The organism is Vibrio sp. RE86 (assembly GCF_013114545.1).
In the GTDB taxonomy this organism is placed as follows: domain Bacteria; phylum Pseudomonadota; class Gammaproteobacteria; order Enterobacterales; family Vibrionaceae; genus Vibrio.
In genome coordinates this window covers 1-57510 of record NZ_VTXI01000019.1, presented here as the reverse complement: position 1 = coordinate 57510, position 57510 = coordinate 1, and the positions used below count along the sequence as shown (strand labels likewise).

Here is a 57510-nt window from a genome sequence, read left to right as displayed (position 1 = left end):
ATTGCTTCAGCAACTTCTTTGTACGCTTGGTACTGCTCTTCTTCAGTAGGAAGTGCATCACGGTCCATAAATAGGAATTCAGTACGGTACAGACCTACGCCTTCACCACCGTTACGGATGATGCCGTCACAGTCTTTAACAGTACCGATGTTGCCGCAAACTTCTACACGGTGGCCGTCTAGAGTTTCTGCGTGCAGGTCTTTTAGCTTAGCTAGTTCTTCTTTTTCAGCAACGAATGCCGCTTTAACTGCTTTCGCCTCTTCTAGCTCTGCTTCAGATGGATTGATAACAATCTTGTTGTTCATCGCATCTAGGATAAGCATGTCGCCGTTTTTAACTTGCTTAGTGATATCGTTTGTACCAACGATAGCAGGAAGTTCAAGTGAACGTGCCATGATAGATGTGTGAGAAGTACGACCGCCGATATCACAAGCAAAACCAAGAACGTAATCTAGGTTGATTTGTGCAGTTTCAGATGGCGTTAGGTCGTAAGCTACTAGGATAACTTCTTCATCGATATCGCTTAGAGAAACGATGTTGATGCCTAGAGCGTTCTTAACAAAACGTGTACCGATATCACGGATGTCAGTTGCACGTTCTTTTAGGTATTCGTCGTCTAGAGATTCTAGAGCTGATGCTTGCTCTTCGATAACTGTGTAGATTGCGTTATCAGCGTGCATCTTGTCTTTTTTGATCAGTGCTAGGATTTCTTCCTCTAGCTCTTCGTCTTCAAGAAGCATGATGTGACCTTCAAAGATCGCTTCTTTTTCTTCACCGAAAGTCTCAAGTGCTTTCTGCTTAACAATTTCTAGCTGAGCTGAAGATTTGTTACGAGCGTCAAAGAAACGCTGAACTTCTGATTCAACTTGGTCTTCAGTGATAGTGTTTGTGTTTAGAACGATTTCATCTTCTTGAAGTAGTAGTGCTTTACCGATAGCAATACCAGGAGATGCTAGGATGCCTGAAATCATAGCCTTACCTTAAATTGGTCAACTTTAAAAACGGGAGAATAATGAGTGCGCTAACGAATAGTTGTAGCTTATATATGGGCCTATTTCCAACAAAGCCATTTTGCTTTCACAAAATGGCTTTGAAAATAGTAACACCTGATTAGTGTAGCTCGTCCATTAGAGCAACTAGGTGGTCTACAGCTTGTTGAGCTTGAGGGCCTTCAGCTGAGATAGAAACTACAGTACCTTTAACTAGGCCAAGAGTTTGTAGTTTGAATAGGCTTTTCGCGCTAGCGCTTTTGCCGTTAGAAGTCACAGTGATGTCTGCGTCGAATGCTTTAGCTTCTTTTACGAACTGTGCAGCTGGACGAGTGTGAAGACCGTTTTCTGCAGTGATTTCTACTTGCTTCTCGTACATGTTATATACCCCAATTGATTTATTTTGATAGTTTCTTAACCAGACCTAGCTTAACGCCAAATACGATATTCTGCTAGATGCAGAACGTTCATTTCGTGTCAGAACTGATACTGGTTGTAAATTCTACAATCGCGCTTCTAGTCTACGCCGTCTTTCGCAATTGACATAAATTCTTATTTAGCTTCTTTATTTTGAAGCTAAAAATAAAACAGGACTGATATTACCAAAGGTGAGGCAGGGATCAACAAAAAAGCCCCTGAATGGGGCTTTTTTAGGCGAAAAATTGATTTAACCACGTATTACTGTTGGTTCTCTTTCTCTGTAAAGATGCCAGAAAATAGGGCTGTACTTAGGTAACGCTCACCAGAACTCGGTAGAACCGTTACAATAGTTTTTCCTGCAAATTCAGGGAGTTCCGCTAAGCGGTTTGCTGCTACAACTGCCGCACCAGATGAAATGCCCGCAAGGATACCTTCTTCTTCCATTAGGCGACGAGCCATTGCAATTGCTTCATCAGATGTTACAGATTCAACTCGGTCAACAAGCTCTAAATCTAAGTTACCAGGGATGAAACCTGCGCCAATACCTTGGATTTTGTGTGGTGCTGGTTGAATTTCATCACCTGCTAGTGCTTGTGCGATGACTGGAGATTCCGCTGGCTCAACGGCAACAGACGTAATCGCTTTGCCTTTCTCACCTTTAATGTAACGGCTTGTACCTGTAATCGTACCACCTGTACCGACACCCGCTACGAATACATCGATTTCACCATCAGTTGCATCCCAGATCTCAGGACCTGTTGTCTTTTCATGGATCTGTGGGTTTGCTGGGTTGTTGAATTGTTGTAGAAGCAGGTATTTTTCTGGGTTGCTTGCAACGATTTCTTCTGCTTTAGCAATCGCACCTTTCATCCCTTTTGCTGCTTCAGTTAGCTCAAGGTTTGCACCTAGAGCTTTAAGAAGCTTACGGCGCTCAAGACTCATTGACTCTGGCATTGTTAGCGTTAGCTTATAGCCACGAGCAGCTGCAACGAATGCTAAAGCAACACCAGTATTACCACTTGTTGGCTCTACCAGTTCAACACCTTCTTTAAGAGTGCCTGCCTTTTCTGCTTCCCAAATCATGTTGGCACCGATACGACACTTAACGCTGAAGCTTGGGTTACGGGCTTCAACTTTTGCTAAAACTTTACCGTTACTTACTTTGTTAAGGCGCACTAGAGGAGTGTTACCAATAGTTTGAGAGTTGTCTTCGTAGATTTTGCTCATGGTGTGATCCTTCATCTATTTGATATCTTGCTTAATATACCGTACGTATGAAAGTAAGCAAGTGTGTATTCAATAAGTGACTCATGTTGTCTGCTTAGAAGATTATGGTAGGAACCACAGCGAGAAAAGGATTAAAAAGTTATATGATATGAAATTGGACAAAGCGCACGTTATTACATGCGCTTATATTAAGAGGTGATATTGTTAGCTATGTTGGTTCTTAAATTCGGCCACCCACATAGATGTTGCACCACATACAGCAACGGGCATTACGATGAGGTTTAACACTGGAATCGTCGTAAACACTGAAACTAAAGCGCCAAACCCGTATGCCTTGCCTTGTTTTTGTTTCAAATTGTAACGCATGTCGTTAAATGACACTTTATGGTTATCAAATGGGTAATCGCAGTATTGAATCGCGAGAATCCAAGCTGTAAAGATAAACCATAAAATTGGACCCACGGTTTGGCCCAGTGCCGGTATCAACAGAAGCAAGAAAAGGCCAATCGCTTTTGGTAGTACGTAGACGAGTTTTCGCCATTCGCGAGCCAAGATACGTGGCGTATCTTTAATGACGGCAAGCATCCCATCTTCATTTACTTTTTTCTGTGTTAAATGTTCTTCTACTTTCTCTGCTAACAGGCCATTAAATGGTGCCGCAATAAAGTTAGCGAGGGTACTAAAGAAGTAGGAAAAAGTGGCAAGAATGGTCAATACCAATAATGGCCAAAGCAAATAGCTCAGCCAAGATAAGAAGTCGGGAAGTTGTCCCATCAATTGTTCAATCCAAACATCCAAGTGGGAAAATAGATAAAACAAAGCACCACCAACCAATACAACATTGGCAAGAAGCGGCAAGATAACAAACTGGCGAATCCCAGGAGTGAGCGCTAACTCTATTCCGTGGAAGAAATAGCCGAAGCCTGAGCGTTGGCGAATTGATGTAGTCATAATCATTATTTGTGGTGTAAAAACGAACGCTTTCTATCTTAACAAGAAAAAAGCGTGTTCAAAATCACAACATTATCGGAACTTCTCACATTAATTTGTTCTAAAACAGGGGAGAGTTTTGGTAGAGTAACTCAAAGTATCGTTACAACAGATTTAATATGAGCAAAGTGTTTGCTTTTATATTGAACAAATGAGAGCTAAAAATGCAGGAACTGCGATTTGTACTCATAATTGTCGGAGCATTGGCGATTGCCGCTTTACTGTTTCACGGATTATGGACAAGTAAAAAAGAAGGGAAAGCCAAATTTGGCAACAAACCGCTTGGTAAGTTAGATGTCGATAATGATGATGCTGACGTAGTACCAGAAAGAGCTTTTGCACCTGAAGATGATTTTGAAATCATTAAGAAAGAGCGCAAAGAGCCAGGTTTTGTCGCTCCAGATGAAATTGCAGCAGACCCACTCATTGATGGCTATCAAGAAGTTGATACGACACCAACTCAAACCGTAACGGAACAAGAGCCTACGTTAGTTAAAGAAGAAGTCGAATTAGATGTACCTTCTTTCTCTTCACGCTCTATCGATGAAGTAGAAGAGACCATTGAACCTGTTGTCGTTCAGGAGTCTGAAGTCAAATCTACCGAATTGAATGATTCAGAGATCGTAAAAGAAGACGTTGTGGCTGACGCTGAAGATAAAACGGAAGAAGAGCCGCTAGAAGTTATTGTTCTTAACGTGCATTGTGCAGGCGAAGATGCCTTCTCTGGTACAGAGCTATTCGATAGCATGACTCGCCACGGCTTAACGTACGGTGCAATGAGTATTTTCCATTGCTTCACTGAGCCTGAAGGTCAAGGTAAAGTGCAATTTAGTGTTGCTAACATGATGCAGCCTGGAACGTTAAAGCATACGAACCCTGCGGATTTTTCAACAAAAGGCATTTCATTCTTTATGACTTTGCCTGGTTTCGGTGAGCCTGATCAAACGTTCAATTTAATGCTTCGTACCGCTCAAGAGATCGCCAATGATCTTGGTGCGAATGTTTTGGATGATGCGCGGAACCTAATGACGCCAAATCGTCTCGATAGCTATCGTGCTCAGATTCAGGCGTTTAAAGCTCAGAAGCAAGCCTAACCTTTATGAATAATCGAAAAAGGCTCCATTGTGGAGCCTTTTTTAGTTTACCTACCAGTTGATAACAGTGTGTTGGGTGTTCATACTCCCTGCCACTAATGATGAAAGATTGAAATAGAGTTAACCATGTCGATAGAGATTCAAGAAAAACTAAATCAATTACGTGAAACACTCCACTATCACGGCGTTAAATACTACGTCGAGGACAGCCCTGAAATTCCAGATGCTGAATATGATCGTCTAATGCGAGAGTTGATGGAACTTGAATCTCAAAACCCTGAACTGGTTACTGTTGATTCACCAAGCCAACGTGTTGGTGGTATGCCGCTTGATGGTTTCGAATCAGTAAATCACGAGATTCCGATGCTCTCTCTAGATAATGCGTTTGATGACGGTGAGCTTGAAAGCTTTCACAAGCGTATGGGCGATCGTATCCCTTCAGCTAAATTTGATGTGTTCTGTTGTGAGCCAAAGCTGGATGGTTTGGCAGTAAGCCTACTGTATGAGAACGGTATTTTAGTCCAAGCGGCGACTCGTGGTGATGGTGCGACGGGCGAAAACATCACCGAGAATGTACGTACAATTAAAGCGATTCCACTAAAGCTGCAAGGCGAAGGTTGGCCGCAGCGTATTGAGGTACGCGGCGAAGTCTTTATGCCAAAAGCTGGATTTGACAAGCTGAACGAGCTCGCACAAAAGAAAGGTGAAAAGGTTTTTGTTAACCCTCGTAATGCGGCTGCAGGTAGCTTACGTCAACTAGATTCTCGAATTACGGCAACTCGACCACTGAGTTTTTACGCTTACAGCGTGGGCGTGGTTGAAGGCGCAGTACTCTCAACCAGTCATTATGAGCGCTTCTTGCAGCTAAAAGCTTGGGGGCTGCCTATGTGCCCTGAGACTAAGCGAGTATCGAACCTTAATGAAGTCAAAGCTTACTACCAAGATATTCTGCAGCGTCGAGATGCATTGGCGTACGAAATTGATGGGGTTGTGATCAAGGTTGATGATGTTGCACTGCAGGAGCAACTAGGCTTTGTTGCACGAGCACCACGCTGGGCAATCGCTTATAAGTTTCCGGCACAAGAAGAGATTACGACACTGAACGAAGTGGAATTTCAAGTCGGTCGAACTGGTGCAATCACACCTGTTGCCAAACTAGAACCCGTGTTTGTCGGTGGCGTAACAGTCAGTAATGCGACGCTTCACAATGCCGATGAAATTGAACGTCTTGGTGTGATGGTCGGTGATACCGTAGTCATTCGCCGTGCAGGTGATGTGATCCCACAGATCGTTTCCGTTGTGAAAGATCGTCGCCCTAACGACGCTCGTTCAGTTGTTTTCCCTGAGGCTTGCCCTGTTTGTGATTCTACTGTTGAACGTGTTGAAGGAGAGGCGGTAGCGCGTTGTAGTGGCGGTCTTGTTTGCCAAGCGCAGCGCAAAGAAGCATTGAAGCACTTTGTTTCGCGTAAGGCTCTAGATGTTGATGGGTTAGGGGAAAAAGTGATTGAGCAGTTGGTCGATAGAGAGATGGTTGAAACGCCTGCTGATCTATTCAAGCTATCCGCTGGAGTTATTACTGTACTTGATCGTATGGGGCCAAAATCGGCACAAAATGTTGTTGATGCTCTGAACAAAGCAAAAGAAACCACACTTCCTCGTTTCTTGTACTCGCTGGGTATTCGCGAAGTGGGCGAAGCAACGGCTGCTAACTTAGCTCAACACTTCAAAACGCTAGAGGCAGTTAAGGCAGCTGATCACGAATCTTTGATTGCCGTGTCTGATATTGGTGACGTTGTTGCGAGTCATATTACGGCTTTCTTTGCACAAGACAAAAACCAGATTGTGATTGATGAACTGATTGAACAAGGGATTCACTGGCCTGAAATCCAGGAGAAAGATACAAGCGCCCCTCAACCGCTAGAAGGAAAAACGGTTGTCCTTACTGGGTCTTTATCTCAATTGACTCGGAGTGACGCAAAAGCCGCTCTGCAAAACTTAGGTGCGAAAGTGACAGGCAGTGTTTCTAAGAAAACAGATATTCTATTTGCTGGTGAAAACGCAGGTTCTAAGTTAGCAAAAGCGCAAGAACTGGGCATCGAAATTCGAACCGAGCAAGATCTTATCAAACTCATGTAAGGTCAAAATAAGTCAAAGAAAGCCACCGTAAAGGTGGTTTTTTTTTGTCCGAAATAATGTCGTGATAATCACCCCATATCACCCATTTTCGATCTGTGACTGGTATCTAATTCATTATCATTAACCCTATTCTCGATAAAAAAATGCGAGTCACTTCAAGTTGGTTTATGTTTTTTAATTTTTTAACTATTTGTTTTTGAAGGTTTTTTAGTGTTTTTTGTAAAGTTCATTTTTAAAAAGAGATCATGATCACTCTGTTTATAAAAGTTTGTGGCGGGTCATATTTTTTTATATAGAAATTAAGTTCTGGTTGATGTTTTTCTACGCGAAGTTAGTCTGAGAAACATGGATACACGGGGTGTATGCAGGAAATAGAAATCGCTAATTCATGAAGAGTTTTTGATTTCAACATAGGAAATGATTTCTCCCTTCGGCGGCCAACTTAAGGCGAGAAAATAATAAGACAGCTATATCCATTTTTAGGAGTTTATTCCATGGACAAAATGTTTAAACGTACCCTTCTAGGTGCAGCAGTGGCAACAGCCGCTATGACTGGTTCTGCTAATGCAGCAATTCAACTAGCAGGCGATGCCGTTCAATTCTACGGCCAAGCAGCAGGTAACATTACGCTTATCGACGCAGGTGATAGCGAGAGTATTGGTGCTGAGATTGAGTCTCGTATCGGTTTCCGCGGCGTAGTTGAGTTTGATGATATTGCACCGAAATTCATCTGGCAGATGGAAGGTGGTAACGCAAACAACGGTGATAACACTGGCGGTCTAGGTGCACGTGATACATACCTAGGTCTAGAATTTGATGGTGTTGGTCAATTTAAATATGGTCGTCAGCTAGTGGCAGCATACAACTACGTTGACTGGCCACACTCAAACCCTGGTCTAGGTAACGTATTTGACTGGAACAATGATATCGGTGGTGGCTACCAAGATCGTGCAGACAGTGTTTTACGTTTTGACTCGGCTAACTTCGGTGGTTTCAACTTCCAAGCGACTCTTAGCGGTATGACGCAAGATGTTGATCAAATGATTTCAAGCTTAGGTACTTCTTACTCTACTGATACATTCAGTGTACATGCTGGTTACTACCACCAAGGTTCATATGAACAAAATGTAGGTGAGCCAGATAAGTTCATCGTTACTGGTGCTAATGATGAAGTGTCTGTAAACCCTGCATGGACAGAATGGAAAAATAACGGTGGCGGTACTCAGAAAGAAACTGTTGATAGCCGTAACTATGCCATCGTCGGTGGTTCGGTATTCCTAGGTGATCTAACGCTAACTGCGGCGTATAAAGCAATGGAAGTGGGTGATGTAGGTCAGAACGCTTACTCTGCAACAGCTCAATACGTAATTGATAGCAAGTACGTACTAAAAGCGGGTTACGCAGGTACTGATGATGCAGATGGCATCGATAACAGTGCAGATACAGCGATTACAGCACGTTTCGGTTACCTACTACCAAGCTCTTACTGGTACATCGATTCTCGTAACTACGAAATCAATACTAAAGACAACAGCTACAATGCTGAGTGGGCACATCGCATCTTGCTAGGTATGGAATACTACTTCTAATTTAGTTCTTTTGACCATACTATAAATCGAGAGCATTCTTTTTAAGAATGCTCTTTTCACTCAAGGAGATAAATAAATGAAAGTAATAAAAAGGATGTGTGTTATTGGTGCTGTGGTTGCTTCATTTGCTCCAAGGGCGGAAGTCAGTCTCGATTTCCATAGTGACATATCTCCGTTGCTTGTTGGTGGAGAAGAAGTTGGATATTCATTCTTCGCACGTTCAGCTTATACGGTTCCTGATGGGAAGAACCAAGTTGTATTAAGAGTCTCTAAACTTGTTGAAAAAATGGGAGAGAAAGAGAAATTCAATTCTAAAGCGTTTGTTATGACATTTGATGAAAGCAACCAAGAGTTATTCATTGAAGCAAACGCGAAACTTATGCGAGTAGAACAAGCCGAAGCTTTTAATGAAACCCCACGTTTTTCGGTCAAAAATGCTCAAGGAAAACAAATTCAGTTTGATCTGGATGAACTGCCAAACCTTGGCGGTATTACTCGAGATCATGAAAAAGAATTGGTTAAGTACAACAAGAAAAATTATCCAGAGTTGATCGCAGGCACTACAGCGGTTGTCGCAACAAGCACTACAGTTACCACTGAGTCAAAGAAAATCGAAGAGAAATCATCTAGCTCAGAAGCAAATATGTTTGATTACTGGATGGAACAAGCAAATGCATCGGAGATTGAGCAGTTTGCAGATATAGCCTTTAAAGAGAGAAAACTTCCTCAAATATCAGTTCCAAATGAGGCATCACAGCCAGTGCAAATGCTCGGCTATTGGTTTAATAAAGCAAGCGTCGAAGAGAAAAAGCAAATTTTAACCAGATTAATTAGCTTGTAAAATAGATCTGCAACTATCAAAGAAATCGCACCCATTTTCAAATGGGTGCGATTTTTCTTTTAAAACATTCTTTTTCCATTCTTCATTTTACATATTTCACTAGGAACGTAGTCTCGGCTACCATCTTCGAGTTTACAGTCGACGTATGGCCCCATTTGAGTGCTCGCTGCGGAAACTGAGAGTGAAAACAATGCTGCTGAAATAAATACGAATAAAACTTTCATAATACATCTCCCTGATAATCGTGACCTTAATCACATGATGGTACATCTAGTATGTGCAAAGTTCGATAAAGATCAAAAAAATAGGTGTCAAAGTATTTTTCTAGGAATAATAAAGGACAACTTATTATTCATGGTGAATTAATAAGTGGTTGAAGGGGCTTGATTAATAAAAGTGTTTTTCTGAATGAAATGAAAGCATGAGAAACCAAAATAGATGAACTTGATTACTTAATTTCTAATAATTAGTTTCTAACACTATGAATTAAATATTATTTTCTCTTTAATTGTTCAATTAGAATAAATAAAGGCTCTTCACATGAGGTAAAGAGCCAAAAATAAATTTATTTTTTTTTCTGTATGGTCAACAAAATGCCGTTGACTGCGGTCACTTCTACTGTCGAACCTGCTGAGATCTGGTGCTCAGATTGAGCTGACCAAGTCGTATCACCGAGCTTCAGTCTCCCTTTACCTGCCGGAAAATCCTCTTCTAGGGTGACTGTTTGCCCAATCAACTGCTTCTGTTTTTGATTGAGCTCTCGGTTAGCATCACTTTGTTTATCCGTTTTGAATTGTTTTCTCCACCACAACCAGGTTGTAGTGAGAGAGAAGACTCCAAATGCGACCCATTGAAGCTGCCAACTCATTGGAATAAACGTGAGTAGTGCCCCGACAATCAGAGCTGAGAGGCCTAACCACAGAAAATAACCAGCGGTACCTAAAAGCTCACATGCGAGAAGGGCTAGCCCAAATGCTAACCAGTGCCAGTAGTTGACGCTATTTAATAACTCGATCAAATCAACCTCACTCAGTTTTATCGTTCGACTGCTTGAACATTTCTGCAATGCCAGCGACGGAGCCCATTAACCCAGTAGCTTCTAAAGGCAGCATAATGATTTTTCCATTTTCAGCTTGGCCGATGGTTTTGAGGGCCTCAGTGTAGCCTTGGGCTATGAAGTAGTTCACCGCCTGCATGTCACCTTTAGCGATAGCTTCCGAAACCATAGTCGTTGCTCTCGCTTCGGCTTCAGCGGCGCGTTCACGAGCTTCAGCTTGCAGTATCGCGGCTTGCTTATCACCTTCGGCTTTTAAGATCTCTGATTGCTTATGACCTTCGGCGCGTAGAATTTCTGCTTGGCGAACCCCTTCCGCTTCAAGAACCTCTGCGCGTTTGTTACGTTCTGCTTTCATTTGAGCGTTCATTGCTGCTGTGAGATCGGAAGGCGGCTGCACGTCTTTGATCTCAATACGGGTGACTTTGACGCCCCAAGGGTTAGTGGCTTCATCAACAATAGAAAGTAGCTTGGTATTGATCATATCACGCTGGCTTAGCATCTCATCAAGTTCCATAGAGCCCAGTACAGTACGGATGTTGGTCAGCGTTAAGTTTCTAATCGCGTGTTCTAAATCATTTACTTCATAAGCGGCTTGTGCGGCATCAATGACTTGAACAAAGCACACTGCGTCTATCGTTACGTTAGCATTGTCTTTAGAAATTACTTCTTGAGCAGGGATGTCGAGAACACGTTCCATCATATTTATCTTATGCCCGATGCCGTCAATGAATGGAATAATGATGTTTAAGCCTGGTTTGAGTGTGTGGGTGTAGCGACCAAATCGTTCGACAGTCCAGTTGTTACCCTGTGGGACAGTTTTAACTGCGGCGAACACCAATGCAATTGCGACGACGAGAAAAACGCCGATAGTAATCAATGAATCAATAGCCATATCTGAGTTCCTTATGATAGTCGTTGACTAATTGTTGCTCAACTGAGCTATTGAAACAATGGCAGAAGTGAGAACCTAGGCTAATTTTAGATAAAATTAAAGCCGGACGAACCGGCTTTAAGTATTTGATTTAGAAGAGTCTAATAAAGGATGGAGTAAAGTTGGCGACGGTACTTACCCGCTATTGGATTTCCTTGTCCTAGGGCAGCTAAGATATCCATGAATAACTTCTTCAGTTCACCATCTAGTGCGCTAAGATCGCTGCGCAAAACTGTCCACAATAGCTCTAGTGCGTCTTCATCGCGATTCACTTGGTGGTAGCTCAACGCCAATTCGTTAACGACTTTTACATCACTTGGATTTTGCTCAAGCGCTGTTTCTAAAGATTGAATCTCGGGGCTATTTGAAGCTTGCGCATGCAACTCTAACTTCGCGACGAGACCCTTGTAATAGTTGTCTTGATACTCTAATGGGATGTGTTCAAGCAGTGCTTTTGCTTGGTCGAAGCTTTGCGTTTCAAGGTAGCAGTCAGCTATAGCGAGCTTGACGTCTCCTTTTTGCTTTAGTTCATCTGCTAATGATTCTAATAGAGGTAATGCTTCAGCGTGTTGTCCTGCTTGAATTAACTCACTGGCCTTTTTTAAGCTGAGCTCATCTTGGCTAGGAAGGTGTTTTGCTAGCATATCTTGAATCGATGCAATAGTCTGTGGTCCGCCCATTCCATCCACGGCTTGACCGTTAATAAACAGCGCAATAGTAGGCAGTGCTTGAACCCCGAATTGGCTGGCGATCATCTGTTCTTGTTCGCAGTTAAGAAGCGCTAGGGTAAACGCGCCGTTGTGCTGCTGAGCCAGCATTTGCAGATCTGGGATAACCTGAGCGCTCTCTTGGCTCATCGGTGCCCAAAAATGAATAAGAACCGGTGTTTGCATTGAGCCTTCTAGCACTTGACGGAAGTTCTGTTCGTTTAGCTCAACGATATATGGAGATTGCATGTAAGGTTTCCTGACTACTTGGACGATATAGCAAAGATATGGGCACAGAGAGAAGAGTTCAAGTTAAGGCGTTGAATTATCAAAGTGGCGATACAAAAACACCGCCCAATGTGAGGCGGTGCAATTGTTTTCCCGAAAGGGTAAGCGAAGGTGTCTAGAAAACGATAAATAACGTTAGCGCAACACCGACACTCAGCCAGTTTAACTGGTTTAACGACATATAATTATTCCGAATGTAGCGCTTTAATCTTTTGACTAGGGCTTTTCCCTAAGTGTTAATGTAGCGTCTTAATGTTACGGAAAAATTACATACATACATTTTACTTTAAGCGGCACGTCGCAATATTTGGTCGAGTAGCGCGGTTGGCAACAGTCGTTTTAGTACGGCAAACACCTTGGTTGGTTTGGTGATGCGATAGCGTATCTTCGGGTTGGGAGATTCCAGTGCATGAATGAGTGGTGCAATACACGACTCTGGAGGCAAGACGAAGGCATTATTGGATGTATCACTGTCTAGCCGAGCCATCTGTTGTTGATACTGCGCTTGGTGAGCACTGCCTTCAATGGTAATCCAACGTTGAAAAGCCAGCAGGGCATTGGCTCTAAATTCGGTTTCAATCGGGCCGGGTTCAATTAGGCTGATATGAATGTCGCTATCCATCAGTTCGAGGCGCAATGTGTCGGTCCAACCTTCAATGGCAAACTTGGAAGCATTATAGGCGCCGCGATACTTCATGGCGGCAAACCCAAGAACGGAGCTGTTTTGCACAATTCGGCCGTGTCCTTGTTGGCGCATCGTCGGGAGTAACTCACACACTAATTGGTGCCAGCCAAAAAAATTGGTTTCAAACTGTTCACGAAGGCCATCAGTTGGCAGGTCTTCAAGCGCACCGGGCTGTCCATAAGCACCGTTGTTAAATAGCGCATCAAGTTTTCCGCCAGTCAGTTTAAGAGTTTCTTCAACGGCGCGAGAAATGCTTTCGGGATGAGAAAGATCGAGCTGAATCGACGTTAATCCTTCAGACTTTAGACGCTCAACATCTTCAGGTTTACGGCAAGAGGCAATCACAAAGTAGCCTCGCTGGTGGAGAGCATGTGCACAGACATAACCGATGCCGGTTGAACATCCAGTTATTAAGATCGATTTTCTCATTTCTAGTCAGAGCATTATGAATGGTGCTGCTAGGTTACTGGATCAATCGTGATGTTGTAATAAATTTTTTAATGCTGGCTCTATGCGTGAATAACTGAAATGGAATCCGAGCTCGGTCAGCTTTTTCGGTTTCGCTCGAATACTGTCAAATAACAAGGTCGAGCTCTCGCCCATCGCGCAAGACATCACCCACTTCGGCGTCATTAGGATGTGAGGACGTTTGAGCGTTTTGGCTAGAGTCTGGCTAAAAGCTTTGTTTGTCACTGGGTGAGGGGCACACAAATTAAACTCGCCATGTGCGTGAGAGGTTTCTAACAAATAGACAATGCCTCTTACCATATCGAGCATATGAATCCATGGCATGTATTGCTTGCCATGACCAATTGGACCACCTAAGCCAAGACGGTAAGGGGGCAACATCTTTCGCAATGCACCACCATGTGGAGCAAGCACGATGCCAGTACGAAGAATGCATACTCTCGTGTGCTCTGAGCGAGCGCGGTTAGCGATTTGCTCCCATTTGCTGCATACCTCATGGGGAAAATTGTGGTCAGTAACGTGTAGTGTTTCATCAAACGGGTGTTCTTGCTGGTCGCCATAATAGCCAACTGCAGAGCCACTAATAAATACACTTGGTGGGGTAGTACTCGCATGAATCAAGCTCACGAGCGTTTCGGTTAATGCCCAGCGGCTATCACAAATGGCCTTCTTTTGACGTTTCGTCCAACGTTTATTTGCAATAGGTTCCCCTGCTAAGTTAATGACGGCATCAAAATCGTTTAAATGATGGAAATCGTCTAGGTCAGATATATAGGTCACGTTCCCCATATCCGTATGGCTAAGGATCTCTTTCGCTTGATTTGGCTGGCGGGTCAAAAGCACGACTTCATGGGTCGTTAAATGTTTGAGTAACTCGCGACCGATAAAGCCTGTTCCACCAGTGAGCAGTAACTTCATATATATCCCTTAACTAAAACCTAGATTGATGTCTCTACCTGACTTCTAACCTTAGTGAACTATTGTTACTAATTATAGCGACTTAGCATTAAAAGTGATCACCTGTGGCAATATCACACAATTCACATTTGCTTACATTTTGTAAGGGTTATGCTGTTAGCGTCACATCAAAGCGTGGTTTCGTCTGTAAAGCTAAAGGGGAAATAAACGGAAAAGCTAAGCGCAGGAGAGTACGTGAACGCATTGATTGCCTTATTGAAAGCATTAATGGGAAGCCTGCGTGATTTGATGCCGATTATCTTGGTTATCGCTTTTTTTCAACTTGTTGTTCTGCAAGAGCCTCTACCAAATCTTATCTCTATTCTATTTGGCCTCCTGCTTGTGGTGTTTGGGTTAACTTTCTTTATTTTTGGCCTCGAGATGGGTCTATTTCCAATTGGCGAAAGCATGGCTCAATCTTTTGCGAGAAAAGGCAGTGTTGTGTGGCTATTGATTTTTGCCTTTTGTTTGGGGTTTGGCACAACGGTCGCAGAACCTGCGTTAACCGCAGTTGCTGGAGAGGCGGCTGAGGTTGCAGCAGAAGGTGGGATGATTGCCCATGATAGAGAGGCAATGGAAGCGTATGCCGATGGCCTTCGCTACACCGTCGCGCTATCGGTTGGCATTGCTATTTTGCTTGGTGTACTGCGAATACTAAAAGGTTGGCCTATCCAATACATGATTATTGGCGGCTATATCGGTGTGGTTGTATTAACGATATTTGCACCTGAAGCAATCATTGGTGTTGCGTATGACTCTGGCGGAGTGACGACCTCGACCATTACCGTTCCTTTAGTTACGGCACTCGGTGTAGGTCTTGCCTCTTCGATAAAAGGTCGTAACCCAATGATTGATGGGTTCGGCTTGATAGCTTTTGCCTCTTTACTGCCGATGATGTTTGTCATGATCTACGGAATGGTGGTGGCATGATTGAGTGGTCCCTTTTTACCGATACGTTTATTGACACCGTTAGTGATGTTTTCCCCATCGCTACTATTATTTTTGGCTTTCAATTTGTGGTGTTGAGAAAGCCAGTCACCAATTTACCAAAAGTGCTGCTTGGCTTTGGCTACGTGATTTTAGGGCTTGCTCTGTTTCTTATTGGATTAGATCTGGCGTTATTTCCTTTGGGAGAGACGATGGCAGAGCAGCTAACCGCGCCTGATTTTATTGAGCAGTTTAGTCTCTCCCTCGGTGTAACTGTCACTTGGTACGACTATTACTGGGTCTATCTATTCGCCTTTTTCATTGGTTTTAGTACCACGATTGCAGAGCCATCACTTATCGCTGTTGCGATCAAAGCGAACCAAGTATCCGGAGGTAGTATAAGCGTGAATGGGCTAAGGGTCGCGGTTGCACTTGGCGTTGCGTTTGGCATATCTCTGGGTAGCTATCGCATCGTGGTTGGGGATCCGATTCACTACTACATTATCGTGGGTTACATCATTGTTGTAGCCCAAACTTTCTATGCACCAAAACTGATTATCCCGTTGGCTTATGACTCTGGCGGTGTGACGACCTCAACCGTCACCGTTCCTTTGGTGGCTGCGTTAGGGCTTGGACTCGCCTCTACAGTTCCGGGGCGAAACCCAATGATCGATGGATTTGGTCTGATCGCTTTTGCTAGCTTATTTCCTATTATTTCGGTAATGGCATACGCACAAATTACACAGTGGCTAAACAGAGAGAAACAACACGAGGACCAACAAGATGCGCTTTAAATTGCTAATCGCTTTTGTCGAAGACAGTAAAACAGATGTAGTGCTTGATGCAGCAAGAGAGGCCGGTGCAACAGGCGCTACAGTCATCAACAATGCTCGTGGTGAAGGACTAAACCAAAAGCGAACCTTTTTTGGTTTGACATTAGAGGTGCAAAAAGACGTTTTGCTATTTGTCGTCGAAGAACACTTATCGAGGCATATTCTGGAGACCATCAATAATGTTGGCGAATTTGATCAGGAGTCCGGACAAGGCATCGCAATCCAGATAGATATTGAAGACGCCGTAGGTGTTGCTCATCAAGTTGAGCAGTTAACGAAAGTGGTAGGGGACGAGCTATGAGTAAGCAAGCAAGAGTGATTGTGCGTGATGTAATGGCGAACAATTATGTGATGATAGATGGCTTAACCACGGTGCAAGAAGGTATCCAAGTTGCCAGAAGTCATGGGGTGAAAGCGCTGGTGGTCAACAAACGAGATGAAGATGATGAGTTTGGTTTAGTGCTGATGAACGATATTGCAAAAAAGGTACTTGCTAAGAATCGTTCACCAGAGCGCACCAATATCTATGAGATTATGACGAAGCCAGCATTGGGTGTTGACCCTGAAATGAATGTGAAATATTGCGCGCGACTTTTTGAGCGCTTTGGAATCAGCCGTGCTCCTGTTATTGAGCAGGGGAAAGTGATCGGTATGGTGAGCTACAATAATATCGTGATTAATGGCATGGCACATGATGACTAATTGCGTAAGTGTGCGTAGAATTTCCTCATTATTTTTAAGGGGATGTTGTTATGAAACTGTTTTTTGCCTCTGATTTGCATGGCTCTTTGCCTGCGACACAACAAGTGCTTGCCGAGTATGAAAAATCTGGCGCTCAAACTTTAGTTCTACTGGGCGATATTTTGAATCACGGCCCACGTAATCCTGTTCCTGAAGGATACAACCCTCCTCAGGTTAGCGAACTGCTTAACCAGCATGCGGATCAAATTATTGCTGTACGTGGTAACTGTGACAGCGAAGTAGATCAGATGCTGTTGTCGTTTCCGATGATGATGGATTACGCTTGGGTGATGTTGGCGTCTGGTCAAAGATTGTTTCTAACTCACGGGCACCTTTATAACTCAGCTAAGCGCCCACCTCTTAAAGAAGGTGATGTGATCGCTCATGGCCACACTCATATTCCAGTCGCAGAGCGAGACGGTGAGCAATTTATCTTTAATCCAGGTTCAATTACTTTTCCACGTAATGGTTTTGCGGCCAGCTATGGTATCCTTGATGAGCATACACTCAGTGTGAGGACGTTCGATGGTGATGTGCTCGCTGAGACGACAATTGCTTAAAAGTGACAAAGGCAGCATTCATGAGTGCTGCCTTTTTGCTATTTACTGTCTGAGTGGCCCAAATCTCTCTCAGGATCAATAAGATCTCGCACACGCTGCTTTAGCACCTTAGCTTCAGGGAAACCTCCATCCTGCTTTCGCTCCCAGATAAGCTGGTTATTGCAGTGGATTTCAAAACGTCCGCCTGTGTCAGGGTGAAGCGACACGGTTTCGATCTCTTCACTAAAGGTATGCAGGAGTTCCTGTGATAGCCATGTAGAGCGAAGCATCCAGTTACATTGGCGACAGTAATAGATATCAATTTTAGCTTTGTTCATATGCAATGATTCGTTGTAAAAAGAGTTAAAAAAGAAGTTTTATGCCAACAGCAAAAGTGATGAGCTCAAAACAACGTTTGATGACATTGTTGCTGTATCGTGTTGTTAGATAAGCGCCTAAACTGCCTCCCAAGAAAGATCCAAGAAGCAACGCTGGAATCCATGGCCAATAAATAGGAGCTCCCGCCTGAGCGATGGCTATACCGCCAATCCCATTCCAGAAAAGGCCAACGCAGAGCATTGTTAAAGCGACCGCTTGTTTGTAACTGAAGCCAAACCAACGCACGAGAAATAGCGTTACCAAAAGCCCAGAACCCGCGGTTAATGAGCCATTGATGACTCCAATCCCCATTAAGCCGATACCGCCGATTAGCCACCCCAAAGTTGTTCGATGAATAGGCTGTTCTTGTTGCCCGAGCTGTTTTTTAAAGTAGGAGTAGATGCCCAAAGCTAAGATCATCGCTCCGAGCAATTTTTCAGCGATAACATCAGGAATCATCAAAACTAGGTTCGCACCAATAACAACGCCAACCGTGCCAACGGTGACCAAATAGAGGGCGACTTTATAACTGAAGCTTTTCTGTTTGATATGGGTGTAAGCGGCACCAAGCCCTAAAGCAACGCTAGCAATTTTGTGCGTGGCAAGTGCGGTAGAAAAGGGCAGCCCAAAGAAAATTAACAGTGGGAACTGGAGTAAGCCAGCGCCACCGCCAGAAAGAGAGGCGAGTGTATTAGCAATTAATGAGCCTAGGAAGAGGCCGAGAGTTTGAATCCAATCCATGAACAACTTATTAAAAAGGGGCGTCATGCCCCTAGAATCTAATTAGTAAAAAGTACCGTAGAACCGTGGCTGAGACTAGTCAGCAGTAATGTTTTTTCGTTGACGATATCAATACGTCGACTTTGTTGTGCGTCCATCTTGAAGATTTGAGTAATCAGTTCAAGCTGAGCTTCAGTAAAGTCCTTGCTTTGCGCAGAAGATACGTCTTTAAACTCAGTCGGTGATACCAGTAGATAGTTATCGCTGATATCCCATTCACCCGTTTCGGAAATATTGATAATGCTCTCTTGAGATTTATCATTTCCTGAATAAAGGCGGACGGTCGCGACACGGATGTAAGTGTTGTTCGGCAGGTACTTCACATTGGAAGAGATATCTGCTTTTCTCAATGGACCGACAGACTCTTCTTGAAGTTTGTCAGTAATGACAGTCACCATTTTAGATTGCCACTCATTTGAGGTAAGTACTTGCTCAACTTTGAGGTCGCTTCCCCAGTATAACCACCCACTGAACAAGGCTGAGAAAACAAGTAGGCCTGCTGCAATTTTCTGATTCATCTTGATGCTTCCTATTGGCAAACTTTACTTAAATCATCTTGCTCCGCAAATATGCGTAACGTAATGTTTTGGCCTGAGTGGTCCAAAGAGTGAATGTAGTTCAAAACCAATTGATTATTTTGGCCACCAGTTGCAATCACTTCAATCGGAGCTTCATCGCCAAGGTGTGTTTCATTATATCTGATAACGCACTGCTCAATAGATGAGTACCACAGGCTTAAGTCCGGGTGATTTTGAGGGGCTTTTACAGGTGTGTTGTCATAGACCGCTAGCTCACGGAATTTAGACTCTGCTGGGTTGGTGAATAACACAACACAGAGCGGAAGTAACACTGCGAGTACGAGTAGCACCTTTGACATCAAGTCAAACGTTGCTTTTACAGGTGTAGCTTCGCTTTCTGTTTGAATAGGTTGTTCTGTTGTTGCCGGAGCAGGAGTTACATCATCGACGGCTTCTGTAACAACTAACTCTGAAACCTCAAGCTCTTCGGCTACAGGTAATTCCTCTGCATCGTCTTCCCCGCTCATTAGCGGTGTTGTACGTTCAACAGGACAAATCAACTGATAGCCACGTTTTGGCACTGTTTTGACGAACATTGGAGACTTCGTAGAGTCTTTCAATAGCTTACGAAGCGTCGAAACTGCTTGTGTCAAACTAGAATCATCGACCTCAAAGCCTTGTTTACGCCAAACAAAATCATGCAATTCATTACGAGAAACGATCTCGCTTGGTTTTTCACAGAGCAAAAGAAGAATGCGGCTCTCATTACTACCTAAGCGAATTAATTCGTTGTCACTCTCTTTATCGGTCAGAGAATTGGTGTTCGGATCAAAAGTAAATCTGTTTGCGAGATTAAACTTAGTACCTATATTACTCATTAATCATGGCCATTTTTGTAAAGGTTTCAGGAAGTTGCACTTGAGAGGTGCGAACAACGACTAGTTTGTATGACACTAGTTTAGATTTTTTGATTTTTTAGTGGTGCAAGGATAGACAAAATAAAGACTAAAAAACACTGTTTTTATGATTCTTGACCTTGAATTTACATTTGTCACCCTCATGTTAATTGACAGATTTACGCCAATTAATAATTCTCACTATGAATGTATTGGCTTGATAAGTATAGAACTTATGGAGTTATCATGAGCGAAACTGCTACACAAAATAAAGAAACTCGTGGCTTTCAGTCTGAAGTAAAACAGTTACTTCATCTAATGATCCACTCTCTTTACTCAAACAAAGAGATTTTCCTGCGTGAACTGATTTCAAATGCCTCTGATGCATCTGACAAGCTGCGTTTTCAAGCGCTTTCAAATGCCGAACTTTATCAAGGTGATGCAGATTTAGGTGTTAAGTTATTTTTCGATGAAGCAGCGAATACTCTAACGATTTCAGACAACGGTATCGGTATGAGCCGTGAAGATGTGATCGAGCACTTAGGTACGATCGCCAAGTCGGGTACAGCAGACTTCTTCTCTAAACTATCTGAAGATCAATCGAAAGACTCACAACTGATTGGTCAATTCGGTGTTGGTTTCTACTCTGCATTTATCGTGGCTGATGCTGTGACGGTTCGTACTCGTGCGGCCGGTCTAAATGCAGAGCAAGGTGTTCAATGGCACTCAGCTGGCGAAGGTGAGTACACGATTGAAGACGTTACGAAAGAGTCTCGTGGTACTGATATCGTGCTTCATATGCGTGAAGAAGGAAAAGAGTTCCTTAACGAATACCGTCTACGTGAAGTGATCAGCAAATACTCTGACCACATCGGTATCCCAGTTTCTATTCAAACGCCTGTTCGTGATGAAGAAGGTAAAGAGACAGGTGAGAAAAAGTGGGAGCAGATCAACAAAGCTCAAGCACTGTGGACTCGTAACAAATCTGATGTGACAGAAGAAGAGTACCAAGAGTTCTACAAGCACGTTTCTCATGACTTTGCGGATCCACTAGTATGGAGCCACAACCGTGTAGAAGGTAAGAACGACTACACAAGCCTACTTTACATCCCATCTCAAGCACCTTGGGATATGATGAACCGCGACCACAAGTCAGGTTTGAAGCTTTACGTACAACGCGTATTCATTATGGATGATGCAGAGCAGTTTATGCCGTCATACCTACGCTTTGTTCGCGGCCTAATAGATTCAAATGATCTACCACTAAACGTATCGCGTGAAATTCTGCAAGACAACAAAGTGACTCAGTCTCTGCGCAGTGCGTGTACTAAACGTGTGCTGACTATGCTAGAGCGCATGGCGAAGAATGACGAAGAGAAATACCAAACGTTCTGGAAGCAGTTCGGTCTTGTCATGAAAGAAGGTCCAGCTGAAGACATGAGCAACAAAGAGAAGATCGCTGGTCTTCTGCGCTTTGCGTCTACGGAAGTGGACTCTCTAGATCAAACCGTCGGTTTGGCGTCTTACGTTGAACGTATGAAAGAAGGCCAAGATAAGATCTACTATCTAACGGCAGACAGTTATGCAGCGGCGAAAAACAGCCCGCACCTAGAGCAGTTTAAAGCGAAAGGTATTGAAGTAGTGCTTATGTACGATCGTATTGACGAGTATGTAATGAACTACCTAACAGAGTTTGACGGCAAGCAGTTCCAGTCGATCACCAAAGCTGGCTTAGACTTAAGCAAGTTCGAAGACGAAGCGGAAAAAGAGAAGCAAAAAGAGACGGAAGAAGAATTTAAGTCAGTGGTTGAACGCACTAAAGAGTACTTGGGCGACCGCGTGAAAGAGGTTCGTACGACGTTTAAACTTGCTTCAACGCCAGCGGTTGTTGTAACGGATGATTTTGAAATGGGTACGCAGATGGCGAAGCTTCTTGAGGCTGCTGGTCAAGCTGCACCTGAAGTGAAATACATCTTTGAAATCAACCCAGAGCACGCTTTGGTTAAGCAGATGGCTGATGAAGCTGACGAAGAAGCATTCGGTCGTTGGGTTGAAGTGCTTCTAGGTCAGGCCATGCTTGCAGAGCGCGGCTCTATGGAAGACCCTTCTCAGTTCCTTGGTGCTATCAATAAGCTTTTGACTAAGGGCTAATAGACAAATTGACCTAAAAAGCTCGCAGTTTGCGGGCTTTTTGATTTATTTGCGGTTAACGTGAATAAAATGGTCAAAAACGGCGACTTAGTGTGAGTGTTTAAGCATTCTTTAGTCGTAATTGAGACAGCATTTTGAATTTGTATGTTAGAATGCGGTCTTGAAAGCAAATTAATGGGCGTGTAATGTGCACGCCTATTTTACTGTAACGAACTTATACCGAAACTTACCGTGAGTGCTGCTAAGTCATGCTCGGCTAGGCATAGTGAGCTTCGGTATAAATCATCATTATCTTAAGAGGATTCAACATGCGCATCATTCTTCTAGGTGCTCCAGGTGCAGGTAAAGGCACACAAGCTAATTTCATCATGGACAAATACGGTATTCCGCAAATCTCTACTGGTGACATGCTACGTGCTGCTATCAAAGCAGGTACAGAGCTTGGTAAGCAAGCTAAAGCTGTTATTGACGCTGGTCAGCTAGTTTCTGATGAAATCATCCTTGGTCTAATCAAAGAGCGCATTGCTCAAGATGACTGCGAAAAAGGTTTCCTATTAGATGGTTTCCCACGCACAATTCCTCAAGCTGATGGCTTAAAAGAGATGGGCGTAGATGTAGACTACGTTATTGAATTTGATGTTGCTGACGATGTTATCGTTGAGCGTATGGCTGGTCGCCGTGCTCACCTTCCTTCAGGTCGTACTTACCACGTAGTGTACAACCCACCTAAAGAAGAAGGTAAAGATGACGTAACAGGTGAAGACCTAGTTGTTCGTGATGACGACAAAGAAGAGACAGTACGTGCTCGCCTTGGTGTTTACCATGATCAAACAGCTCCTCTTATCAATTACTACGGTAAAGAAGCAGAAGCTGGCAACACTAAGTACCTTAAATTCGACGGTACTAAGCAAGTTGCTGAAGTGAGTGCAGATATCGAGAAAGCGCTAGCATAATTTGCTAACAGCAAAAATTGAAAATTTGCTATAGTGAAGCGACCTTTATAAGGTCGCTTTTTTTATGCTTACGCTTTGATCCACCAAAGCATTTTCATCGTAAAGAGCCATTTCAGTATTGATAGGAACCTATGCAAAATAATAAGAAACAGGGTGTGTTACTGGTTAATTTAGGTACACCTGATGAAGCAACCGCGCCAGCCGTAAAACGATTTCTAAGTCAGTTTCTACATGATAAACGTGTGGTCGATATGACACGTTGGCTTTGGTGTCCAATTTTGCATGGGGTGATCCTGCCAGTTCGTGCGCCTAAAGTTGCCAAACTCTACCAGACGGTATGGATGGAAGAGGGGTCTCCGCTGATGGTGTACTCTAAAAAGCAAGCTGAGAAGTTAAGACAAAAGTTGGATATGCCAGTAGAGCTTGGGATGACTTATGGCAACCCAAGCCTACAATCGGGTATTGAAGCATTGTTGTCGCAAGGCGTAGAAGAGGTAATAGTACTGCCGCTGTACCCTCAATATTCTGGAACTACAACGGCCGCTGTGTCTGACGGTCTAACTAAGGCTTTCAAACAAATTCCTGTAATGCCGGGCTTTACGCTTATTCGCGATTACCACGACCACTCTCTTTATATCAAGTCGTTGGCAGAGAGTGTTAAGCGCTCTTGGGAGAAGAACGGTAAGGGTGATTACCTTCTCTGCTCCTACCATGGTATTCCCAAGCGATATGCAGACAACGGTGATGTTTATCCTAAGCATTGTGAGCGTACAACTGAGTTACTCGGAAAAGAATTGGGCTTGAACGCTGATGAAATTGGGATGACGTACCAATCTCGCTTCGGACGAGAAGAGTGGTTGCAGCCATACACGGATAAAACGTTAGAAGTGTTACCAAGTAAAGGCGTTAAAAAACTCGATATTATGGCTCCTGCGTTTTCGTCCGATTGTTTGGAAACATTAGAAGAGATTTCAGAACAGTGTTTGGAAATCTTCACCGAACATGGTGGTGATACCTTTACCTATATCCCTTGCCTCAACGATGATGATGCCCACATCGATATGATGGTAAATTTGATTACACGCAATTAAATCGTTTGTATCTAGCTTACGAAAGGCTTCCCGTTTGGAAGCCTTTTTTGGTTCGCATGAGATTTCTGTTCATCGCTTGAAATCGCTAGGATATTTATTCCGTCAATGTGTGGTGATCGAGATCTCATTATTATTATCGATTATTAAGTGAAACCTAAAATGCGTGTGATCTAGCTGGCTGTAGGATGTCTATTTCGTTTACTTAGCGTGATTTACGTCACCTAACTCGCCTTTGTATCTTTTTATGTTTTTGTAAGTTATTGAATGTATAGGTTTAATTATCTTTTCAGATTTTGACGTTGAGCCATGTCTCATTAGGGTTGGATTTATTTTCACATGGAAAATAAATCTAGCAGTATGAAAAGCAAGCCAGGGAGGCGAACCTTCTTTGCGGTCGGTGGTGATGAAATACCAAATAAGAACCGCGGCTACTTTTGATACTTTAAGGCAGATTCTAATGAAAAAACTATTTACTCTTAGTGCACTTTCTCTCGCTTTCGCTTCAACTGCATTTGCAGGTTCTTCATACGTAACAGGTAACGTACAGTTCCATGATGATGACCTTCACGGTAACAGTGCAACGTCAACGCTAGAAGCGGGTCATACTTTTGATAACTCTATTGGTGGTTTAACGGTTTACACAGAGTTTGATGGCATTTCTATTGGTGACCCAGTAGTCGATGGTGTAAACAACTCTATCGGCGTTACGCTTGGTGGTGAGCAGTCTTACAACATTACTGACAATCTATGGGTTGCTGCGGGTTACCAACACCTTCTCGTTGACGGTGAGACAGCACAGTACCGTCCATTGGTTAAGATCGGTTACAACTTCGACAACGGCCTTTCATTGAGCAACCGTACTCGTGTTCATATCAACGAAAACAGCAGTCTAGATAACGACATCCGTTTTGATAACCGTATTGGTTACGTCGTTAATGAAGAGATCTCACTAAGTTACAACAACGTTTATGTTATCGCTGGTAACGAATCTGAATACAACTTAGCGGGTGACATGAAGAAACAAGACACGATGGATCACGAGCTACGTGCAACATGGACTCGTGAAGGCGTTCAACCATATTTTGAGTTCCGTAGCCAAGCAAATGGCGCAGATTACCCAGATGGCTCTAGCAAGCAGAACAACGCATTCGTATTCGGTGCTTCTTACGGCTTCTAAGCCACACTTGTTACTGTCCAAATAATACAAAGCCCAGCAGATGCTGGGCTTCTTCGTATTATGCGTTGGTGATTGGAGCACAAAAGCGTTCAACACCTTGCCAAAGTAAACTGTTAGGCATATGGATGTACTCAATGTTTGATAGGGCATCTTTCCATAAACCTAAGCAGGCCGCTTGCTTATTCTCACTAGAGTAATGCGCTAATACTTGCTTAGCTGGGATGCTACTTGTGAGTGCTGCTGTTGCTTTTAAGTAGTTACTTAAATATTGCTCTGTATTGCGTTTTTTACGACTAATATTGGCTTGCAACATTAGAATAAGCGCGTTGTTTGGAATTTCCGCAACATACTCTCGCTGTAACATTTGTAAGCTTTTTTCTATTTCTCCAGATCGATAAGTAAGTAGAGCTAACAGCATATGCAGCTCAGGAGAAGGTGTCGGAGTACTTTGTTTTACCTTATCGATCCAATGTCGCAGTACATCAGAAGATTGCTCACTAAACAGTAGCTCTCGGCTATAAAAACTGATTTCTGCACCACTCATTTTCTTCTCGATTAAGTGATCGAACTCGGCTTCAGAGCGCTGTGTTAGGCTGGTTTTCAGAGCTTGTTCAATACGAAAAATAGGCGTAGGTAACTTGAAGTATTCCGTCAGATCAGAGTTTAGTCTGTTTACGGTCGAAACCAATTGATTGTTTTCAAGTGGGTATAAATTTCGCCAAGCAACACGATTTGACGCCGAATGATAGAGAATCACCTCTAGAGAATCTGCCGCCCCGTTATCTTCAAGCAGGTTGAAGGCGAGCTTATAGTCTGAATCATTAATCGCATCTGAACCTGGGAAATGACGGTGTTTGCTCAAACTCATCAAGTAGTAGCTCGGTGAGCGCATATTAGCTAAGTGGATATAAGGAGAGTGGCTATAAGCGTGGAGCAGCAATACCTTGAGCCTTAGGGCGTCCTCCTGCGTTGATTGTTGGGATGATGAAATTTGATCGAGCAGCAAACGAACCTGAGGTACGTATAATGCCTGATCTTTTGATTCGACCTTTACATCAAAGAACGTGTTGATCAGAGCGACTGCAGATAAGAGCAGCGTAATCAAAAGTGCCGAACAACAAAAGGTAAGCTTAGAAGGTTTGAATGTTAACCTCTGACCTGTTGAATCCTGATTTTCAGAGTCTATGTCGTTGTCTAGTGAACTGACTAATTGAACGTGACTATTCGGGATGAAGTAACCTCTTTTCGGGTAGGTCACGATCAGCTTGGTCGAGTCAATATCTGGGACATTTTCCCTAAAGAGGTTACGTAACAAACTGATGCGGTTTGTGACCACATTTTTTGAAATGTACTGGTTTTCCCATACTTGCCCTATAAATTGCTCGATAGAGGTTGGCTCACCTACATTTGACAACAGCACTTCTAGCAATGCGAGGTTACGTGGCTCTAGCGCTATTTCATTGCTGCCATTGGTCAACGTTTTATGTTCTGGGTCATAGAGTAAATGAGCAATAGCGATGAGTTGACCGCTTTGCTTAGCTAGAGCGAGTATGTTCATATATGTCACAGGGGAGCGAAAAGACGCCGCGCATTCTATAAAAATATTCTTCCGACTTATAGATCCCTCCATCGGTAAGTGGTGTTGTATCATTTGTGAGAAACTCGGTGCGTTAGAGGCGCACCGAGTTAACCTCAACAGTTAGAACTTGTAAGTCGCGTTGATGTAACCTTGATTTGACGAGTTGAACTTACCAAGATTATCGTCACCCACTTTATGTTCGTTGCCGTTGAAGTAGTTGAATCGGTAGCCCGCTTCCATACCAAAGTGTTCTGTGAACATATAACCCATACCAGCATTCAAGCCGTAAGTCAGTCCTGAGTTTTTGCTTGTTACCGAAGCGCTCATTTCACCAGCAGGCGTCACTTGAGTCTCCAATTCGCTATTGTAATAGCCTACTGAACCGCCAGCTAATACATAGAAGCTATTGTCAATGTGGTAAACATAGTCAGAGCCGACACCAAATTGGTACCCATCTAGCTGAAACTTAACTCGAGCATTTTCTTCCACATCGATGATCGTTAGTTCTGATTCACCGTTGTATTGCACGTAGCCATAAATACGCACATTCTCGGTTAGGTAAGAGCCACCCTTTATTGCAAATGAGCCTGCGTTATCAAGTTTATCAACGACAGTTTTGCTTTCTGCATCTGCCGCGGAAGTGTTGTATTGACCACCAGCAAGTTCTACCGCGATGTAAGGTGTGTTGGCAAAAGTCGGCAGTGAAACCACGGTAGCAGCAGCTGCAATTAATAGATGTTTACGCATAGTCATTCTCAGTTTTGTTAGGTAATGAGTGCTCATCGCTATCTTTCTCTTTGAGTAGGAGTGTTTAACGAGAGTCCATTGAGCGCCAGTTAAGGTGCGCTGTTAAGTTGGCGAGAAAGTTATCTGAGAGAGAGGAATAATGCGAAAAACAAAAGTAAACGTAGTTACATTTGATGTTAATTTAGATCTATATTGATGATTTAATAGGGGAAATTTTAGCACTCATACTTGTTAGGGAAAGTATGAGTGCTACAGAAATGGGCTCAACAAAATCCGTTATTTGTTGACTTCATAGTGTCGGTAGGTGAATACCTGACCTTTTTCATTAAATGCATAAACCGCGTATGCGTCTTTTTCATCACCATATTCCATGCCAGGTGAGCCCATTGGCATGCCTGGAACAGCAAGGCCTTTGGCATTCTTAGGAGGGTTTTCTAAAAACGCCTTAATGTCATCCGCTGGGATATGGCCCTCAAATACATACCCGTTAATTTCAGCGGTATGGCATGAAGCTAGCTCAGGTGTTACCCCTAGCTTCTGTTTAATAGGATTCATGTTTTCATGTAATTTCTCTTCAACATTGAATCCAGCATCTTGCATGTGTTTTGTCCATTCGGTGCAACAACCACAGTACGGAGATTTGTGATTAAGCACATCAGCTGCAAGTGCGTTGCCGCTAATCAGTAGTGAAGTGGCAAGTGCCAATGTTTTTTTATTCATAGTAACCTCTACGAAGTTTTAAATAGTCTCAGTCGATTAGCATTACTTACGACTGTGATTGAAGAAAGTGCCATTGCCGCTCCTGCAACAACAGGGCTGAGCAAAAAACCAAAAGCTGGGTAGAGCACGCCCGCTGCGACTGGTATACCCAAAGAGTTATAGATAAATGCACCAAACAAGTTCTGTTTCATATTTTGAACGGTCGCCTTTGATAACTCAATCGCTCTAATCACGGAAATAGGTGAGGTATTCAATAGGGTCATTTGCGCACTCTCTATTGCGACATCACTGCCACCTCCCATTGCGATTCCAATGTCTGCGAGTGCCAGAGCAGGGGCATCATTCACACCGTCACCGACCATAGCGACACGTTTTCCTTGCGATTGAAGCTGCGTTATATGGTCAGCTTTTTCATCGGGTAAAACTTGGGATATGACCTGTTCAATACCTACTTGCTTGGCAATAGCTTGAGCGACTTGGTGATTGTCACCGGTTAGAATGACTGGCGTAATCCCCATTGCTTTTAATCTGTTTACCGCGAGGGCAGTTTCACTCTTGATAGGGTCTGCGATTGCAATAACTCCACTTGCAGAGCCTTCAACAGTAACAACAATCGGTGTCCACGCTTGTTCAATAAACTGAGCAATCTGAGTGTCTAGTTGTTCAACGCCCCAGCTTTGTTCACGAGCGTAATTGACAGAAGTAATGGCGATTGATTGAGTCTCAAATTGAGCGAATACCCCGCGACCTCTATGATTTTCAAAACCGTCGACTGGGGAAAGGGTTAGCGCGTTTTCCTTGGCATAGTTTACAACTGCTTTGGCAAGAGGGTGCTCGGAATGTTGCTCTACCGATGCTGCAATAGTCAGAAGCGCATTGTGATTGCCATCAAGCGCGTAAACCGACTGAACGGTAGGTTTCCCTTCTGTTAGGGTGCCTGTCTTGTCGAATACAACCGTATCTACTTTACTTGCAGACTGCAGAACGTCCGCGTCTCGAATCAAGATCCCCATCTCAGCCGCTTTTCCTACACCGACGGTGACAGAAAGTGGTGTTGCGAGACCTAGAGCGCAAGGACAGGCAATGATTAAAACCGTTGTCGCCACAACCAACATATAACTAGATGCTGGTTCTGGGCCTACCAAGTACCAAATGAATGCCGAAAGCACAGCAATAGTGACAACAACAGGGACAAATATTGAAGAGATACGGTCGGCCAGTTTCGCGATGGCAGGTTTACTGCTTTGTGCTTGGCGCACCATAGTCACAATGCGAGCTAGCATTGTATCGCTTCCCACTCCGGTTGCCTCGATAACGAAAACGCCATCTTGGTTGATGGTGCCAGCTGAGACATGCTCCCCTTGTTGTTTGAAGCTTGGAATAGGCTCACCCGTTAGCATTGATTCATCGACAAACGATTCTCCAGATAAGAGTGAACCATCAACCGGAACTTTCTCGCCGGGCTTCACTCGTAAATGCATGCCTAAGGCTATCTCTCTGATATCAATCTCTTGCTCTCCCTGCTCGGTGACGAGATTTGCCTTTTGAGGCTGAAGATCAATCAGTGCTTGTAAAGACAAGGTTGTTTTGGTTTTTGCTTTCGCTTCAATATAGTGACCCAGTGAGATGAGGCCGATGATCATCGCACTTGCTTCAAAGTAGACATGACGAGACTCGATTGGGAACCAATCAGGAAACGTCACGACAAGCATTGAGAACAGCCACGCTGAGCCAACACCAAGTGCTACTAGGGTGTCCATCGTCGCTCGTTTGTGAGTGAGTGCTTGCCAAGCATTGGTGAAGAAACTACGCCCTGCTGTGGCGAGCAGCCAGAAACAGATAATGCCTATTACCCCCCAACTCATTTGATCACCAAGCGAGCGGATCATCATATTGCCACCGAGTACACCCCAAAGCATAAGTGGGGCGCCAATCGCTAAACCTAAGTAGGCACTTTTCTTATGCTTTCGTTGTGATTCTTCAAGTTGCTCGCGCTGTTTCTGTTGTTGAGTCTCGAGGTCATCAATGATTTGCGCTTGATAACCAGAATGCTGGATAGATGTGATGAGCTCGTCTTGTATTTTTTCAGGTTGTAGCGAGGTAAAAGCAATCGCACTCTGCTCGGCTAGATTTACTTGAGCCCGTTCAACTCCCTTGACACTGACTAGGGCGTTTTCAACGGAAGCGACGCAGCTCGCACATGTCATACCCGAGATCAAAAGGTTGAGTGAGTAGCGCTCTGGGTGTGGTTTGCTCTTTGTAAGAGCGGACTGAGTGTTTGTTGTTTCACTGACTTGTACAGGTGGCATTGACTGAGAAGAAGCTTGATAGCCTAGTGTTTCAACCAGTGCGATCACTTCCTCTAAAGTATAAAGGGTAGAGATGGTTAACTCATTTTTGGATGCTTCAAAAGCTCCGACTTTGGCATCTTCATTTAATGCGCTTTTTAACTTAGCGACACACTTTCCGCAGCTTAATCCAGCTAGTTGTAGATGATAGTGGTTGCCTGCTTGATAATTTAGCTCATTAATGCTGGTTTCTAATATAGAAAATGGCTGTGAACTCTCGACGCTAATTGCGGTGGGGGAGAGATCTAGTACCTCAACTTGGTGTTTAGATATCAACTGGTTCTCTACCTTTCTTGCGCAACCCATGCAATTTAATCCAGAGAGTGGGATGTTGAACTTAGCCATGACTAAACCTTAGAAACTTATGAAGATGCTTAAGCTTAAACCTTACCGCAAGGGTAAGGTCAATAGCCTTTTTTAAAGTGGTAAAAACGTCAATTTGCTTTAGAACGGCCTATTTCTTGATGAAATTGAATGGGATTTGTATCAAGCTTTTTTATCGACAAATATAAAGTTCCGTGAATTATTCAAAAAGGTGTGAGAACTGGCTAACACTATTACCGTAATTTACAGAGTTCAGACACTACAAATTCTAAAATTGACGTTTTTGTTTTTTATGTTTTACTTTTAAGTTGTTGATTTTAATTTGGTTTGTAATTGTTTCTATTGACTTTTTTTGAAGTGCGTCGAATTTTCATTTGGTTCGTTTTTTGTTGCGAAAAAAGTTTGCCAAGATGCCCCTGTCCATAAATAGTCCTCCCCGTTAAATCAATGAGTTAACTCACCTGGCGGGGAGAACTAAACAAAATAAATCTTAAAAATAATAGGGGTTAATCTTATGTCTCATTTCAAAAAGACACTTCTTGGCGCAGCAATCACTGCAGCTACCTTGGCCGCAGGTACTGCAAACGCATATATGATTGGTGATCCGAACGACGCAAACGTTGAAGTGTACGGTGTTGTGTCTATTTCTGCTGTAGATTACGGCGCATCGAACCCAACAGGTCCTGATGCAGGTTGGTCTCTAGAAAATGAAACTCGCGTTGGATTCCGCGCTGCAAAAGTGATGACTGACAGTGTGACAGCATTTGCTCAAGTAGAGTCAGGTTGGGTACTGGACTACGGTGCTGACCTAGGTAACCGTGATACATTCGTAGGTCTGCGTGGCGACGATTGGGGTCAAGTACGTTTTGGTCGTATGCTGACACCTTTATACGAACTTGTTGACTGGCCGTACTCTGCCTCTAACTTAGGTCGTACTTTTGACCGTGCTTGGAGATCAGGTGAGCGTTACCACTTTGACCGTAAGAGCCAAATGGGGCGTTACGACTCTCCAATGTTCGCAGATATGGTGAAATTCAGCCTAGCTGGTGGTAACGGTAGTGAAAACCACGAAGACTCAAACTTCTTTGGTGGTTCTGTATCTGTAACACCTGTTGATATGCTAACGCTACATGCAGCATTTGAGACGGCAAAAGGTACAACGTTTGAGGGTGGTGAAGACGGTCACTGGGATACTAACAACGCAACTCCAGATCAACCGACTTGGGACCCAGGCAAAACAGCTTCAATTGGTGATACTGACTCTTACTTCTTCGGTTTTGAACTACGCCCAATCGATAACTTCAATATTTTAGGTGCTTACAAGTCAGGTTCTTACGACTCTACTAATAGCGGTGGTGGCTACGGATACTTGAAGCGTGAAATTGATGCTTACTCTGTACAAGCTAACTACTTCTTTGGTAACGCTAACATCCGTGTGGGTTACGCAGACCAGTCTGGTCAACAAGATGGCGTTGACAACAAAGATTTAGATTCAACATCGATCAGTGGTGAATTTGGTTACTCATTTAACTCTGTGTACACATTCTTGCGTCTAACACAGCAAGACGATTCTACTTACGATGACGATCTAATGGTTCGTATCGGTACTGAGTGGACATTCTAATCTAATAATAATGATACGGCGGACCGAGTGTCCGCCTTTTTCCGTTTGTAGCAGGTGAGGAAACATGAACAAATTTTTAGGGGTTATTGCATTAGGTCTAATGAGTACCTTGGCTAGCGCGCAAGTCACTATTCAAACCGACAATCGAGTTGACATATTGGCGGTAAATCAAGAGATAAACACCACCCCTAAGAAAGCAAAAGGGGATTTAAAAATAGAGAATGGTGTCAATCAACTTTTGATACGCGTTACCGCCATGGTTGATGGTAATGGTGGCAAGAAAAAGTTTAACTCTCTTCCGATGGTCGTAAAGTTTGAAGCAAATAACCAGACGTTAAAGTTTGAAACGCCTTTCGCTATTAGAGACGAGCGTGGTGTAAGAAAATTCGAAAAGCAACCAACGGTGAAAGTGACCAGTAACGGTAATGACGTACCAGTAGAAATAGAGCTTGTTTACGACCAAACCTTTGCTTTGATTAAAGACTACGATGAGATGCTTGAACAGTACAATCTAGCGGGTGGTGTGGCTGCAATTAACGTCGTTGAGCCCGCAATTCAGCCGACTTCAGACCAGCGTCAGTCTGCTAACAAGACGCAGTCATCCAGTGCCGTTTCTAAGGGCATTCAAGGCGAATTTCTTCAAATGACACCTGCACAACGTCAAGAGTTTATTTCATGGGCAGTAAAACACATCAACGATTAACAAAGATTGTTGATGATGGATTGTAGAATTACGTATCGGTGCTAAAATAACGCGCAATTTTGGCACCATGCCGTTTGGCTTGGTGTGGTCATCTAGACAATCAAGGTATTTTACATGACGGTTAAAACTCGTTTTGCTCCTAGCCCTACTGGCTACCTTCACGTTGGTGGTGCACGTACTGCACTTTACTCTTGGCTATACGCGAAAAACCAAGGCGGTGAATTCGTTCTACGTATCGAAGATACTGACCTAGAACGTAACTCTCAGGAAGCTGTTGATGCGATCCTAGAAGGTATGCAGTGGATGGGTCTTGAGTGGAATGAAGGTCCTTACTTCCAGTCGAAGCGTTTCGACCGTTACAACGAGATGGTTGATAAGCTACTAGCGGAAGACAAAGCATACAAATGTTACGCGTCTAAAGAGCTGCTTGAAGAGATTCGTGCAGAGCAAGAAGCAGCGAAAGAAATGCCTCGTTACGATGCAAATCATCCAAAAGTTGTGGCAGCAAATGTAGCAGCAAAAGAAGGTGATGCGTTTGTTGTTCGTTTCCGTAACCCGAAAGAAGGCAGCGTTGTATTTGAAGACCAAATCCGTGGTCGCATCGAAATCGCTAACAGCCAGCTAGATGACCTAATCATTCGTCGTACTGATGGCGCGCCAACGTACAACTTTGTTGTGGTTGTGGATGACTGGGACATGGGTATTACACACGTTGTTCGTGGCGAAGACCACATCAACAATACGCCTCGTCAAATCAACATCTACGAAGCATTAGGTGCGCCAGTACCAACGTTCGCACACTGTGCAATGATTCTAGGTGATGACGGTGCGAAGCTGTCTAAGCGTCATGGCGCTGTATCTGTCATGCAATACCGCGATGAAGGCTACCTACCAAATGCACTGAACAACTACCTAGTGCGTCTTGGTTGGTCTCACGGTGACCAAGAGATCTTCTCTCAAGAAGAGATGATCAACCTATTCTCTCTAGATGCTGTTTCTAAATCAGCGTCAGCATTCAATACTGAGAAGCTACTTTGGTTGAACAACCACTACATCAAGACATCAGCTCCTGAGTATGTGGCAGAGTACCTACAATGGCACCTAGACAACCAGAACCTAAACATTGAAAACGGTCCTGCAATCACTGAGGTAATCAAGCTAGTTGGTGAACGTTGTAACACGCTAGTAGAACTTGCTGAGCAAATTCGTTACTTCTATGAAGATTTCTCTGAGTTTGAAGCGGGCGCGGCTAAGAAACACCTGCGCGGCGTTGCTAAAGGTCCACTAGAACTTGCACTTGCGAAAGCAGAAGCACTAGAAGAGTGGACAACAGCAAACATCAAAGAAGGTGTTATTGCTGCTGTTTGTGAAGAGCTAGAAATCGGCATGGGCAAAATCGGTATGCCTCTACGCGTAGCAGTCACAGGTGGCGGTCAGTCTCCTTCTGTTGATGCGGTAATGGAACTCGTAGGCAAAGAGCGTGCAGTAGCTCGTATTAAGATGGCAATCGCATTTATCGAAGAGCGTGAAGCGAACGCTTAATTACTGTTAACAAGCATTCAGTCTATAAATCTAAAACCGCACTTTAACGAGTGCGGTTTTTTATTATGAGATAGACGTTGAGTTTTTAGGTAATGCAGCTTTAGCCCTGATCTTAGATCAGGGCTTTATTGTTTCTATCAGTAACTCACATAGATTGTTTTAATCAATGTCTTGTTTCTCATTTTTGAGAAAGTTGTTTGAGTAGGGATGGTTTAAAGTTAAGTCGCTAAAGTGACTGTTTTGTTGAACGTTCGCAGGCGGTCCAAGAGGGTGGGGTTTCTCTACCTTCAAATACTCTGATAACAATAAGGAAGTGCTCATGAAGAAATTGGCAGTGGTAATTTCAAGTACGCTTGCATTAGGTTCAATGGCGGCAAACGCCGATGTATATCTAGGGGCTAAAGTTGGTAAATCATGGTTGGATGATGCTTGTACATCCATCACAACAAATTGCGACGATGATTCAGCCGCTGGTGGTCTATTTGTCGGTTATGACTTTTTAGATTACCTGTCTCTTGAAGCAGGGTATGACTACTTAGGTGAGTTTACTGGTGACGGGATTAATGATGACAAGGCGACAGCTTGGACCCTTGCGCCTAAACTTAGTGCCCCAATCACGGATACGCTGGATATCTATGGTAAATTTGGTGGTGCCTATGTTGAGTATGGAGACAAAAGCGACAACTCATACCTAGGCGCTTTAGGCTTAGAGCTTAACCCAGATAGTAACATTCGTGTTCGCCTTGAATACCAGCGCTTGACGGATGTGAATAATGACCTCGTAAGAGCCGCGGTTAATACGGCATCACTTGGCTTCGTTTACAGCTTTGGCGGCAGTGATGAGCCAGCACAAGAACCTATGATGGTTGAAGAAAAAGTCGTTGAAGAAACGGTGGTAGAAGAGGAAGTCGTTGTCGCCACGCCAGTGATCAAATCCTTTGAAGCGAGAATTGATTCGGGTAACTTTGAACTTAATAGCTCAACTCTTAAACCAGAGAGTGAAGGTCCTATCGATGAACTTGCCCAGTTTATGAATGAATTCCCTCAAGCTAATGTTGAGATCACTGGGTATACCGACTCTTCAGGTGCTGCGGAGTACAATCAAATGCTATCAGAGAAGCGTGCTCAAGCCGTTGCAACCGTTTTAGAAGAGAAAGGTATTGATAGCTCTCGCATTACTGTCTCAGGTGAAGGCGAAAACAATCCGATTGCGTCGAACGAGACTAGACAAGGCAGAGCAGAGAACCGTCGAGTTGAAATTGTCGTGCCGGGTTTTGAATACGAAGAGAAATAATGGCGTGATGTAAAAGTAAAGCCTTGGTATGACCAAGGCTTTTTTGTTTGGGTTACTTCAAATCGATGCTGTTCAAACGCCCCATAAACTCCAAAATCTCTAAGTTCTCTTTATTTGCGGCAAGTAGCGCTTTCTTAGTTTTAGAGTAAGCGGCTAAGCGGCCATGCTTCTTGATCGAACAGACAACGCTGCGATAAATAAGCTTGCCATGTTCATCGTAGTTACGCCAAGCTGCGATATAACACTCGTCTTTTGCATCTGGGTGTTCTTTGGTTGGTCTTGGCTTGAAAATGATCTTAGGCTCTAAAGAATGAGGCAGTCGAGTCATTAAATAAGGATCCTTGAGCAATCTACGCCAAAATTTCCCCCACATTTCGCTGCCCAGTTCATTCCTGAGTTTGATCGCTTTCTTTAGTCCTTTTTTTTCCCCAATACGAATATATCCGACAGAGCGGTGAAGCACTTTATCATCTGGGGTGTGTATATGGATCTTGAATGCGGTTTTAGCTTTAGAAATAAAGCGGTGTCCAGTATTTGTCTCTAAGTTACTCTTTTTCATAGTATGGCTATAGATAACTTTATTAATAACTATTCTAGATGAAACTGGGAAGATGGTGAAGATTCGTGTAAGAAAAGGGCTAAGTATTTCTCTACTTAGCCCTCAATTACAGCTGTTTTGTACTGAATTAGCGTTATGTCCCGCTCTAAATGAGATAGTGCGTTATGTCAGTGGCTTTAATATCTTCGAGTTAAAGCATTTTATGCATGACATCACCAATCTGAATACTTCCTGCAAGTTCTGGTTGGTCCACGGTGAGTTCAGCTTCACTTTCATAAACACGAGAAACGGTCAATGTGATATCGGTTTGTGTCACTTTGTTTCTAGGAAGTCCGCGTTGATCAATAAACGAGCCTGTATGCCACAGTTGTAACTGGTCACCTTGCTGCACGCCATGTAAGCGACCTAAGTCCATCGTGATGGTGTTACCCCACTTGGCCACTACCTCTGGCAAGGTGATTTTACAAGAGACCTCTGATTCCAAATCGAGCATGATGTTACGGCTGACACGAAGCATCATATCGCCGTATGTCGAAGCCCAAAATCGAGCACTTTTCGTATCGACTTGACTGGTTTTAGCAAATGGCCAGCTCGCTACCTCACGATAGTTTCTGTTGTAGACTTCGTTCCCGGTTTTGCCATCAAAAACTGTCATCTCGAGTGCAAACTGGCGGTTGATCACATCATCTTTGAGCAGTTTCTTATCGATGGTCGCGGTCAAATCGGTAATCACCCCACCAATAATGTACTGAGCGCCAGTGTCTTGAGCGATCATTTTTAAACGCTCTGGGTATCGTTTATTGATTTCAAAGTCTGTGGTACCTACAGAGATAAAATTGGCTGACTCTTGATCGAGTTGACGATTAATTACATTGGCAAAATCATCACCGACATTGTAAATCTGGCCCATTACTGCTTGTTGCGGTGACGCTAGGTCAATGTTTCCGACTAGAAATGTCTTCTTATATTGTTCTACGTGGCAACCCGTTGCCGATGGGTAAATATCAATACGAGCACGAACAAACATGACGTTACTTCGCGTTCTCTCTTCTTCCACCAAGATGTAACGAACTTCGCTGCCAGTGAATTGGTACTCTTTCCTGCCTGCTTCTAAAAGCGGTCGTAGATTCGCGATACTGCCGATGTCCGCACCCGAGAAACTGACGGCTTTATATAAGGCATCTTCCAGTGCATGAATGCGAGCGACTTCCTCGGACGAAACCACGGTGGCAGTTCCTGTCACTTCATACCATCCCGCAAAGACGCTTGATGAAAACAAGCTAATGTAAATGGTTGTAAAAAGGATCAGAAGTGATTTTTTCATGTTTGATTACCAAGTTGGTTCATTTTTTGCTTAATAAATCTTAGCTGATTTAGGCATTGCCTTTCTAAATAGTTGCATAGATAGAAAAGCAAGGAATGTTCCACTTTTAGATATCAGCTAAAAGAATGAGCATTAACGCCTTAATGTATCGGAGATTGAGAGAATGAAAAAATGGTTATCGCTAGTACCAGTGGTGTTTTTGACCGCTTGTGCGTATGCGCCAATATATAACGGTAAAGAACCTTACCCAGGTTCACAGTTCATGTTAATGGATAGCCCGCGTCATACTCTTGACTTTTTTGTCGAGAGCATGACAGAAGATCTAATGATATCGAACACGAGTGTGTCGGCAAGAACGCCGATCGCGGTGACGTCTTTTGTTGATCTGCAAAATATGGATGCGACAAACTGGCTAGGTAATTCTGTATCTGAAGGATTTATTCACCAGTTTCAACGTCGTGGCTTTAGAGTGGTGGATTTTAAAACCACTGGCTCTATCCAAGTGACTCACCAAGGTGACTTCGCCTTTAGCCGAGACTGGAAAGATCTTGCACAAGAGCAAGACATTCAATATGTCTTAACAGGTACTATGCTTCGTCAAGAAGGTGGTGTGCTTGTGAATGCTCGAGTGGTAGGGATGCAGTCACGCATTGTTGTTGCGACAGCGCAAGGTTTCTTACCTGCGGATCGTATTGGTCGTGATCTTGATACGCTGAATAGTATTCGAACTCAAGACGGGGTACTTATTCGTTCTGACCCAACGATCACACAGCCATACACTGTGATACTGCGCCCGTAGGAGACACGATGAAAAAAGTATTATTCCTTGTCGTCGCGTTCATGATGGTCGGTTGTCAACCGCTACAAAATATGCGACCTGATGATTGGTTGACGGCTGTCGGCTATGCAAGTATCAGCGAGCAGAAAGGGCGCAATGAAGATGAAAAGCAGGTTCGCGCTATGCGTGCCTCGAAGATCGATGCTTACCGAGAATTGGCGGAACAAGTTTATGGCATGCGAGTGAGTGGACGTGCTGATCTTCAAGATCAACGCCTAGGTACAGAGCGTACTTCGGGTGCTGTTGACGGTGTAATTCGAGGTGCTGAAGTGGTCCGTAGTTACAAAGTTGGAGATAGCTATGTAACAGAGCTTCGTCTTGATATTCAGAAAATGGATAAGCTGCGTGACTATGGTGAAGTCCAGCAAGTACCAGAGAAGAGGCAGCAAACCCTTTTCTAACTTTTCTTCTATCTCCCGATACTAAAAAAGCGGCAATCATTGCCGCTTTTTTTATCTGTGAACTCTTGTGTCTCTATTAAGCTTTAATATTGGTTCCTAGCGTTGTGACATTTTTCGTTTGCCCTTCCGCTGTATAGGTCATCCCTAACTTACCCTGAGATTGCTTCATCAGGTTGTTGAGTTTGTTAAAGCTTAACTGAGCTCGCTGCAGTGCTTGTCCATTAACCTCATTGGCTTGCTGACACTGTCCAACCAGCAATCGAACTTGTTCAACCAGAGGGCTCAACTCTGGATCCGACGTTAAAGTTTCTACGTCTGGGTGGCGACGAAGGCGATCATCAGTGGATTGAAGCTGTTCAATTAATGTGATTTTCTGCTTGGCGAGTTGTTCGATCTCTTTGGAGTTTCGCTGGGTAATGGCATGCTTTTCTTGCTCAAGAACATCGGTTAGCTCTTGTGCATTCTTTAATTGAAATTCAACTAAACCTAGTAGTGCTGCCATTATAATAAGCCCCGGCTATCTACATGCCACCAAGTTCTTTCTCGAACTTCATCATATTGTCAGCTAGCTTTTCAGGATCGACGGTGTAAGAGCCGTTAGCAATCGCTTCTTTGATAGCCGCCACTTTCGCTTGATCGAAACTTGGTTGACTCACCATCTGATTATGCATTTCACCCATAGCCTTACCTTGAGAGCTGAGCGATACAGCATCTTGAGCAACACTGGACTTCTTTGCTGAATCAGAACCGCTGGTAGTGGTATTTTCATTACGTACTGAGCTTCTCGTAGAGGTCGAGAGAGTTTGCCCCGAGCGTATGTTATCAATGCCTGCCATAGTTGAGCCTTTTTTAGAAATAGAACTAGTACTGTCAATATCGACATAGACTGTAAGAACTTTAGCTTTTTTTTAAAATCGCTAGAAGATCACAGTGACTTCCGATATTCCAGATACTCGTCCTTCAATTATACGGTTGGATTTACTATTTTTCACTCTTATCTGCTCACCATGTGAACCATCTGTAAGAGCGACCCCTTTTGTAGTGATGATCATACCTGACTTGACGGCTTTGATCGTCACTGTTTCATTACGGCATACGACGCAAATATCTCTATCTTCGACAATTTCTCCGACACGTAGATTCTTTTTCGCCTTTGCTCCGACCACCGCCTCTATTGAGGAAAACCCTTGCCGCCTAAAGCGTTGGAGATCTACCATACTAATAGTAACGTCACTCGGAGAGATGATTTGCCCTCTTGAAAGCGGGACAGTCAGGGTTACTTGTGGACCTGTTCGGACTAGTCGTACAGGAACATACACTCGCCAATTGTCTTCTAGGCACTCAACCAGCACCGTTATGTTACTTGCGCTGGCGTTGGTCGAAGATGAAGATGCACTCAGCGGCACAGGGCAGTCTGTCGCAAAGATTCGGCTATCGATATTGGCTGCTTTGGCCTCCAATGTGCCGCCGACCGGCCACTCTATGGTCGTAGTTATATATTCTTCGGCTGTGAGCTGGATCTGCTGTATTTGACTTTCTGATGCCGAAAGTGCTGAAAAACTAAAGAAAAAGAATAAAAAGCCGATAGACTTACGAAAGTTTTTATAGAAAGCTCTACAATTAGTTATGGAAAATGAGCACAATGATGCTTTAGAATATATCATTCTGTTTCTCTGGTTTTTCATGGCCTAAAGTAGATTACCATGTTTTTAACATGAAGTTTGAGATGGAGATGAGCTTATGACGGGTATTCTTGATTCAGTGAATCAGCGTACGCAACTCGTCGGTCAAAACCGATTAGAACTCTTAACCTTTCGCCTGATGGGGCGTCAGCGTTATGGGATTAACGTATTTAAAGTAAAAGAGGTTCTTCAGTGTCCTAAGCTTACTTCGATGCCAAACTTACACCCATTAGTAAAAGGTGTCGCTCATATCCGAGGCCATACAGTTTCGGTTATTGATTTAAGTTTAGCTATTGGTGGCCGCCCAACCACTGATGTTGAAAAAGCTTTTGTTGTTATTGCTGAATTTAACCGCACAATCCAAGCGTTCTTGGTGACTTCAGTTGAACGAATCATTAATATGCACTGGGAAGCAATCCTACCGCCACCAGACGGTGCTGGTAAGGCTAACTACCTGACAGCTGTGACAAATATCGACAACGAATTGGTTGAAATTCTCGACGTAGAGAAGATTCTCGCTGAGATTGCACCAGTTGATGAAACCATGGACTCTTCCATTAGTGAAGAGATTGCTCAGGTAGAATCTGAGAAAGAAATTGTACGTCGAATTCTGATTGCCGATGATTCAACGGTGGCACGTAAACAGGTAGAGCGTGCGATTACGTCGCTCGGCTTTGAAGTCGTTGCAGTGAAAGACGGTAAAGAAGCTTACGATAAACTGGTTGAAATGGCGGCGACTGGCAGTATTTACGAGCAAATATCTTTGGTTATTTCCGATATTGAAATGCCTGAGATGGATGGCTACACACTGACAGCAGAAGTGAGACGCCACCCTGATTTGAAAGATTTGTACGTTATTCTCCACTCATCATTGAGTGGTGTATTTAACCAAGCAATGGTTGAGCGTGTTGGTGCAAACTCTTTCATCGCCAAATTTAACCCGGACGAACTGGGTAATGCAGTGAAATCGGCACTTACTAAATAAAAGAGAAGTTAATGACAGCAATAACTATAAGCGATCAAGAGTATCGTGATTTCAGCCGTTTTTTAGAGTCACAGTGTGGAATCGTTCTTGGTGATAGCAAGCAGTATCTTGTTAGAAGCCGTTTGAGCCCACTTGTCACCAAATTTAAGCTGGCGTCTCTTTCTGATCTATTAAGAGATGTAGTTACCGGACGTAACCGAGAGCTAAGAGTTGCTGCTGTAGATGCAATGACGACCAATGAAACCCTTTGGTTCCGCGATACTTATCCGTTTGAAGTCCTTGCGAATAAACTGCTTCCAGAAGCTGCTGCAAATAAGCGCCCAATTAAGATTTGGTCAGCGGCGAGCTCTTCAGGTCAAGAACCATACTCAATGGCAATGACTGTATTGGAGCAGCAACAACGCAAACCAGGAATGCTACCGAGTGTTTCTATTACGGCAACGGATATTTCAGCAAGCATGCTCGATATGTGTCGTGCTGGTGTATATGACAACCTTGCTTTAGGTAGAGGTCTATCTCCAGAACGTCGTCGAAATTTCTTCGAAGATGCGGGTGATGGCCGTATGAAAGTTAAAGACAATGTGAAACGTCTTGTAAACTTCCGTCCACAAAACTTGATGGACAGCTATGCACTGTTGGGTAAATTCGACATCATCTTCTGTCGAAATGTATTGATTTATTTCTCTCCAGACATGAAATCAAAAGTACTTAATCAGATGGCAAACAGCCTTAACCCGGGTGGTTATCTGCTATTGGGCGCGTCAGAGTCTTTAACTGGATTGACTGACCGTTTTGAAATGGTGCGCTGTAATCCAGGTATCATTTACAAGCTCAAGTAATTACTTTTCTTTGCTTATATAGCCCAGCGTATTGCGCTGGGCTTTTTCGTTTCTGCAATTAAGAAAAATGGTGCGTATTTAATCCTTTCTCTATCTTTGTTTGCCACTGTTACCTCGGTTTGGGGAATAAAATGGAGGAGGGGACGAGATAGCTTGTATACTTGGTATTGAGATATTCCAAAATCTTAATCTCCTAACCATGCTAACTGAACAGTTGGCGCAGTTATTGCTGTAGTAAACAGGAAAGCAAAATAAGCTCGATTTAAAAGTTGGTACGCTAATTGCTTTTATATTTAATAGTAACGGTCAGTTCTTTGAGTAGAGGTCAACATGGCTATTTCTTTTGACAACGCATTAGGTATCCACCAACACACGGTGGGGGTTCGTGAGCGCAATGCAGAGGTGATTTCCACCAACATTGCACAGTCGAATACGCCTGGTTACAAATCAAAAGGCATGGACTTCCAGAAAGCGTTGCAGGCGGCAACATCAGGGGCAAGCATTGGTCTTAGTCGCACTGATGGTCGGCACATCGCTGCCTCTACACAAGTGACAGGGGAAGTAATGTATCGTCTTCCAACACAACCTGACACAGGTGACGGCAACACAGTTGATGTCGATTTAGAGCGTAATCTTTTTATGCAAAACCAAATCAGACACCAAGCGTCACTTGACTTCTTAGGAAGTAAATTCAAGAACTTAACGAAAGCAATTAAAGGGGAATAATTAGATGAGCTTATTTAACGTCTTCAATGTAACTGGTTCTGCCATGAGCGCTGAATCTGTTCGTCTAAATACGACCTCAAGTAACCTAGCAAACGCGGATAGTGTCTCTAGCTCAGCGAAAGATACTTATAAAGCTCGCCATGCTGTGTTCGGTGCTGAGTTAAGTAAGGCAAAGTATGGCCGTGACCATACCGTGCCAGTGAAAGTCATGGGTATTGTTGAAAGCGATAAGCCGCTGAGTGCGGAGTACAACCCTGATCACCCACTTGCAAATGACGAAGGCTATATTTACAAGCCGAATGTCAATGTAATGGAAGAGATGGCTAACATGATTTCTGCTTCACGTTCATACCAGACGAACGTTCAAGTAGCAGATGCAAGCAAACAAATGCTGCTGCGTACGCTGCAGATGGGTCAATAAGGATAAGGAGGTAACATATGGCCGGAGGCATTAATAATAATGTTGGTCAAAGTGGCTTGTCCTATATCGACCAGCTTAAACAGCTTCAGGACAAAAATAAGCCGAACGAGACAACAGGTAAGCAGGATCTTAAACAAGAAGACTTCTTATCATTGCTCACTAAGCAACTTGCCCAACAAGACCCGTTTAAGCCGGTTAGTAATGACCAGATGATTGCGCAAATGGCGTCTTTCGCAACCGTAGACGGCATCGGCAAAATGAACAATCAGTTTGAAACACTGAATGCGTCGATGACTTCAAATCAGGCACTACAGGCATCTTCCCTTGTTGGACGTGATGTTTTGGTACCAGGTGCTGCGGGCGTGAAAAATGATGACGGCGGTATGGCTGCCATGATGAAACTTCCTCAAGCTGTCGACAACGTGATGGTTCGAATTGAAGATTCAATGGGGCAGTTAGTTCGCACCTTCGAAGTAGGTTCAAAACCTGGCGGTGATAACCGTGTCGAATGGGACGGCAAAGATCAAAACGGTAATCCATTGCCGGCTGGTAAATACAATGTGAGAGCATCGGGTTTACTAGACGGGGAGGCGAAAGAGTTTGAAGTTTCGACTTATGCAAACGTCAACAGCGTTCTCCTTGGTAAGGGTGATGGTAACGTACTACTCAATCTGGCTGGCTTCGAGTCGCCAGTTCGACTTGCTGAAGTACTAGAAGTTGGTAAGGCGTAACTCTTCTCAAAGAGAGTATGCTAGCTAGATAGGAGATTTTGGAATGTCATATGTTGCACTAAGCGGATTATCCGCAGCTCAATTAGACTTAAATACAACCAGTAACAACATTGCTAACGCAAACACATATGGCTTTAAAGAGTCGCGTGCAGAGTTTGGTGATGTGTACTCTAACTCACTGTTCACACACGCTAAAACGACACCTGGTCAAGGTGTACAAGCGCAACAAGTGGCTCAACAATTCCATGAAGGTTCAAGTGTTTATACTAATAACCCAATGGACTTGCGTATCGGTGGCACGGGTTTCTTCGCGGTAGCAAAAGACCGCTTAGCGCCAACGTCAAACGAACTGACACGTAATGGTGCGTTTCACTTGAACAAAGACAACTATATGGTAACAGCCAGTGATGAATACCTACTTGGCTATCAGATAGATAAAGGAACAGGTGATGTTCTGTCTTACGAGCCAGCGCCCCTTAATATTCCAAAAGAGTTCGGTAAACCTAAGCAAACAGCAAACATCGAAGTGGGTGTGAACCTGCCGGCGGGTGGTGAGCTGAAAGATCCTGCGTTATTTGATTACTCAGATCCTGAAACGTACAACCGTTCGACCTCTTCAACGATTTATGACTCGATGGGTCAATCGTACAAGCTAACGACATACTACCTAAAAGATCAAACTCAGCCGAACACTTGGCAGACATACTACACGGTGACTGACAGTGCGGGTGAAAAGCCGTTAAACATCACTGGTGGTGACGCAACCACGCCTACAGGCCACGTTGGTCACACAATGAAGTTTAACAATGATGGTACATTGGCAAGCTTAAACAATGGTCAAAACATCGTATCCGATCCTTTAGGTGCAGGCGCTAACCCAATTGACCTAAATGGTGCTGATATTAACCAGACGCTTTCGTTCGGTCTTAGTGACGCGACTCAGTTTGCCGCTCCATTTGAATTGACTAAGTTTGATGAAGACGGCGCGACAACGGGTTTCTTGACTAAAGTTGATATCGACGAAAATGGTAGTGTGTTAGGTACTTACTCTAACGGTGAGAACATTACTCTTGGTCGTGTCGCTCTAGTTCGAGTTGCCAATGAGCAAGGCCTTGATAAGAAAGGTGGTACTCAGTGGGATTCAACACAAGCTTCTGGTGATAAAGTTTGGGGTGAATCGAACAAAGGTTCATTTGGTACAATTAGTAGTGGTACCCTTGAGCAATCTAACATTGATATGACTCAAGAGCTGGTTGACCTTATTTCGGCTCAACGTAACTTCCAAGCGAACTCTCGCTCTCTAGAAGTACATAACCAAACGCAACAAAACATTCTGCAAATCCGTTAATCTTGATCGGCTATTTCGCAACAATCTGTATAGCAAGCTGGTGGCAATGATCAGCTTGCTATTGTTGCCGCTACTGCCTCTTTCTTCAGATATCTTTCCGAATACCTTGCCTCTTTGCCTCTAATTTGTTGATTAATAACACTTAAAAAACTTGGCATGTCTATTGCTTTAATTGATCTGAATTGTGATTATTGGAGCAAATTATGGATCGTGCACTGTTTCTAGCGATGAGCGGCGCAAAGCAAAATATGCAGGCTTTGCAGCTTAGAGCAAACAACTTAGCGAACGTCAGTACCACGGGTTTCCGTGCTGATTTGGCGCAAGCTCGTTCAATGCAAGCTTACGGCGATGGCTTACCAACGCGTGTATTTAGCATGACAGAGCGTCCAGGACATAATTTCCAACAAGGCAGTGTGATTACTACAGGCCGTGACTTAGATGTAACCATTCAAGGTGAAGGTTGGATCTCTGTATTGGATCAAACAGGTCAAGAAGGCCTGACCCGAAACGGTAATTTTAAAGTGGATGCCAATGGTTTGCTGACGAATGGCTCAGGCCACCTTGTGTTAGGTGAAACAAACGCTCCAATCACGCTCCCTATTCCAGTCAGTAAGATCGAAATTGGCAACGACGGCACAATCTCTGTGCTTCCGCAAGGCGCTCCTGCGGATGCAATGGAAGTCGTTGACCGTATCAAACTGACGCGCACCAACAACCAATCACTATTCAAAGACATTAACGGTTTATTCCGTGCAAAAGATCCTAATGCGGCATACGAAGCTGATGCCGATGTAAAACTGCTCACAGGCGCAATTGAAGGTAGTAACGTCAATGCTATCGGCGAAATGACCAGCCTAATCGACTTGCAACGTCAATTTGAAATGCAAGTGAAGATGATGAGCACGGCAGAAGAGATGGACAAAACGTCTGATTCTCTGCTTCGTATGAGCTAATAGAATTTAGGAGAAGGTTATGCATCCGGCACTATGGGTAAGTAAAACGGGCTTAGACGCCCAGCAAACCAATATTTCAACGATTTCAAACAACTTGGCCAACGCCTCAACCGTAGGCTACAAAAAAAGCCGAGCTGTTTTCGAAGATTTGTTCTACCAAAATATTAATCAACCAGGTGGTCAATCTTCACAAAACACCGAACTTCCTAGTGGTCTGATGCTTGGTGCTGGTTCAAAGGTTGTCGCTACGCAGAAGGTTCACAGTCAGGGTAATACCCAAACGACGAACAACAGCCTAGATATGATGATCGAAGGCGATGGCTTTTTCCAGATTTTGATGCCAGATGGAAACATTGGCTACTCACGCAATGGCCAATTTACGGTTAATGATGTAGGTACGATTGTAACGTCGGGTGCGGGCTACCCACTTGAGCCAGAAATTGTCATCCCAGAAGATGCACAAAGCATCACCATTGGTACGGATGGTGAAGTTTCAGTTCGAATCCGCGGTGAGCAGAACAACGTTGTGGTTGGCCAGATCAATACGGTTGATTTCGTTAACCCGGGTGGTCTAGAACCGATTGGTCAAAACCTTTACATGTCAACAGGCGCAAGTGGTGATCCACAAGAAGGTGTTCCTGGTTTTGATGGTTTCGGTGATATTCGTCAATCGATGCTTGAAACCTCAAACGTTAATGTCACTGAAGAGCTTGTTAATATGATTGAAGCTCAGCGTGTGTATGAAATGAATTCAAAAGTCATCTCAGCTGTCGACAAGATGATGAGCTTCGTTAACCAACAGCTTTAACCTAGCTGAGTGAGGATAAAATGATGAATCGATTACTAGCTGCCTTGATTGGTCTATCAGCATTATCAGGTTGTACGATGCTTCAACCACCGATTGAAACACCGGATGTAGTACAAGGTACGACAACTGTTGATGCCGTTGAAGGTGATAAATCTTCAGATGACGAGTCAGGTATTATTGATACGCTGCGTGGCAGAAATGATCCGGTATCAGGTGATCCTGCTTGGGCACCGATTCATCCAATGCACAAACCAGAGCATTATGCTGCCGAGACAGGATCATTGTTTAGTACGACTCGTGCATCAAGCCTATACGATGACTACAAGCCGCGTGGTATCGGTGACATAATCACAGTGACGCTTGATGAGAACACCAAGGCGGCAAAAAGCGCTAATGCGGATCTGTCGAAGCGTAATGATTCGTCTATGGAACCGCTATCGGTTGGTGGTCAGCAGCTCAATCTTGGTGATTACAACTTCTCTTATGACTTGAACAGCAATAACACGTTTGCTGGGGATGCGAGTGCGAATCAAAGTAACAGTATTTCTGGCTCGATTACTGTGGAAGTGATTGAGGTGCTCGCTAACGGCAACCTCGTGATTCGAGGTGAGAAGTGGTTAACCTTGAATACCGGCGATGAGTATATTCGTCTAAGCGGTACAATTCGCCCTGACGATATCGACTATGAGAATACTATTGCGTCAAATCGCATCTCTAACGCAAGAATTCAATACTCTGGTACGGGTTCTCAGCAAGATATGCAAGAGCCTGGATTCTTGGCACGATTCTTTAATGTCTCTCTCTAAATCCAGCTGATGCCGCTTTTTTGGCACACTATTGAGCTGGCACTGTGTTAGAGCAAGGGTATGGTTATGAAAAAGTGGTTTCTCCTTCTTACAAGTCTGCTGTTTGTTGCAACTCATGCGCAAGCAGCACGCATCAAAGACGTTTCTCAGGTCGCAGGTGTACGTAGCAACCAATTGGTTGGTTATGGTCTTGTAACAGGCCTTCCAGGTACTGGCGAGTCTACACCTTTTACCGATCAAAGCTTTAATGCAATGCTGCAAAACTTCGGTATCCAAATGCCGCCAGGCACAAAACCGAAAACCAAAAATGTCGCTGCAGTTATCGTTACTGCCGAATTACCTGCCTTCTCTAAACAGGGCCAAACCATTGATGTCACGGTCTCTTCGATTGGTTCCGCTAAAAGCCTACGTGGCGGTACATTGATGCAGACCATGCTTAAAGGTCTGGATGGGCAAATCTATGCCGTTGCACAAGGCAACCTAGTGGTGAGTGGTTTTAGTGCGACAGGGGCCGATGGCTCTAAAATCGTTGGTAATAACCCGACAGCAGGCATGATTTCGAATGGTGCGATGGTCGAGCGTGAGATTCCAACTCCGTTTAGTCGTGGCGACTACATTACTTTCAACTTACTTGAATCAGATTTCACGACTGCTCAACGCATGGCGGATGCGGTAAATAATTTCCTTGGTCCACAGATGGCATCGGCAGTTGATGCCACTTCGGTCAAAGTACGCGCACCGCGTGATGTTACTCAACGAGTGGCTTTCCTATCTGCGATTGAAAACATTGAGTTTAATCCAGCAGAAGGGAGCGCAAAGATCATTGTTAACTCTCGCACTGGTACGATTGTCGTGGGTAAACATGTTCGCTTGAAACCAGCTGCCGTGACCCATGGTGGTATGACGGTTGCGATTAAAGAGAATCTAAACGTATCTCAGCCAAATGCCTTTGGTGGCGGTGAGACAGTGGTTGTTCCTGACACTGATATCGAAGTCACGGAAGAGCAAGGCAAAATGTTTAAATTCGAGCCGGGTTTAACATTGGATGATTTAGTACGTGCGGTTAACGAAGTCGGCGCTGCACCTTCCGATCTGATGGCGATTCTTCAAGCACTGAAACAAGCCGGTGCGATTGAAGGCCAGCTGATTGTTATCTAAAGGAGTCGGGCATGATCAATAACGGTAATGACATCGGTTTTATTCACGATATCGCGGGCTTAGATAAACTTCGTCAGCAAGCAGTAGAAGGTGACGAAGGCAGCGAAAAAGCGGCATTGACCGCAGCAGCAAAACAGTTCGAAGCGATTTTTACCTCGATGCTGTTTAAATCGATGCGTGATGCGAACTCTACGTTTGAATCAGGTTTGATGGATAGCCAGAATCAGCAGTTCTATCGTCAAATGATGGATGAGCAGATGTCGAGTGAGCTGAGTGCTTCAGGTTCTCTTGGACTTGCCGATATGATTGTCGCTCAGCTTAGTTCAGGCAGTGTTGAAAACCAAAACGCCAAAGCGAGTAATACGGATTTTGAATCGATGATGGAGAAAGTCGATCGTATCCGTCGCGACCGTGCTGAGAACCCTGCAATTACCCAAGCTCAAGAAGCCCCGACATCTCCAGCTCGTTTTGAATCACCAGAGTCCTTTGTTTCTTCAATGCAGCCATACGCAGAAAAAGCCGCAAGAGCGCTTGGTGTGGACTCTTCATTGCTGCTGGCACAGGCTGCGCTGGAAACCGGCTGGGGTCAGAAGGTGATTAACAACTCTCGTGGCAGCAGTAATAACCTGTTTAACATTAAGGCCGATAGAAGCTGGAGTGGTGATAAGGTTGCGACACAAACGTTAGAGTATCACCAAGGCGTTCCAGTCAAAGAGCAAGCTGCTTTCCGTTCTTACCAGAACTATGAAGATAGCTTTAATGATTACGTTCGATTCCTAAACGAAAACCCGCGTTACACTACTGCATTGCGACATGGTGGCAACAACGAAGCCTTTATTCATGGCATCCACAAAGCTGGGTACGCAACAGACCCTCAATATGCCGATAAGGTATTGAGAGTCAAAGCGAAAATCGATCAGATGTAGAAATAGGCTCACCTTCGGGTGAGTTTTTTGTTATGTGGAGGGGAATCAGCTCACTCTTCTAGAGATCCCCAACTCGCTCGTTCCTCACTCTTGAGGATGACATTACAAACACTCCAACTTTCCCAAATGGCACAGATATTGCTTTTAATAACTTAAATGTTCAGTTAACACTGATTTATATAGGTTTCTTGGGGGCAATATGGCGTCTGATCTTCTGAATCTTGGTTCGCAAAGCGTACTGACGGCTCAGAGACAACTTAACACCACAGGTCATAACATCTCTAATGCAAATACAGAGGGTTATAGCCGTCAGTCGGTGGTACAAGGCACAAATATGCCACGCCAATATGGTGGACAAACCTATGGCATGGGTGTGCATGTGGAAAAAGTTCGCCGCTCGTGGGATCAGTTTGCCGTTAACGAACTCAATGTGTCGACGACCAGCTATGCACATAAGTTAGACGATGAAGCTAATTTAGAAATGCTATCAAGTATGCTGTCTTCGGTCGCTTCCAAGAAAATCCCAGAAAATTTAAACGAATGGTTTGATGGTGTTAAGTCATTGGCTGATAGCCCGAATGATGTCGGTGCGCGTAAAGTCGTCCTAGAGAAGGCTGGTCTTATTACTCAAAACCTAAATGACTTCCACGAAACCATTCGCCGCCAATCAGACGTAACCAATAAAAAACTCGATCTTGGTGTTGAGCGCGTGAACCAGCTCGCGGTTGAGATCCGAGACTTACATCGCCTTATGATGCGAACGCCAGGTCCGCATAATGATCTGATGGATACCCATGAAAAGCTTGTAGCGGAGCTGTCGGAATACACCAAAGTGACGGTGACGCCTCGGAAAAACGCTGAAGGCTTCAATATTCATATTGGTAATGGCCACACCTTAGTGTCAGGTACTGAGGCAAGTGAGCTGAAAATGATAGATGGCTACCCTGATGTTCATCAACGCCGCTTAGCGATGATTGAAGGTAAGGGTATTAAAGCCATCACGACCAAAGATATTGACGGTAAGCTTGGGGCGATGCTCTCAATGCGTGACGAAAAAATTCCTCAGTTGATGGATGAGTTAGGCAGATTGGCAACCTCTTTCTCTTACGAAGTGAACAAGCTTCAATCTCAAGGTTTGGACTTACGTGGCAACATTGGTGGTTTGGTTTTTACCGATGTTAACTCCGACATTGTTGCGGAATCGAGAGTAGTCACTGCCTCTGACTCTACTGCAGACCTTGCGGTGTACATTGAAGATACAAGTCAACTCCAATCTGGAGAGTATTCTCTCCAATACAGCGGCGGAGATTACTATGTCACTCGCCCTTCAGGTGAGCAATTTGCCGTACCTGTTGTGGATAAAGCGATTAGCCTAGACGGTATCCGGATTGAAATTCGACAAGATCTCGCTTCGGGAGAACGTGTTCTTCTTCGTCCAACACGAAGTGGTGCTGCGCAAATGCGTATGGAAACTAACGATCCAAATTCGATTGCCGCACAAAGTTATGAGGCGTCGACTACGTTTGCTCAAGGCAGTGCGAAGTTCAATATTGCTCAGGCCGGCGCATTACGTGAATTTGAAGTCGTTATTTCTCCTGATGGGAAGCAGTTTGCCGTAACCGATACTAAGGGCAAAGTTCTTCTTCAGCCGCAAGATTACCCACCAACAGGGGCTGTCACGGTACAAGGAACGTCGTTTGAGCTAACTGGCGGAGCATTGCCGAACGATAAATTTACGGCAAACCTTGTCCCTTCCGAGGGTGACAACGGCAACTTGCTCAAGATGCAGAATATACAAACGAATAAAAAGCTGAATGATGGCGAGTCGACGGTTTTAGATATTTATCACAACCTAAATACCGATGTAGGCTTACAGATGTCGACAGCTTCAAGGCTAACGGATGTATCCCGCTTGGAGAAAGAATCTGCTCAAGAGCGCGTCGCGTCGATTTCGGGGGTAAACCTCGATGAAGAAGCAGCCAACATGATGAAGTTTCAACAGGCTTACATGGCCTCTTCACGCATCATGCAGGCAGCAAATGATACGTTTAATACCATCTTGGCACTTAGATAAGGAGGCATAAATGTTGAATCGAATTTCTAGCTTCCATAATTATCAATCGGTGCAAAACGACCTCCGTCGTTCGGAAGCGAAAGTACATCACAACCAAGCTCAATTGGCTTCTGGTAAGAAGTTAATGAAAGCAAGCGATGACCCTTTAGCGACACATTACATTCAAAACATTGGTCAGCAAAAAGAACAGCTACGCCAATTTACCGATGCGATAGTGTTAACGCGAAACCGCCTTGAGCACCATGAGGTGATCATCTCCAATGCGGAAGAGTTTACTGATGATGCTAAACGCACCGTAATGGAAATGATCAACGGTTCATTATCACCAGAAGACCGACTGGCTAAACGCAGAGAGATTCAAGAACTAGCGAATAACTTTCTCAACCTTGTCAATGTACAAGATGAGTCAGGTAACTACATCTTCGCTGGGACTAAGCCTAAGAACCAACCATTCTTCCGCGATAAAAGTGGTGAAGTGAGTTACTCGGGCGATGATTATCAGCGCAAAATGAAGATATCAAACAGCCTAGAGATGGCAATCAATGATCCGGGCAGCAAGCTGTTCATGGAGATCGATAACCCGTTTGGTAGCTTCGAACCTCAATACAATCTTAAAGATGCTTCTGAGCTTCTACTTGAGCGTGCGATCAACACTGACCCAGATGACACATCGACATACAAGGTGACGTTTGTTGATATGCCTGAAGGGAAATATGGTTATCAATTAGAGCGTGATGGTGCCGTGGTCAAAGCGGACAACTTTGATCCTGCTGAAGGGATCAAGTTTGAAGGCGTGACTATTCAGGTTAAAGGCCAGATCACCAAGGGTGATGAGATTACGCTTGAACCGAGAGAGACATATAGCGTGTTTGATACCTTCAAAGAGGCGATGGAACTTTCATCTGGGTCTGTATCAGATGCATCTAATACGGCAAAACTACACCAAATAACGGAAGAGTTTCACGCTGCGTTTATTCATTTGAATAAAGCGCGGACAGATGTTGGTGCTCGATTGAATACGTTGGATATTCAGGAAGAACAACATGATGACTTCAACATGACGTTAGCGAAGTCAAAAAGTAATTTTGAAGATTTGGACTATGCCGAGGCCATCATTGAGTTCAACGAGAATTCTCGAGCTTTGCAAGCCTCTCAACAGGCATTTGGTAAAACGAAAGATTTAACGCTATTTAACTACATCTAGTTCATTGCCTTATGTGCCATGCCATAAGTGCGAACAGAAGAGTTAGAAGCAATGCGATTAGCGGAATTATTTATTTGGCTGGTGGCAAAACAGGCGGCAAAGTGGTTGCCGCTACCGAGAAGTATTTTATAGAAGAGACAAGTTGAATTTCTATGAGTGATTTAACTTAATGATATTTAATACAAATAAAATTAATTAAATACTATTTCAAAGTTGGCACACAACTTGAATTAGTTAGTTCAGAGTTTAAACAACAAGTTTTAAATCGGATGTTTCCGGTTTAGCTACGCATTTACGGTCAGTGCTTCCAAATGAGACAAAGCTGGCCGCTTCGCAAGCAGTTGCGAACTCAATAGGAGAGCAAACTATGACCATAACTGTAAATACTAACGTGTCGGCAATGACCGCTCAGCGTTACTTAAACAAAGCAACCGGCGATTTAAATACGTCGATGGAGCGCTTATCATCAGGCCAAAAGATCAACAGCGCAAAAGATGATGCGGCAGGTCTGCAGATCTCGAACCGTCTAACTGCTCAGTCTCGTGGTCTTGATGTCGCAATGCGAAATGCGAACGATGGTATCTCGATTGCTCAAACTGCTGAAGGTGCGATGAATGAGTCGACCTCTATCCTGCAACGTATGCGTGACCTATCGCTACAGTCAGCGAACGGTACCAACTCAGCGTCTGAGCGCCAAGCGCTAGATGAAGAAGTATCAGCACTGCAAGATGAGCTTAACCGTATCGCTGAAACCACATCTTTTGGTGGTCGTAAGCTGCTTAACGGTTCATTCGGTGAGGCATCGTTCCAAATCGGTGCGAGTTCTGGTGAAGCAATCATCATGGGCTTAACCAGTGTTCGTGCGGACGATTTCCGTATGGGTGGTACAAGCTTTATCTCTGCACCAGAGAATGCAAAAGATAAAGATTGGGGTGTTCCACCTACCGCGAAAGATCTTAAGTTTGAATTCACCACAAAAGATGGTGAAGCCGTGACTCTTGATATTCTTGCTAAAGAAGGCGATGACATCGAAGAACTGGCAACTTACATCAATGGTCAGACTGACAAGCTTACTGCTTCTGTAGACCAAGATGGACGCCTACAAATCTTTGCTGCTGAGCCAAACCTAGAGGGTAACCTTAACATCTCAGGCGGTCTTGCGAGTGAATTAGGTTTAGCTGGTGGCCCAGGCGCGCAAACAACGGTACAGAACATCGACGTGAATACTGTTGGTGGTGCTCAGAACGCGGTAGGTATCATTGATGCAGCACTTAAATATGTTGACTCGCAGCGAGCTGACTTAGGTGCGAAACAAAACCGTTTGAGTCACAGCATCAATAACTTAGCGAATATTCAGGAAAACGTAGAGGCATCAAATAGCCGTATCCGTGATACTGACTTCGCGAAAGAAACGACAGCGATGACGAAATCACAAATTCTGCAACAAGCGGGTACTTCGATACTTGCTCAAGCAAAACAGTTGCCAAACTCTGCAATGTCACTATTGCAGTAGTAGTCAATATCTTCACTAGCGGTAACCTAGACGTAGGGTGAGTGAAGGCATGACGGCAAACATAAGTGATAAGGTAGTGGGACTCTCTCTCACTCCTGTCCCATAACTGAATCACTTATGTAAATAGTAACCAGGCAGCGATCATTTCTCTCGATCTCCAGCGGCATTGGTTACTTACTAGCCCCGGTTCTCTCAAAGGAAAAGGGGCTTTTTCTTTTCTAGTATTCCCCATTTCAACTCTCTAATGACTATGTGTTGGCATCATTACCATGCCGGTTTTTCTCGATCTTAGTTATCTTCGTACACCGACAAGTTTCGCCAAAACTTTAGCATCTAATTTCATATTTATTTGTTTGATCATATTTTCAAAGCCTTAGCTCTTTGTTGGCTAAAAAAAACACTTTTTGTATTAAAGTTGTTCGATTTGTCGTCGCTATAAAGGGTACTTTGAGAGAACTAATTGGTTTTCCGAGACGTCGGGAACCTTTCGGAAACTCCGACACTTGGGAAATCAATAGGAGAACCACTATGGCGGTTAATGTAAATACAAATGTTTCTGCAATGACAGCTCAGCGCTACCTAAATAGTGCAACGACAGCGCAGCAAACATCAATGGAAAGACTTTCATCGGGCTTTAAGATCAACAGCGCTAAAGATGATGCTGCGGGTCTACAAATCTCAAATAGATTAAATGTTCAAAGTCGTGGTTTAGATGTGGCGGTACGTAACGCGAATGATGGTATTTCGATGGCACAGACAGCAGAAGGTGCCATGAACGAAACGACCAACATCCTACAACGCATGCGTGACCTATCGCTACAATCGGCCAACGGTTCTAACTCAAAATCTGAGCGTGTGGCAATTCAAGAAGAGATCACTGCTTTAAATGATGAGCTAAACCGAATCGCGGAAACCACATCATTCGGTGGTAACAAACTACTTAATGGTACGTTCGCAACCAAATCATTCCAGATTGGTGCTGACAATGGTGAAGCGGTAATGCTGACCATGAATAATATGCGCAGCGACAATACCATGATGGGCGGTAATAGCTATGTGGCAGCAAATGGCCAAGATAAGAACTGGTCTGTGCAAGCTGGCGCTAACGATCTGACCATTGCGTTGACTGATAAGTTTGGTGAGGCTCAAAATATCACTATCACTGCAAAAGAGGGTGATGATATTGAGGAGTTAGCGACTTATATCAATGGTCAAACTGACCTTGTAAAAGCTTCTGTTGGTGAAGAGGGCACATTGCAGCTGTTTACCGATAATAATAAGGTAGATGGAGCGGCAACCTTCGGAGGCGCTCTAGCGGGTGAACTAAGCTTTGGTGCAGCTCAAGCGGTTACAGTTGATACTATAGACGTTACGTCGGTAGCTGGTGCTCAAGAGTCTGTCGCTATTGTGGATGCTGCATTGAAGTTTGTGGATAGCCACCGCGCCGAGCTTGGTGCATTCCAGAACCGATTCAACCATGCGATCAATAACCTTGAGAACATCAACGAGAACGTGAATGCGTCTAAGAGTCGCATCAAAGATACTGACTTTGCAAAAGAGACGACTGCATTGACTAAGTCTCAGATTCTTACTCAAGCATCAAGTTCTGTTCTTGCACAAGCAAAGCAAGCGCCCAACTCAGCGTTGGGGCTTTTAGGTTAAAGAGCTGATCTCTTTACATCAAATAAAGTCATGACTTAACGACAAAATCCAGCTTAGGCTGGATTTTTTGTATATGGTCGAAAGTTTAACAAGTGAGTTTGGAAGTATAAATTCCGATTATATTTGAGCTTTTAGACAAGAAGCAGTGTTCAAATTGGAAAGGCAGATAAAAGAAAACCCAGCTAAAAAGCTGGGTTTCTAATGATGGTGCGGAAGGAGAGACTTGAACTCTCACACCTTGCGGCGCCAGAACCTAAATCTGGTGCGTCTACCAATTCCGCCACTTCCGCATCAATTTTGTATTCATA

Annotated in this window: 57 protein-coding genes and 1 tRNA gene (1 of these 58 only partly in view); 34 read left to right on the top strand and 24 right to left on the bottom strand. The window is 43.9% G+C overall.

From position 1 onward, the window contains the following. The 4 genes from ptsI to cysZ all read right to left on the bottom strand — a co-directional run. Nucleotides 1–971, bottom strand: the 5' portion of a protein-coding gene (gene ptsI / locus F0231_RS16540; protein WP_171760810.1) for a phosphoenolpyruvate-protein phosphotransferase PtsI. Its footprint begins 754 nt before the window's first position; 971 of the gene's 1725 nt are visible here — the first part of the coding sequence; its start codon is at nt 969–971; its stop codon lies beyond the left edge, outside the window. A gap of 139 nt (nt 972–1110) precedes the next feature. Beyond that, nucleotides 1111–1368, bottom strand: a complete 258-nt coding sequence (locus F0231_RS16535; RefSeq protein ID WP_171760809.1) for an HPr family phosphocarrier protein — start codon at nt 1366–1368, stop codon at nt 1111–1113. Nucleotides 1369–1667: 299 nt separating this feature from the next. Beyond that, nucleotides 1668–2636: a cysteine synthase A gene (gene cysK / locus F0231_RS16530; protein ID WP_171760808.1), complete on the bottom strand. Its 969-nt coding sequence runs from the start codon at nt 2634–2636 to the stop codon at nt 1668–1670. 204 nt (nt 2637–2840) lie between these two features. Beyond that, nucleotides 2841–3587 (bottom strand): sulfate transporter CysZ, encoded by a 747-nt coding sequence (gene cysZ / locus F0231_RS16525; protein WP_171760807.1) that lies wholly within the window; start codon nt 3585–3587, stop codon nt 2841–2843. A 203-nt stretch (nt 3588–3790) separates the two neighbouring features. On the opposite strand from cysZ, the gene zipA reads away from it, so the two are divergent. The 4 genes from zipA to F0231_RS16505 all read left to right on the top strand — a co-directional run bounded on the left by zipA (nt 3791) and on the right by F0231_RS16505 (nt 9286). Next, nucleotides 3791–4720, top strand: a complete 930-nt coding sequence (gene zipA, locus F0231_RS16520; protein ID WP_171760806.1) for a cell division protein ZipA — start codon at nt 3791–3793, stop codon at nt 4718–4720. A gap of 126 nt (nt 4721–4846) precedes the next feature. Continuing rightward, entirely contained in the window at nt 4847–6856 is a 2010-nt protein-coding gene (ligA, locus tag F0231_RS16515) for an NAD-dependent DNA ligase LigA (protein WP_171760805.1), read from the top strand. A 494-nt stretch (nt 6857–7350) separates the two neighbouring features. Beyond that, nucleotides 7351–8445 (top strand): porin, encoded by a 1095-nt coding sequence (locus F0231_RS16510; RefSeq protein WP_171760804.1) that lies wholly within the window; start codon nt 7351–7353, stop codon nt 8443–8445. Nucleotides 8446–8521: 76 nt separating this feature from the next. Beyond that, entirely contained in the window at nt 8522–9286 is a 765-nt protein-coding gene (locus tag F0231_RS16505; protein WP_171760803.1) for a DUF2057 family protein, read from the top strand. Between the two features lie 59 nt (nt 9287–9345). Here F0231_RS16505 and F0231_RS16500 read toward each other — a convergent pair whose 3' ends face one another. From F0231_RS16500 to F0231_RS16475, 6 genes are all read right to left on the bottom strand, one after another. Beyond that, nucleotides 9346–9510: a hypothetical protein gene (locus tag F0231_RS16500; RefSeq protein WP_171760802.1), complete on the bottom strand. Its 165-nt coding sequence runs from the start codon at nt 9508–9510 to the stop codon at nt 9346–9348. Nucleotides 9511–9851: 341 nt separating this feature from the next. Then, nucleotides 9852–10304, bottom strand: a complete 453-nt coding sequence (locus F0231_RS16495) for an NfeD family protein (protein ID WP_171760801.1) — start codon at nt 10302–10304, stop codon at nt 9852–9854. A 7-nt stretch (nt 10305–10311) separates the two neighbouring features. Further along, nucleotides 10312–11235 carry an SPFH domain-containing protein gene (locus F0231_RS16490; protein ID WP_171760800.1) on the bottom strand — a complete coding sequence of 308 codons (924 nt, stop codon included), beginning with the start codon at nt 11233–11235 and terminating at the stop codon, nt 10312–10314. Between the two features lie 140 nt (nt 11236–11375). After that, nucleotides 11376–12230 (bottom strand): co-chaperone YbbN, encoded by an 855-nt coding sequence (locus tag F0231_RS16485; protein WP_171760799.1) that lies wholly within the window; start codon nt 12228–12230, stop codon nt 11376–11378. 325 nt (nt 12231–12555) lie between these two features. After that, nucleotides 12556–13383: an SDR family oxidoreductase gene (locus F0231_RS16480; RefSeq protein ID WP_171760798.1), complete on the bottom strand. Its 828-nt coding sequence runs from the start codon at nt 13381–13383 to the stop codon at nt 12556–12558. A gap of 42 nt (nt 13384–13425) precedes the next feature. Then, nucleotides 13426–14340, bottom strand: coding sequence for a TIGR01777 family oxidoreductase (locus tag F0231_RS16475; protein ID WP_171760797.1), 915 nt, complete (start codon nt 14338–14340; stop codon nt 13426–13428). Nucleotides 14341–14574: 234 nt separating this feature from the next. Here F0231_RS16475 and F0231_RS16470 point away from each other — a divergent pair, with 234 nt between their 5' ends. Genes F0231_RS16470 through yfcE form a run of 5 tightly spaced genes read left to right on the top strand, consistent with a single transcriptional unit; the run spans nt 14575 to nt 17440 of the window. Then, on the top strand, nt 14575–15309 hold the full coding sequence (locus tag F0231_RS16470) for a DUF1538 family protein (RefSeq protein WP_171760796.1): 735 nt from the start codon (nt 14575–14577) through the stop codon (nt 15307–15309). Then, nucleotides 15306–16100, top strand: a complete 795-nt coding sequence (locus F0231_RS16465) for a DUF1538 domain-containing protein (protein ID WP_171760795.1) — start codon at nt 15306–15308, stop codon at nt 16098–16100. Before F0231_RS16470 ends, F0231_RS16465 begins: the two co-directional genes overlap by 4 nt. Then, nucleotides 16090–16440: a P-II family nitrogen regulator gene (locus tag F0231_RS16460; RefSeq protein WP_171760794.1), complete on the top strand. Its 351-nt coding sequence runs from the start codon at nt 16090–16092 to the stop codon at nt 16438–16440. Before F0231_RS16465 ends, F0231_RS16460 begins: the two co-directional genes overlap by 11 nt. After that, nucleotides 16437–16841, top strand: coding sequence for a CBS domain-containing protein (locus F0231_RS16455; protein ID WP_171760793.1), 405 nt, complete (start codon nt 16437–16439; stop codon nt 16839–16841). The genes F0231_RS16460 and F0231_RS16455 overlap by 4 nt, the downstream gene beginning before the upstream one ends. A gap of 50 nt (nt 16842–16891) precedes the next feature. Continuing rightward, entirely contained in the window at nt 16892–17440 is a 549-nt protein-coding gene (gene yfcE / locus F0231_RS16450; RefSeq protein WP_171760792.1) for a phosphodiesterase, read from the top strand. A 38-nt stretch (nt 17441–17478) separates the two neighbouring features. On the opposite strand, the gene F0231_RS16445 is transcribed toward yfcE, so the two are convergent. From F0231_RS16445 to F0231_RS16430, 4 genes are read right to left on the bottom strand one after another with little or no spacing between them, the layout of a single operon-like run. Then, nucleotides 17479–17757: a SelT/SelW/SelH family protein gene (locus F0231_RS16445; RefSeq protein ID WP_171760791.1), complete on the bottom strand. Its 279-nt coding sequence runs from the start codon at nt 17755–17757 to the stop codon at nt 17479–17481. Nucleotides 17758–17782: 25 nt separating this feature from the next. Further along, complete coding sequence (locus F0231_RS16440; protein ID WP_171760790.1) at nt 17783–18538, bottom strand: sulfite exporter TauE/SafE family protein; 756 nt, start codon at nt 18536–18538, stop codon at nt 17783–17785. Nucleotides 18539–18576: 38 nt separating this feature from the next. Further along, nucleotides 18577–19095 (bottom strand): regulatory protein ToxS, encoded by a 519-nt coding sequence (locus F0231_RS16435; RefSeq protein WP_171760789.1) that lies wholly within the window; start codon nt 19093–19095, stop codon nt 18577–18579. Nucleotides 19096–19106: 11 nt separating this feature from the next. Continuing rightward, complete coding sequence (locus F0231_RS16430; protein WP_171760788.1) at nt 19107–19973, bottom strand: transcriptional regulator; 867 nt, start codon at nt 19971–19973, stop codon at nt 19107–19109. Nucleotides 19974–20237: 264 nt separating this feature from the next. Between F0231_RS16430 and htpG the strand changes: the two genes are divergently transcribed. From htpG to F0231_RS16410, 4 genes are all read left to right on the top strand, one after another. Next, the gene (gene htpG, locus F0231_RS16425) at nt 20238–22142 is read left to right on the top strand and encodes a molecular chaperone HtpG (protein ID WP_171760787.1); all 1905 of its coding nucleotides are present in this window, start codon (nt 20238–20240) and stop codon (nt 22140–22142) included. Nucleotides 22143–22450: 308 nt separating this feature from the next. Next, nucleotides 22451–23095, top strand: a complete 645-nt coding sequence (adk, locus tag F0231_RS16420) for an adenylate kinase (protein ID WP_171760786.1) — start codon at nt 22451–22453, stop codon at nt 23093–23095. Nucleotides 23096–23226: 131 nt separating this feature from the next. Beyond that, entirely contained in the window at nt 23227–24186 is a 960-nt protein-coding gene (gene hemH, locus F0231_RS16415; RefSeq protein WP_171760785.1) for a ferrochelatase, read from the top strand. A 457-nt stretch (nt 24187–24643) separates the two neighbouring features. Then, on the top strand, nt 24644–25363 hold the full coding sequence (locus tag F0231_RS16410) for an oligogalacturonate-specific porin KdgM family protein (protein WP_171760784.1): 720 nt from the start codon (nt 24644–24646) through the stop codon (nt 25361–25363). A 58-nt stretch (nt 25364–25421) separates the two neighbouring features. Here F0231_RS16410 and F0231_RS16405 read toward each other — a convergent pair whose 3' ends face one another. The 4 genes from F0231_RS16405 to F0231_RS16390 form a co-directional block, all read right to left on the bottom strand. Beyond that, complete coding sequence (locus tag F0231_RS16405) at nt 25422–26921, bottom strand: transcriptional regulator (RefSeq protein WP_253825821.1); 1500 nt, start codon at nt 26919–26921, stop codon at nt 25422–25424. Nucleotides 26922–27062: 141 nt separating this feature from the next. Further along, nucleotides 27063–27689, bottom strand: coding sequence for an outer membrane beta-barrel protein (locus F0231_RS16400; protein WP_171760783.1), 627 nt, complete (start codon nt 27687–27689; stop codon nt 27063–27065). A gap of 276 nt (nt 27690–27965) precedes the next feature. Beyond that, complete coding sequence (locus tag F0231_RS16395) at nt 27966–28409, bottom strand: DUF411 domain-containing protein (protein WP_171760782.1); 444 nt, start codon at nt 28407–28409, stop codon at nt 27966–27968. A gap of 8 nt (nt 28410–28417) precedes the next feature. After that, nucleotides 28418–31102, bottom strand: coding sequence for a heavy metal translocating P-type ATPase (locus F0231_RS16390; RefSeq protein WP_171760781.1), 2685 nt, complete (start codon nt 31100–31102; stop codon nt 28418–28420). Nucleotides 31103–31595: 493 nt separating this feature from the next. Here F0231_RS16390 and F0231_RS16385 point away from each other — a divergent pair, with 493 nt between their 5' ends. From F0231_RS16385 to F0231_RS16370, 4 genes are all read left to right on the top strand, one after another. After that, complete coding sequence (locus F0231_RS16385; RefSeq protein WP_171760780.1) at nt 31596–32705, top strand: porin; 1110 nt, start codon at nt 31596–31598, stop codon at nt 32703–32705. Between the two features lie 64 nt (nt 32706–32769). Further along, nucleotides 32770–33408: a DUF2057 family protein gene (locus tag F0231_RS16380; RefSeq protein ID WP_171760779.1), complete on the top strand. Its 639-nt coding sequence runs from the start codon at nt 32770–32772 to the stop codon at nt 33406–33408. 114 nt (nt 33409–33522) lie between these two features. Then, the gene (gene gltX / locus F0231_RS16375) at nt 33523–34950 is read left to right on the top strand and encodes a glutamate--tRNA ligase (protein WP_171760778.1); all 1428 of its coding nucleotides are present in this window, start codon (nt 33523–33525) and stop codon (nt 34948–34950) included. Between the two features lie 319 nt (nt 34951–35269). After that, nucleotides 35270–36244: an OmpA family protein gene (locus F0231_RS16370; RefSeq protein WP_171760777.1), complete on the top strand. Its 975-nt coding sequence runs from the start codon at nt 35270–35272 to the stop codon at nt 36242–36244. Nucleotides 36245–36296: 52 nt separating this feature from the next. Here F0231_RS16370 and F0231_RS16365 read toward each other — a convergent pair whose 3' ends face one another. After that, nucleotides 36297–36803 carry a Fe3+-citrate ABC transporter substrate-binding protein gene (locus F0231_RS16365; protein WP_171760776.1) on the bottom strand — a complete coding sequence of 169 codons (507 nt, stop codon included), beginning with the start codon at nt 36801–36803 and terminating at the stop codon, nt 36297–36299. Between the two features lie 190 nt (nt 36804–36993). Continuing rightward, entirely contained in the window at nt 36994–38127 is a 1134-nt protein-coding gene (locus F0231_RS16360; protein WP_171760775.1) for a flagellar assembly protein FlgT, read from the bottom strand. A 163-nt stretch (nt 38128–38290) separates the two neighbouring features. Here F0231_RS16360 and F0231_RS16355 point away from each other — a divergent pair, with 163 nt between their 5' ends. Together F0231_RS16355 and flgP are read left to right on the top strand one after the other, a co-directional pair. Further along, complete coding sequence (locus tag F0231_RS16355; RefSeq protein WP_171760774.1) at nt 38291–38926, top strand: FlgO family outer membrane protein; 636 nt, start codon at nt 38291–38293, stop codon at nt 38924–38926. Nucleotides 38927–38934: 8 nt separating this feature from the next. Next, the gene (gene flgP / locus F0231_RS16350; protein WP_171760773.1) at nt 38935–39366 is read left to right on the top strand and encodes a flagellar assembly lipoprotein FlgP; all 432 of its coding nucleotides are present in this window, start codon (nt 38935–38937) and stop codon (nt 39364–39366) included. A 76-nt stretch (nt 39367–39442) separates the two neighbouring features. On the opposite strand, the gene F0231_RS16345 is transcribed toward flgP, so the two are convergent. The 3 genes from F0231_RS16345 to flgA all read right to left on the bottom strand — a co-directional run bounded on the left by F0231_RS16345 (nt 39443) and on the right by flgA (nt 41030). Next, nucleotides 39443–39868: a flagella synthesis protein FlgN gene (locus tag F0231_RS16345; protein WP_171760772.1), complete on the bottom strand. Its 426-nt coding sequence runs from the start codon at nt 39866–39868 to the stop codon at nt 39443–39445. Nucleotides 39869–39887: 19 nt separating this feature from the next. After that, complete coding sequence (flgM, locus tag F0231_RS16340; RefSeq protein ID WP_171760771.1) at nt 39888–40202, bottom strand: flagellar biosynthesis anti-sigma factor FlgM; 315 nt, start codon at nt 40200–40202, stop codon at nt 39888–39890. 81 nt (nt 40203–40283) lie between these two features. Then, on the bottom strand, nt 40284–41030 hold the full coding sequence (flgA, locus tag F0231_RS16335; protein ID WP_171760770.1) for a flagellar basal body P-ring formation chaperone FlgA: 747 nt from the start codon (nt 41028–41030) through the stop codon (nt 40284–40286). A 76-nt stretch (nt 41031–41106) separates the two neighbouring features. Between flgA and F0231_RS16330 the strand changes: the two genes are divergently transcribed. The 15 genes from F0231_RS16330 to F0231_RS16260 all read left to right on the top strand — a co-directional run bounded on the left by F0231_RS16330 (nt 41107) and on the right by F0231_RS16260 (nt 57202). Further along, the gene (locus F0231_RS16330) at nt 41107–42033 is read left to right on the top strand and encodes a chemotaxis protein CheV (RefSeq protein WP_171760769.1); all 927 of its coding nucleotides are present in this window, start codon (nt 41107–41109) and stop codon (nt 42031–42033) included. A gap of 11 nt (nt 42034–42044) precedes the next feature. Then, nucleotides 42045–42872 (top strand): protein-glutamate O-methyltransferase, encoded by an 828-nt coding sequence (locus F0231_RS16325; RefSeq protein WP_171760768.1) that lies wholly within the window; start codon nt 42045–42047, stop codon nt 42870–42872. Nucleotides 42873–43202: 330 nt separating this feature from the next. Further along, nucleotides 43203–43598 carry a flagellar basal body rod protein FlgB gene (gene flgB / locus F0231_RS16320; protein ID WP_171760767.1) on the top strand — a complete coding sequence of 132 codons (396 nt, stop codon included), beginning with the start codon at nt 43203–43205 and terminating at the stop codon, nt 43596–43598. Between the two features lie 4 nt (nt 43599–43602). Then, complete coding sequence (gene flgC / locus F0231_RS16315) at nt 43603–44019, top strand: flagellar basal body rod protein FlgC (protein ID WP_171760766.1); 417 nt, start codon at nt 43603–43605, stop codon at nt 44017–44019. 17 nt (nt 44020–44036) lie between these two features. Then, nucleotides 44037–44750 (top strand): flagellar hook assembly protein FlgD, encoded by a 714-nt coding sequence (flgD, locus tag F0231_RS16310; protein ID WP_171760765.1) that lies wholly within the window; start codon nt 44037–44039, stop codon nt 44748–44750. A 43-nt stretch (nt 44751–44793) separates the two neighbouring features. Beyond that, nucleotides 44794–46098 carry a flagellar hook protein FlgE gene (gene flgE / locus F0231_RS16305; RefSeq protein ID WP_171760764.1) on the top strand — a complete coding sequence of 435 codons (1305 nt, stop codon included), beginning with the start codon at nt 44794–44796 and terminating at the stop codon, nt 46096–46098. A 203-nt stretch (nt 46099–46301) separates the two neighbouring features. Next, the gene (locus F0231_RS16300) at nt 46302–47051 is read left to right on the top strand and encodes a flagellar basal body rod protein FlgF (protein WP_171760763.1); all 750 of its coding nucleotides are present in this window, start codon (nt 46302–46304) and stop codon (nt 47049–47051) included. A 19-nt stretch (nt 47052–47070) separates the two neighbouring features. After that, the gene (gene flgG / locus F0231_RS16295; protein WP_171760762.1) at nt 47071–47859 is read left to right on the top strand and encodes a flagellar basal-body rod protein FlgG; all 789 of its coding nucleotides are present in this window, start codon (nt 47071–47073) and stop codon (nt 47857–47859) included. 23 nt (nt 47860–47882) lie between these two features. Next, nucleotides 47883–48665 (top strand): flagellar basal body L-ring protein FlgH, encoded by a 783-nt coding sequence (gene flgH / locus F0231_RS16290; protein ID WP_171760833.1) that lies wholly within the window; start codon nt 47883–47885, stop codon nt 48663–48665. Nucleotides 48666–48731: 66 nt separating this feature from the next. Then, complete coding sequence (locus F0231_RS16285; RefSeq protein WP_171760761.1) at nt 48732–49823, top strand: flagellar basal body P-ring protein FlgI; 1092 nt, start codon at nt 48732–48734, stop codon at nt 49821–49823. Nucleotides 49824–49834: 11 nt separating this feature from the next. Continuing rightward, complete coding sequence (flgJ, locus tag F0231_RS16280; RefSeq protein ID WP_171760760.1) at nt 49835–50749, top strand: flagellar assembly peptidoglycan hydrolase FlgJ; 915 nt, start codon at nt 49835–49837, stop codon at nt 50747–50749. A 199-nt stretch (nt 50750–50948) separates the two neighbouring features. Further along, nucleotides 50949–52823 carry a flagellar hook-associated protein FlgK gene (gene flgK / locus F0231_RS16275; protein ID WP_171760759.1) on the top strand — a complete coding sequence of 625 codons (1875 nt, stop codon included), beginning with the start codon at nt 50949–50951 and terminating at the stop codon, nt 52821–52823. Between the two features lie 10 nt (nt 52824–52833). Further along, nucleotides 52834–54027 (top strand): flagellar hook-associated protein FlgL, encoded by a 1194-nt coding sequence (gene flgL, locus F0231_RS16270; protein WP_171760758.1) that lies wholly within the window; start codon nt 52834–52836, stop codon nt 54025–54027. Between the two features lie 367 nt (nt 54028–54394). Beyond that, a complete protein-coding gene (locus F0231_RS16265; RefSeq protein WP_171760757.1) occupies nt 54395–55540 on the top strand; it encodes a flagellin in 1146 nt (381 codons plus the stop codon). 528 nt (nt 55541–56068) lie between these two features. Beyond that, the gene (locus F0231_RS16260; protein ID WP_171760756.1) at nt 56069–57202 is read left to right on the top strand and encodes a flagellin; all 1134 of its coding nucleotides are present in this window, start codon (nt 56069–56071) and stop codon (nt 57200–57202) included. Nucleotides 57203–57407: 205 nt separating this feature from the next. Here the strand turns inward: F0231_RS16260 and F0231_RS16255 are convergent. After that, nucleotides 57408–57492 (bottom strand) — tRNA-Leu (locus tag F0231_RS16255). Nucleotides 57493–57510: the final 18 nt, after the last annotated feature.

Bases quoted from the DNA above. Each gene is read 5' to 3' on its own strand.
- F0231_RS16535 (WP_171760809.1), bottom strand. From the start codon at position 1,368: ATGTACGAGAAGCAAGTAGAAATCACTGCAGAAAACGGTCTTCACACT.
- cysK (WP_171760808.1), bottom strand. From the start codon at position 2,636: ATGAGCAAAATCTACGAAGACAACTCTCAAACTATTGGTAACACTCCT.
- cysZ (WP_171760807.1), bottom strand. From the start codon at position 3,587: ATGACTACATCAATTCGCCAACGCTCAGGCTTCGGCTATTTCTTCCAC.
- zipA (WP_171760806.1), top strand. From the start codon at position 3,791: ATGCAGGAACTGCGATTTGTACTCATAATTGTCGGAGCATTGGCGATT.
- ligA (WP_171760805.1), top strand. From the start codon at position 4,847: ATGTCGATAGAGATTCAAGAAAAACTAAATCAATTACGTGAAACACTC.
- F0231_RS16510 (WP_171760804.1), top strand. From the start codon at position 7,351: ATGGACAAAATGTTTAAACGTACCCTTCTAGGTGCAGCAGTGGCAACA.
- F0231_RS16505 (WP_171760803.1), top strand. From the start codon at position 8,522: ATGAAAGTAATAAAAAGGATGTGTGTTATTGGTGCTGTGGTTGCTTCA.
- F0231_RS16500 (WP_171760802.1), bottom strand. From the start codon at position 9,510: ATGAAAGTTTTATTCGTATTTATTTCAGCAGCATTGTTTTCACTCTCA.
- F0231_RS16490 (WP_171760800.1), bottom strand. From the start codon at position 11,235: ATGGCTATTGATTCATTGATTACTATCGGCGTTTTTCTCGTCGTCGCA.
- F0231_RS16485 (WP_171760799.1), bottom strand. From the start codon at position 12,230: ATGCAATCTCCATATATCGTTGAGCTAAACGAACAGAACTTCCGTCAA.
- F0231_RS16480 (WP_171760798.1), bottom strand. From the start codon at position 13,383: ATGAGAAAATCGATCTTAATAACTGGATGTTCAACCGGCATCGGTTAT.
- F0231_RS16475 (WP_171760797.1), bottom strand. From the start codon at position 14,340: ATGAAGTTACTGCTCACTGGTGGAACAGGCTTTATCGGTCGCGAGTTA.
- F0231_RS16465 (WP_171760795.1), top strand. From the start codon at position 15,306: ATGATTGAGTGGTCCCTTTTTACCGATACGTTTATTGACACCGTTAGT.
- F0231_RS16460 (WP_171760794.1), top strand. From the start codon at position 16,090: ATGCGCTTTAAATTGCTAATCGCTTTTGTCGAAGACAGTAAAACAGAT.
- F0231_RS16455 (WP_171760793.1), top strand. From the start codon at position 16,437: ATGAGTAAGCAAGCAAGAGTGATTGTGCGTGATGTAATGGCGAACAAT.
- yfcE (WP_171760792.1), top strand. From the start codon at position 16,892: ATGAAACTGTTTTTTGCCTCTGATTTGCATGGCTCTTTGCCTGCGACA.
- F0231_RS16445 (WP_171760791.1), bottom strand. From the start codon at position 17,757: ATGAACAAAGCTAAAATTGATATCTATTACTGTCGCCAATGTAACTGG.
- F0231_RS16440 (WP_171760790.1), bottom strand. From the start codon at position 18,538: ATGGATTGGATTCAAACTCTCGGCCTCTTCCTAGGCTCATTAATTGCT.
- F0231_RS16435 (WP_171760789.1), bottom strand. From the start codon at position 19,095: ATGAATCAGAAAATTGCAGCAGGCCTACTTGTTTTCTCAGCCTTGTTC.
- F0231_RS16430 (WP_171760788.1), bottom strand. From the start codon at position 19,973: ATGAGTAATATAGGTACTAAGTTTAATCTCGCAAACAGATTTACTTTT.
- htpG (WP_171760787.1), top strand. From the start codon at position 20,238: ATGAGCGAAACTGCTACACAAAATAAAGAAACTCGTGGCTTTCAGTCT.
- adk (WP_171760786.1), top strand. From the start codon at position 22,451: ATGCGCATCATTCTTCTAGGTGCTCCAGGTGCAGGTAAAGGCACACAA.
- hemH (WP_171760785.1), top strand. From the start codon at position 23,227: ATGCAAAATAATAAGAAACAGGGTGTGTTACTGGTTAATTTAGGTACA.
- F0231_RS16410 (WP_171760784.1), top strand. From the start codon at position 24,644: ATGAAAAAACTATTTACTCTTAGTGCACTTTCTCTCGCTTTCGCTTCA.
- F0231_RS16405 (WP_253825821.1), bottom strand. From the start codon at position 26,921: ATGAACATACTCGCTCTAGCTAAGCAAAGCGGTCAACTCATCGCTATT.
- F0231_RS16400 (WP_171760783.1), bottom strand. From the start codon at position 27,689: ATGCGTAAACATCTATTAATTGCAGCTGCTGCTACCGTGGTTTCACTG.
- F0231_RS16395 (WP_171760782.1), bottom strand. From the start codon at position 28,409: ATGAATAAAAAAACATTGGCACTTGCCACTTCACTACTGATTAGCGGC.
- F0231_RS16390 (WP_171760781.1), bottom strand. From the start codon at position 31,102: ATGGCTAAGTTCAACATCCCACTCTCTGGATTAAATTGCATGGGTTGC.
- F0231_RS16385 (WP_171760780.1), top strand. From the start codon at position 31,596: ATGTCTCATTTCAAAAAGACACTTCTTGGCGCAGCAATCACTGCAGCT.
- F0231_RS16380 (WP_171760779.1), top strand. From the start codon at position 32,770: ATGAACAAATTTTTAGGGGTTATTGCATTAGGTCTAATGAGTACCTTG.
- gltX (WP_171760778.1), top strand. From the start codon at position 33,523: ATGACGGTTAAAACTCGTTTTGCTCCTAGCCCTACTGGCTACCTTCAC.
- F0231_RS16370 (WP_171760777.1), top strand. From the start codon at position 35,270: ATGAAGAAATTGGCAGTGGTAATTTCAAGTACGCTTGCATTAGGTTCA.
- F0231_RS16365 (WP_171760776.1), bottom strand. From the start codon at position 36,803: ATGAAAAAGAGTAACTTAGAGACAAATACTGGACACCGCTTTATTTCT.
- F0231_RS16360 (WP_171760775.1), bottom strand. From the start codon at position 38,127: ATGAAAAAATCACTTCTGATCCTTTTTACAACCATTTACATTAGCTTG.
- F0231_RS16355 (WP_171760774.1), top strand. From the start codon at position 38,291: ATGAAAAAATGGTTATCGCTAGTACCAGTGGTGTTTTTGACCGCTTGT.
- flgP (WP_171760773.1), top strand. From the start codon at position 38,935: ATGAAAAAAGTATTATTCCTTGTCGTCGCGTTCATGATGGTCGGTTGT.
- F0231_RS16345 (WP_171760772.1), bottom strand. From the start codon at position 39,868: ATGGCAGCACTACTAGGTTTAGTTGAATTTCAATTAAAGAATGCACAA.
- flgM (WP_171760771.1), bottom strand. From the start codon at position 40,202: ATGGCAGGCATTGATAACATACGCTCGGGGCAAACTCTCTCGACCTCT.
- flgA (WP_171760770.1), bottom strand. From the start codon at position 41,030: ATGATATATTCTAAAGCATCATTGTGCTCATTTTCCATAACTAATTGT.
- F0231_RS16330 (WP_171760769.1), top strand. From the start codon at position 41,107: ATGACGGGTATTCTTGATTCAGTGAATCAGCGTACGCAACTCGTCGGT.
- F0231_RS16325 (WP_171760768.1), top strand. From the start codon at position 42,045: ATGACAGCAATAACTATAAGCGATCAAGAGTATCGTGATTTCAGCCGT.
- flgB (WP_171760767.1), top strand. From the start codon at position 43,203: ATGGCTATTTCTTTTGACAACGCATTAGGTATCCACCAACACACGGTG.
- flgC (WP_171760766.1), top strand. From the start codon at position 43,603: ATGAGCTTATTTAACGTCTTCAATGTAACTGGTTCTGCCATGAGCGCT.
- flgD (WP_171760765.1), top strand. From the start codon at position 44,037: ATGGCCGGAGGCATTAATAATAATGTTGGTCAAAGTGGCTTGTCCTAT.
- flgE (WP_171760764.1), top strand. From the start codon at position 44,794: ATGTCATATGTTGCACTAAGCGGATTATCCGCAGCTCAATTAGACTTA.
- F0231_RS16300 (WP_171760763.1), top strand. From the start codon at position 46,302: ATGGATCGTGCACTGTTTCTAGCGATGAGCGGCGCAAAGCAAAATATG.
- flgG (WP_171760762.1), top strand. From the start codon at position 47,071: ATGCATCCGGCACTATGGGTAAGTAAAACGGGCTTAGACGCCCAGCAA.
- flgH (WP_171760833.1), top strand. From the start codon at position 47,883: ATGAATCGATTACTAGCTGCCTTGATTGGTCTATCAGCATTATCAGGT.
- F0231_RS16285 (WP_171760761.1), top strand. From the start codon at position 48,732: ATGAAAAAGTGGTTTCTCCTTCTTACAAGTCTGCTGTTTGTTGCAACT.
- flgJ (WP_171760760.1), top strand. From the start codon at position 49,835: ATGATCAATAACGGTAATGACATCGGTTTTATTCACGATATCGCGGGC.
- flgK (WP_171760759.1), top strand. From the start codon at position 50,949: ATGGCGTCTGATCTTCTGAATCTTGGTTCGCAAAGCGTACTGACGGCT.
- flgL (WP_171760758.1), top strand. From the start codon at position 52,834: ATGTTGAATCGAATTTCTAGCTTCCATAATTATCAATCGGTGCAAAAC.
- F0231_RS16265 (WP_171760757.1), top strand. From the start codon at position 54,395: ATGACCATAACTGTAAATACTAACGTGTCGGCAATGACCGCTCAGCGT.
- F0231_RS16260 (WP_171760756.1), top strand. From the start codon at position 56,069: ATGGCGGTTAATGTAAATACAAATGTTTCTGCAATGACAGCTCAGCGC.